The sequence below is a fragment of the Rhizobacter sp. P2_D12 genome, from assembly GCF_056404395.1.
The window spans coordinates 1-45,315 of the sequence record NZ_JBFUEB010000048.1; the positions used below are offsets into that span (position 1 = coordinate 1).

Sequence of the window (45,315 nt, forward strand, 5' to 3'; positions counted from 1 at the left end):
GCGATGCGAAGATGACCACTGCGCTGCTGGACCGGCTCACGCATCATTGCCACATCCTGGAGACCGGCAACGACAGCTACCGCTTCAAGAACAGCTCCGCTCAACCCACACTGCCCAAGAAGGAGTCCAAAGCCAAGAAGTTATCCACAACGTGAGCCAGCTTGGCTCGAAAACGGGTGGGTCAACATTGGATGGAAAACCCGGGTCAGCTCTCCGTGGAACTCAACATCCATAGCCGACAGACTCTCCTCAAACCCCAGAGGGTCCCTTCATTTCCCTCGCGACTTTGTGAGGGCGAGCCAAGCCGGTGCGGCGCTCTGTTCAGACCTGCTCAGCTTCCCGTTGCCATATGTCGCGCCCTGACGCCTTCGCGACAGCGGGATTCACCGTGTTTACAAGCCGCCGGCCGGCTTCTAGCATCGTCTGAGTTCCAGCACCGTGTTCTGCATCGCAGAACTTCGTCTCGCCGCCCATGCAGCAAGCCCATTTTTCTCACTGGCCCTCGGGCTTGCCGCGCCACCTGACGCTGCCGCGGACGAACCTGTTCGACAACCTGGCGGTGTCGGCGCGCCGCTATCCGGACAAGCCGGCGCTGATCTTCTACGACACGCCGATGCGCTACGCCGAGCTGCTGGACGGTGCCGAGCGCATCGCCGGCTGGCTGCAACGCGCCGGCGTGCAGGCCGGCGATCGCGTGCTGCTGTACCTGCAGAACAGCCCGCAGTGGGTGATGGCCTTCTACGCCATCCTGCGTGCCAACGCGGTGGTGGTGCCGGTCAACCCGATGAACCGCAGCGAGGAACTGCGCCACTACGTGCACGACAGCGGCGCGAGCGTCGCCTTCGTGCCGCAGGACCTGCTGGCGCAGATGGAGCCGCTGCTGGGCGAGGAGGGCCTGCAGCAGCTGGTGGTCGTGACCTACGCCGATGCCTTGCGCGAGCCGACCGACCTGCCGGTGCCCGACTTCGTCGCCGCGGCGCCGGTCGCGGTCGACGGCCCCGGGTTGAACGCCTGGCGCGACGTGCTGGCGCAGGGCCTGCGCCCGGGCCCGTTGACGGCCGGCCCGGACGACCTGTGCGTGATGCCCTACACCTCGGGCACCACCGGCCGGCCCAAGGGCTGCATGCACACGCACCGCAGCGTGATGAGCACGCTGGTCGGCGGCGTGCAGTGGTTCGGCCGCACGCAGGATGCCGTCTACCTGTCGGTGCTGCCGTTCTTCCACGTCACCGGCATGGCCGGCAGCATGAACGGCCCGCTGTTCCTGGGCGCAACGATGGTGGTGCTGGCGCGCTGGGACCGCAATGCCGCGGTGCAATGCCTGCAGCGCCACCGCGTCACCGTGCTGCAGGCGATCTCGACCATGGTGGTCGACTTCCTGTCCAACCCGCGCCTGCCCGAGTACGACCTGTCCAGCCTGCAGGGCATCCGCGGCGGCGGCGCGGCGATGCCGGCGGCCGTGGCCGCGCGTTTGCGCGAGCTGACGGGGCTCGACTACGTCGAGGGCTACGGCATGTCCGAGACGATGGGGGCGACCCACATCAACCCGCCGCAGCGCCCGAAGCCGCAGTGCCTGGGCATCCCGGTGTTCGACGTCGATGCGCGGGTGATCGACCCGGCGACGCTGGCCGAGGTGCCGGCCGGCGAGATCGGCGAGGTCGTCGTCCACGGCCCGCAGGTGATGCGCGGCTACTGGAACGACGCGGCGGCCACGCGCGACGCCTTCATCGCGCTCGACGGCCGCAACTTCCTGCGCACCGGCGACCTGGCGCAGGTCGATGCCGACGGCTACTTCTTCATGGTCGACCGGCTCAAGCGCATGATCAACGCGTCGGGCTTCAAGGTCTGGCCGGCCGAGGTCGAGGCGCTGATGTACCGCCACCCGGCCATCCTCGAGGCCTGCGTGATCGCCGCGCGCGACGAGCGCCGCGGCGAGACGGTGAAGGCGCTGGTCGTGCTGCGCGCCGAGCACCGCGGGCAGGTCGCCGAGCAGGACATCGTCGCGTGGTCGCACGCGCACATGGCGGCCTACAAGAGCCCGCGCATCGTCGAGTTCGTCGCATCGCTGCCCAAGTCGGGCAGCGGCAAGGTGATGTGGCGCGAGCTGCAGGAACGCGAACTCGCCACCGGTTCTACGACAAGAGGAGACCCACCATGACCCAGATTCCTGTGCTGCGCCGCCGTTCGCTGCTGCTGGCCGCGGGCGGCGCGGCGCTGGCCGCCCCGCTGCGCGCGCTGCGGGCCGAGAGCTTCCCGGGCAAGCCCATCACGCTGATCGTGCCGTGGCCGGCCGGCGGCTCGACCGACCGGCACCTGCGCACGCTGTCCGACATCGCCGGCAAGATCCTCGGGCAGAACATCATCGTGCAGAACCAGCCCGGAGCCGGCGGCACGCTCGGGCCGGGCCTGATGGCCACGACGGCCAAGCCCGACGGCTACACGATCGCGCAGTACCCGATGGGCATGCTGCGCCTGCCGCACATGCAGAAAGTGCCGTGGCACCCGATCAACGACTTCACCTTCATCATGGGCGTGTCGGGCTACACCTTCGGCTTCACGGTGCGCGCGGATTCACCGTTCAAGACCTTCAACGACTACATCGAGGCGGCACGCAAGGAGCCCGGCAGGATCGACTACGGCTCCACCGGCATCGGCACCTCGCCGCACCTGCTGATGGAAGAGCTGGCCGACAACGCCAAGGTCACGCTGAACCACATCCCGTTCAAGGGCAATGCCGACCTGCAGCAGGCGCTGCTCGGTGGCCACGTGATGGCGCAGAGCGACGCGACCGGCTGGGACAAGTTCGTCGACAACGGGCAGATGCGGCTGCTGGTGACCTTCGGCGAGAAGCGCACGAAGCGCTGGCCGAACGTGCCGACCGCGAAGGACCTGGGCTATGGCGTGGTGTCGAGTTCGCCGTACGGGCTGGTCGGGCCGAAGGGGATGGACCCGGCGGTCGTCAAGACGCTGCACGATGCGTTCAGGAAGGCCATGGACGACCCGCGCCACGTCGAGCTGCTGGAGCAGCTGAACCAGGAGGCCTGGTACCGCAGCGGCGACGACTACGCGAAGTGGGCGCGCGAGACCTTCGTGAAGGACAAGGTCTTGATCGAGCGGCTCGGTCTCGCGGCCAAGGCTTGAGAATGGCGCTGGTAGCCCGGATGCCAATCCGGGGTCGTGCCTGCGCAAGAAAACCGACATGAGCCTCCTCGCCCTGCTGTCCCCGTTGCCGCCAGAGCCGTATGTGCAGGCCTTGCGCCGGGCCGACCCCGACCTGGCGCTGTGGACCACCGAGGCCGACGCGCCCGCGGACCGCGTCCAAGCCATCCTCGCCTGGCGCCTGCAGCCGGGCCAGGTCGCGCGCTATCCGAACCTGCGCATGGTGTGCAGCATCGGTGCCGGTGTCGACAAGCTGATGCCGCCCGATCTGCCGGCGTCGGTCGCGCTGACGCGTGTCGTCGATCCGGGCCAGGGGCGCGAGATCGCGCAGTACGTGCTGGCCTGCACGCTGGGCTTCACGCGCGACCTGGCGCGCTATGCGCAGCAACAGGCCGCCGCGCAATGGCTGCGGCATCCGGTGCGGCCGGCGTCGCAGTGCCGTGTCGGCGTGCTCGGGTTGGGCGCGGTGGGCCAGGCGGTGGCGCGCGCCTTCCTGCCGCTCGGGTATCCCGTGGCAGGCTGGAACCGCCGCGGCGAGCCGGTGCCCGGTGTCGAGGTGTTCGCGGGCGATGCCGGGCTCGCGGCCCTGCTCGCGCGCAGCGACGTGCTCGTCTGCACGCTGCCGCTGACACCGGCCACGCGCGGGCTGCTGGATCGCGGCACGCTGTCGCAACTGCCGCGCGGCGCCTTCGTCGTCAGCGTCGGGCGCGGCGAGCACGTGGTCGAGGCCGACCTGCGGGCGCTGCTCGACGAAGGCCACCTGGCCGGCGCCGCGCTCGACGTGTTCGAACGCGAACCGCCCGATGCGGCGAACTGGGTGTGGCGCCATCCGAAGGTGGTGGCCACGCCGCACATCGCGGCCCAGGCCTCGTTCGACACCGTGGCCGCGCAGTGCCTCGATGCGCTGCGCCGCGCGCGCGAAGGTCTGCCGCAGCCGAACGCGGTCGACCGCTCGGCCGGGTACTGAGAACCTCACATGGACGCCGACTTCGAAACCCTCTCCGCGTTGATCCGTTCACACGCCCGGGCACGCCCTGCGCAGCCGGCATTGCGGCAGGACGACCAGGTGCTGGGCTATGCCCGGCTCGACGCGCTGATGGACCGCATCGCCGCCGCGCTGCAGCGCGATGCGGTGCAGCCCGGCGAGGCGGTCGCCGTGTGCGCCGGAACCTCGCTGCGCTACGCCGCGGTGTTCCTCGGCGCCTTGCGCGCCGGCGTGGTCGTGGCCCCGCTCGCGCCGTCGTCGACCGCCGACAGCCTGAAGGCGATGATCGACGATGCGCAGCCCCGCGTGCTGTTCGTCGACGCGGCGACCGGCCCGCTGATCCTCCCGCCAGGCGGGGTGCCGCGCATCGCGCTGGACGACGACGCGGCATTCGAGGCCTGGCTGGCCGCCCCCGGCACCGTGCCGCGCGACACCGCCGTGCCGCCCGAGGCACCGTTCAACATCATCTATTCGTCCGGCACCACCGGCGTGCCCAAGGGCATCGTGCAGTCGCACGGCATGCGCTGGTCGCACGTGCAGCGCGGGCGGCAGTATGGCTACGGCGCCGACGGCGTCACGCTGCTGGCGACGCCGCTGTACTCGAACACCACGCTGGTGGTGTTCTTCCCGACGCTGGCCTACGGCGGCTGCGTCGTGCTGATGGGCAAGTTCGATGCAGGTCGCTACCTGGCGCTGGCCGAGCAGCACCGAGCGACGCACACGATGCTGGTGCCGGTGCAGTACCAGCGGCTGATGGCCTTGTCGCAGTTCGGGCAGTTCGACCTCTCGGCCTTCGTCAACAAGTTCTGCACCAGCGCGCCGTTCGGCGCCGCGCTGAAGGCCGACGTGCTGGCGCGCTGGCCGGGCGGGCTGGTCGAGTTCTACGGCATGACCGAGGGCGGGGGCACCTGCATCCTGGCGGCGCACGAGCACCCGGACAAGCTGCACACCGTCGGCCAGCCGGCCGAGGGGCACGACATCCGGTTGATCGACGACGAGGGACGCGAGCTGCCGCCGGGTTCGACCGGCGAGATCGTCGGCCGTTCGCCCGGCATGATGCTGGGCTACCACCGCCAGCCGCAGAAGACGCGCGAGGCCGAGTGGTTCGATGCGCAGGGGCTGCGCTTCATCCGCACCGGCGACGTCGGCCGCTTCGATGCCGACGGCTTCATGGTGCTGCTCGACCGCAAGAAAGACCTGGTGATCAGCGGCGGCTTCAACATCTACCCGAGCGACCTCGAGGCGGTGCTGCGCGAGCACCCGGCGGTGGCCGAGGCGGCGGTGGTGGGCGTGCCGTCGGTGGAGTGGGGCGAGACGCCGGTCGCCTTTGTCGTGCTGCGCGCGCCGGCCGAAGCCGAGGCGCTGAAGCAATGGATGAACGCGCGCGTCGGCAAGACGCAACGCCTGGCCGATGTGAAGCTGATCGACGAGCTGCCGCGCAGCGCGATCGGCAAGGTGCTCAAGCGCGAACTGCGCGAGCGTTACTTGGGTCGCTGACGTTTCCAGGAATACCGACATGACTGCATCCCGCCTCTGCATCGCTGCCTGCGCCGCGCTGGTCTCGATCTGCGCATCGGCCCAGGAGCGCGCCTGCCTGATGGAAGGCAGCTTCACCGTGGCCAACGAGACCACCGAGGTCAAGGACTGCCTGCAGAACAACGGCGTCGCGCCGCCGCAGTTCAAGGAGACCTGCGCCTCGCTGGCGCAGGCGACGACGGCCTTCGGCGGGCCGCCCGCGAAGATCACCTACATGAACGCCTGCCCGCCGCAACCGCAGGGCGTTTGCGACGGCTTCTTCAGCCAGCCGATGGCGAGCTACTACTACAAGCGCGATCCGAAGACGCTGGCGACGACGAAGAGCAGCTGCGTCGCGCAGGGTGGCAAGTGGCGCTGAATGCCAAACACAACGCGGCCGGAATTTCTTGCAGGCGTGTGAAGGGCGGGTTGGCCTCTCGGGTATCCGGGCGTTTCCGGGTGCAGCTTCGGGGTTTCTCCTAGCATGCGCCCCGCCGCGGGTGTACGTCGCGGCCCGGCAGCAGTCGAAGGCCGGTCCTTGCTGCAAGAAACCTAGGACACCCCCCATGAAGAAGATCATCCTCAGCGCCTTCATCGCGATGGCCGCCACCGCCGGCGCGCACGCCGAAGGCATCTACGTCGGCGTGGCCGCCGGCGGCACGAACATCGACGTCGATTGCCAAGGCGCTCCCAGCTGCGACAAGAGCGACACCGGCTTCAAGCTGTTCGGCGGCTACAAGCTGACCGAGAACGTGGCCGTCGAGGCGCACTACGCCGACTACGGCAAGGCCAAGCTCAGCGGCAACGGCGCATCCCTCGACCTGAAGCTGTCGGGCTTCGGCCTCGGCGTGGCGCTGCTGGGCGACTTCGCGACCGACTGGAACGGCGTGGTCCGCGCGGGCATCGCACGCAACAAGGCGAAGGCGGACGGCTCGGCGCCGGGCTTCTCGGCCTCCGACTCGCAGAGCAAGACCAAGGGCTACATCGGCGCCGGCATCGGCTACAAGCTGACCAAGGAAGTCTCGCTGACCGCTGCCATCGACTACACCGAAGGCGAACTCGAAGGCGAGAAGGCCAAGGCCACGCTGTACACGATCGGCGTCAACTACGCGTTCTGACGCGCACTGCTGAACCGATGGCCGGCCGCGCGACGCGGGCCGGCTATTTTTTTGCGCGCTGCGCTTCGCCCCACAGCCCCTGGCATTGCTGCGCCAGCGGGCCGGAGGCGGCCGAGGCCGGCGGCGCGGGCGTCTTCTTCAGGCGCTTCTGCTCGGCGGCGTAGGCGCTGCTCTTGCGCAGCGTGGCCAGCTTGCCGAGCATCTTCTCGTCTTCGGGCACGTGGTACAGCCGCAGGTAGGCCACGTCGCGCTGGCCCTTCATCTCGGGGTAGAGCGCCTCGCAGCGCTGGTAGCTGGCGTCGTAGCGGGCGAGCTTCTTCGCGTCGAGGGTCAGCGCGTGGGCGCTGGCCGTGAACAGCGAGAGGGTGGCGACGAGGGGCAGGAGGAGGCGCATGGGGCTACGGCGGCTGCGGAGGGGTGCGCAAGCATAGCGTGGCCGACACAAGACCTGTATCGCCGAGCAGGCGCCGGTATCCATCGTGGAACGACTGGTGCTTTGGGGGCACTCAGTCCGCTGTTTCAATTTGAAGAAGTAGGTTCCATGCAGCATTTCAACAAAAAGGTTCACAGAGAAGTCAGCAAGGTACCGCTCATCGTCGCGTACGCCCTGACCCAGGGGGCATTTCCAGTCGATCGCTTGCGCGAGTCCAGCAAGAAATATTTGCGCGAGATCGGTGTGACAAGCACTGAGTCGACAGAAGTGACGGGCCAGAGCAGTCTCGACGTCGAGCGCCTGTATGTGGAAATCGACGCTTTCGAACGGAGCTATCAATGCGTCAGCCACCTGCGCGATAAGCGGCGGGCGCAGTGGGCTGTTTTCGAAGACAGGGTGCAACAGTGCGGGTGGGGGGAAAACATCGACGCCATCCTCAAGTACGTCAATGCCGGCATGGACGTGAAGGAGCCGCTGAACGCGCTTTGCAACCGCATCTCCGAAGTAACAGGCCAGAGTCGACCGCAGGCGGGTCAGGTGTTGGTTTGACCCGTTGATGCCGTCCACCGCGGCGACGCGGAACAGCATGCAGGTGTAACCCAATCGCGGCGCAGCCCCTACGCGCCGAGATCGTCCCTGGATGCAAACCCGACATCCCCCAGAGGTCTGGCGCCGCCGTGCGTCCAGCTTGCCTTCCCTGGCGTAACGCAAGGCAGCCGGCACACCACCGGCGTCCTTGCAACACACACCAGGAGATGCCATGACCCCCCATCGTTTCCGCGCCAGCCCGCTGGCGCTGGCCGCCTTGCTGGCCGTCTGCGCGACGGCCCAGGCCTCGAGCCACCGCGAGGCGCCGTTCATCGCGACGCAGCCCAAGGTCGACGCGACCGACTTCTACATGTTCCGCAGCTACGAGGCAGGCCGCAGCGACTACGTGACGCTGATCGCCAACTACCTGCCGCTGCAGGATGCCTACGGCGGCCCGAATTACTTCTCGATGGACCCGAACGCGCTGTACGAGATCCACGTCGACAACAACGGCGACGCGAAGGAAGACCTGACGTTCCAGTTCCGCTTCAAGAACACGCTGAACAACGTCAAGCTGCCGATCGGCGACAAGAACGTTGCGATCCCGCTGATCCAGGCCGGGCAGGTCACCGACGTGCGTTCGGCCTCGCTGAACCTGACCGAGACCTACACCGTCGACGTCGTGCGCGGCGACCGCCGCAGCGGCCAGCGCAGCAGCATCACCAACGCCGCGGGCGGCAGCGCCACCTTCGACAAGCCGGTCGACAACATCGGCGTCAAGACGCTGCCCGACTATGCCGGCTATGCGGCCAAGCACATCTACAACGTCAGCATCCCCGGTTGCGCGATGCCGGGCAAGGTGTTCGCCGGCCAGCGCAAGGACCCGTTCGCGGTCAACCTGGGCACCATCTTCGACCTGGTCAACGCGCCGGTCGACGTGATCACCGATCCGACCAAGATCAATGCGGCACCCAACACCATCGACGACAAGAACGTCACCACGCTCGCGCTCGAGGTGCACAAGAGCTGCCTGACCGCCGGCACCGACCCGGTGATCGGCGGCTGGACCAGCGCCAGCCTGCGCCAGGTGCGCCTGCTCGACCCGACGCCGAAGGCCGGCCACCAGACCACCGAGAAGGCCGGCGGCGCGTGGACCCAGGTGTCGCGCCTGGGCATGCCGCTGGTCAACGAGGTGGTGATCGGCCTGCCCGACAAAGACCGCTTCAACGGCTCGAAGCCGAAGGACGACGGGCAGTTCGCGACCTACGTGACGAACCCCTCGCTGCCGGCCTTGCTGGAGATCGCGCTGAAGCTGCCGGGCACCGCGCCGAAGAACCTGCCGCGCACCGACCTGGTGACGGCCTTCCTGACCGGCATCAAGGGCGTCAACCAGCCGGCCAGCGTGACGCCGTCGGAGATGCTGCGGCTGAACACCTCGATCGCACCGGTGGCCTTTGCGGACCAGAACCGGCTCGGCATCGTCGGCAACATCCTGGCCGGCGGCACCGACAACGCCGGCTTCCCGAACGGCCGCCGGCCGAAGGACGACGTGGTCGACGTCTCGCTGATCGCGGTGATGGGCGGGCTGTGCATGGCCAACGGCGACACCAATGCGCTCGGCTTCGGGGTCGACTGCAAGCCGGCCAACGTGCCGCTGGGCGCCACCTCGCTGAAGCTGCACGACGCCGTCGACCAGGCGGTGGTGCCGCTGCTGCCGGGTTTCCCGTACCTGTACACGCCCATCGGCGGTACGCATTGAGGAGCACGGCATGAACAAGCTTCTTCAAGCGATGGTGACGTCCGTGGTCGGTGCGGGGCTGATGGCGGGGTGCGGCGGTGGTGGTGGGTCAGGCGACCCGGCGCCGGATCCGGTGGAGACCGCGGTGCCCGTCAGTGCCGCGGCCACGCCTGCTGCTTACACCGAGTACGCCGCGGCACGCGTGAGCGTGGCGTCCGACAGCGGCGAGCCGCTAGGCCTGGACGCCATCACGAACGTGCCGACCAGCGAGACCGACGAACCGGTCGCGCTGTAGTGAGCCCGTAGCCCGGATGCCAATCCGGGTTGCATGGCCATGCCCCATCCCGGATTGGCATCCGGGCCACGAGGTGATGATGATTCGCTCGATCTTCCGGTGGTGGCCGGTCGCGCTGCTGCATGCCGCGCTGTGCCACGCCGCCCCCTTCATTCCGGCCGGCGACGACACCATCGTCGAACGCCTGCCGGCCCGCATCGGCAGCAGCGCCGACCGTCAGCAGCAGCGCGTGCTGCGCGAGCAACTGCGCCAGCACCCGGCCGAGCTGCAGCTCGCGACCCGGCTGGCCCGCGACGCCATTGCACGCGCCCGCCGCGACGGCGACCCGCGCGAACTCGGCCAGGCGCAGGCCGCCCTTGCGCCTTGGTGGAACCAGCCCCACCCGCCGGCACCCGTGCGCCTGCTGCGCGCCATCGTCCGGCAAAGCCAGCACGATTTCGGCCCGGCGCTGCAGGATCTCGAGGCGCTGTTGCAACCCGGGCCACAGCCCGTCGCGCTGGCCCTGCAGGCGCAGGCCGAGCTGACGCGTGCCTCGGTGCTGCAGGTGCAAGGCCGCTGGCGCGAGGCCGACGCCGGCTGCGAGCGGCTGCTGGGTGCGCATTACGCGAGCCTCGGTGCTGCGGTGCAGCGGCCGGCGCAGGTCTGCCGTGCGGAACTGATGAGCCTGCAAGGCCAGGCTGCGCAAGCAGCGACAGCCTTGGCTGCGTTGGCAAGGCAACCGGACGTGGACGCCGGCTGGCTGGCCCTCGTGCAGGCCGAACTGGCCGAGCGCCGCGGCGACGCGGCTGCCGGCGCGCTGTACCAGCAGGCGATCGCGGCCTCGGCCACGCCCGACGTCTACACGCTGGCTGCGTACGCCGACTGGCTGCTCGCGCAGCACCGCGAGCGCGAGGTCGCATCGTTGCTGGCCGGTCGCGAGGATGCCGACGCCCTGTTGTTGCGGCTGGCGATCGCCTGGAAGCGCAGTGCCGACCCGCGCGCGCCGCAAGCCATCGCCACGCTGGCGGCGCGTTTCGACGCGGCCCGCCTGCGCGGCGACCGCAGCCATGGTCGCGAGCAATCGCGCCACGAGCTCGAACTGGCTGGCGATGCGCAGGCCGCACTGGCCACGGCGCAGTCCAACTGGGCAGTCCAGAAGGAACCCGCAGACGCGCTGGTGCTGGTGCGCGCCGCGCTGGCGGCGAAGCAACCGCAGGCGGCGCAACCGGTGTGGCAGCTGGCGCGCGACACGGGCTGGCAGGATGTGCGCTTGCAGGCGCTGGCCGGGAGCGGCTCATGAACGCACGCCACCTGCTGATCGCCTGCCTGGGCCTGTTGCCCTTCATTGCACAGGCCCACAAGCCGAGCGACGCCTACCTGCAGCTGAAGGTCGAGGGGGCTGTCGTCGAGCAGCGCTTCGACATCGCGCTGCGTGACCTGGAGCGTGAACTCGCGCTCGACGCCAACGACGACGGGCAGCTGGCATGGGGTGAGGTGCGGACCCGCTGGGCCGACATCGACCGGCTGTCGCTGCAAGGACTGTCCGTGCAAGCCGACGGCGCACCCTGCGCGCCGGGTGCTGCCGGCCCGCAGCAGCTCGACGAGCACAGCGATGGCCGCTATGCGGTGCTGACGCGCCGCTGGACCTGCCCCGCACCGGTGCAGGCCTTGACGCCCGTCTACCAGCTGTTCGCGCAGAGCGACCCGACGCACCGCGGCATCGTCCGCGTGCAACACGACGGGCGTGACGAGACGGCGGTGCTGGTGCCTGGTGCGACACCGCGCAGCTTCGGCGTGGCAGTCACCGCCCCGTCCGCCTTCCTCGGCTTCATCACCGAAGGCGTGCACCACATCCTGATCGGCAGTGACCACATCCTGTTCCTGCTCGCGCTGCTGCTGCCGGCGGTGCTGGCGTCGCCGCGCCTGAAGCCGGTGCTGGCCGAGGTGCTGCGCGTCGTCACGGCCTTCACCGTGGCGCACTCGATCACGCTGGCGCTCGCGGCCTTCGACGTCGTGAACCCGCCGTCGCGCTGGGTCGAATCCATCATCGCGGCGAGCGTGGTGTTCGCGGCGCTGAACAACCTGGTGCCGATGGTGCGCGAGGGCCGGTGGAAGCTGACCTTCGCGTTCGGGCTGGTGCATGGCTTCGGCTTCGCCGGCGCGTTGAAGGACGCCGGGCTCGCGCAAGGCGCGCTCGCGCTGCCGCTGTTCGGCTTCAACCTGGGCGTGGAAGCCGGGCAGCTCGCCATCGTCGCGGTCTTCGTGACGACCGTGTGGGCGCTGCGGACGACGCGCTTCTACCAACAGGTGCTGCTGCGCGGCGGCTCGGCCCTGATTGTGCTGATCGCGATGCTGTGGCTGACCGAGCGGGCCTTCGACATCAAGCTGGGTTCCGCGAGCGCGCAGGCGGCGAGCGACGCGGCGCTGGCCCCGGTGGAGGTCATCGGCCACTACCTGAACGGTGTCGGCACCTCGAGCGCCGCCAGCGAAGGCAGCGTCACCGCCAAGTTGATCGCCAACCGCCCCGCGCTGCGGCCGGCCGAGGTGCTGGAGTTCGTGCCCGGGTTGATCGTCACGCAGCACAGCGGCGACGGCAAGGCCAACCAGTATTTCCTGCGCGGCTTCAACCTCGACCACGGCACCGACTTCGCGACTTACGTCGACGGCATGCCGGTCAACATGGTGAGCCATGCGCACGGGCAGGGCTACAGCGACCTGAACTTCCTGATCCCGGAGCTGGTGCAGCGCATCGACTACCGCAAGGGGCCGTACTTCGCGGCCGATGGCGACTTCGCATCGGCCGGCACGGCGCGCATCGCGCTCATCGACGAGATGCCGCGCGGCGTCGCGAAGCTGACGCTGGGCGAGCACGGCTACCGGCGCGCCTTGCTGGCCGACAGCACCGCCTTCGGCGAGGGGCATCTGCTGGGCGCGCTGGAACTGCACGGCAACGACGGCCCGTGGGATCAGCTGGAGAACCTGCACAAGGTCAATGGCTGGCTGCGCTATGGCGAGCAAACCGCGGCCGGCTCGCGCAGCCTGAGCTTCATGGCCTACAACTCGCGCTGGTCGGCGACCGACCAGATCCCGCAACGGGCGGTGGATGACGGGTCGGTGGGGCGCTTCGGCACGCTGGACCCGAGCGACGGCGGCAGCACGCAGCGCATCAGCCTGTCGGCACAGCAGACGCGCTTGCTCGATGACGGCGACTGGCGCGTCAGCGCGTACGCGATCCGCTCGCGCTTGAATCTGTTCTCCGATTTCGCCTACGTGCTGGACGATCCGGTCAACGGTGACCAGTTCGAGCAGGCCGAGCGGCGCCAGGTGCTGGGCGGCGAGGCGAGCCGGCGCTGGAACGTGAAGCTGGGCGGGCGCGAGCAGCAGTTCAGCCTCGGCCTGCAGCTGCGGCATGACCGGTTGAGCCCGGTGGGGCTGTACTCGGCGGCGCAGGGGCAGCGGCTGGCGGTGAAGCAGGAGAGCCAGGTGCGGCAGGCGTCGGCCGGCATCTACGGCGAATGGGCGACGAGTTGGACGGCGTGGTTGAAGAGCGTGGCCGGCCTGCGCGCCGACCGTGCGCATTTCTCGGTCGGCAGTTCGGTGGCGGGCAACAGTGGGCGCGTGAGCGACAGCATCGCGTCGCCGAAGCTGTCCTTGATCTTCGGGCCATGGGCGAAGACCGAGTTCTTCGCGAACTACGGCAACGGCTTCCACAGCAACGATGCGCGCGGCACGACGGCGGCGGTCGACCCGGTGCCGGGCCTGGTGCGCAGCCGCGGTGGCGAGCTGGGGCTGCGCAGCGAGATCGTGCCGGGCCTGCAGAGCTCGCTCGCGCTGTGGCGGCTGGACCTGGATTCGGAGCTGGTCTTCGTCGGCGATGCGGGCACCACCGAGCCCAACCGTGCGAGCCGGCGCAGCGGCATCGAGTGGAACAACCACTGGCAGCTGGAGGCGCTGGGTGGGCGGGCATGGCGGGGCTGGTTGCTGGACGTGGACCTGGCGGCGTCGCGGGCACGCTTCACCCACAGTGCGCCGGAGGGCGATCACGTGCCCGGGGCCGTCAACCACGTGGTGTCCGCAGGCATCACCTGGGCCGATGCGGACTCGCCGTGGTTCGGGCAGTTCCAGCTGCGCCACTTCGGGCCGCGCGACCTGATCGAGGATGGCTCGCAGCGGTCGAGCGCGACAACGTTGGCCTACCTGCGCGGCGGCTGGCGTGCGACGCGCAGCCTGACTTTCAGCGTCGACGTGTTCAACCTGTTCAACCGCGAGGCGAGCGACATCGACTACTACTACGAGTCGCAGCGGCCGGGCGAGGCGGGGCCGGTGGCGGATCGGCATTTCCATCCGGTGGAGCCGCGGAGTGTGCGGCTGACGATGGCTTGGCAGTTTCCTTGACGACGTGCTTGGGACAGGCGTCCCCGCGATGTGCCAGAACGAAGGTGTGTTGGCACGGGTCGGGGCGAACGGTTACCAAGACAGCTTCGGCGACAGCGCTCCAGCGAGCGATCTCGAGCCGACCACCACTCCTGGCAACCACCCCGCCGGAGTTCCTCATCAGCAGTCGGAGCAGTAGCAGTGATTTCAGCAGATATGAGAATGGGCCAAGGGCGTCCGGCAGGTGTTGCCGGGCAACAGGTCGGCGAAGCATGGTGCGGCAAGTACTCGAACGGGAAGATGAAGCGCCCCCCTGGAACTGCAGCCGGAACTGCAGTTGCAGTCTGTCAGGTAAGACTGCAGGCGAGCATGGCATGCGAGGAAGTGCATCCATTGCGAGGCCAACCCAAGTCGATCTTGCGCCAGTCACCAGCCCCACATCCTTCCTTCAGCCCCGAAATCGAAGCTTTGGGTGCTGCTGAAAGGACGATTCAAGCTGCGCGTCTGACAGTTTCCTCTGGTAACTTGGGGGAGCATCTTGTTCAACTGACGCGGGCACTGAGCCATGACGTTTTGCAAGCAGAAGAGAGTGGCGTCGGCTCGGCGGCAGGGCTTGAACGCGCCTGCGACGAGCTGTGTCTCCGTCTCGCGGAGTTGGTGGCGGGCAACGACGTTGACGGCTACGTCGATGCGTTGACCTTGGCCTCCGCTTCCATCAATGCAGATATCAATCAGTTCGCCACGTCAGAGCACGACATCCAGTGGACGGATGTTGACCAGCTACGCAGCGCCGCAGCGCCGACGGGTGGGGCCACCGCCAAGTCAGTTCGATGGCCTGACAAGCAACCCCACGACATCACAGTAGAAGGCGAGACGCTGAAGAGTGACCAGTTCGACGAGTGCCGCGGATTCGATGCCCTGTTCGATACCTTGCTGACCGAGATCGATGAACTGTCGAGCAGCTTTCGCAAGTTCGGTCCTGGGGCGGTCGGCTCCACGTTGGGCCGCCGGCTCAAGGTTCTTGCTGCCAAGCTTGAAGGCATGGAGTGTCGCTACAACGACACCCTTCCCGGATGGAAATCCGCGCTCGGCGCCTGCAGCAAGATGTATCGCAAAAAGCTGGAAGAGGCAGCGCTGCAGGAAGACGCCACCAGTTTCCAGTTCTTCCTTGGTGAGATGGCCCAGGAGGTTCAGCGACGAAAGTTGGCAGGCAATGAAGGGCCTGCTGGAAGAGGTCCAGGTGCCAAAGACTTCGGTTTTGCGCAGCTGTACGGCCTGGGCGCGCGTGTGGTCGCTGTTGCAACCGATGAGGACGCGCGTCAGGGAGGGCGAGCCGAAGGCGTGCTGACCTTGTCCTGTGTCAGCCTCAGCCAGCTGTACAACGAGTTCCTGGAGAACCTGCGGGTTGGGCTGGGCGGCGAGAACGCCGGAGACAAACTCTACGAGCTGAAGAGGAATCGCAAGGGTCACTTCCGTGCCCTGTTCCAGGCAGCAAAGAAAGGAAACGTGGAACGCTTCGTGGCGTCACTGAACCTGTTCTTCGAGGATGTAGCGAAAATACTGAACGGACCGGGTCGACACGACGATGAGATCGAGCGTTCGTTCGCCGTGGATGGGCAGATATCGAGCGCGACGACGACCGCGAAGCCTGCTGCTTCCAGCTCTCCCAAGGCTCCCAAGGAGCAAGCCATCGAAGCAGTTGGATCCATCTTTCTGCGAGGGCTGGACCTTGCGAGTGCAAATCAGGAGACACTCGCCAGCATTCATGCGCAACTGGAGAGCGACATCTCGGAAATCGATGCGAAGTGCGGATCTGCCTATTCGGGTGAGCTCAATGCGCTGAGAGATCGGTTGATCGAGGCGATCCAGGTGCCGAGTGGGTTTGGCTACGCGATGGTGCTGGACGAATTCCTGACTTCGATCAACGCGAGCTGAGTCAAAGCGGGCCTTTTGTCACAGGCAATTCGACCGGCTCTTCTGTGTTCAGACCGAGCGCTTGAGTCTGGCGATCCTCGCACCGATACCCACGGTGCGAGGTCGCCTCGCCGAGGAGATCCGATTGAAGATCCGCTTCCGTCCAACGGCCACGAGCATCGCCGCGGCTGCCGCATGGATCGGCGCCCTGCCGGCATGCGCAGCCGACACCATCACCCCCGACCGCCCCGACTTCGTCGAATCCAGCGACGTCGTCGGCCGTGGTCGCGTGCAGATCGAGACCGGCTTCATCAGCGAGCGCAATGACGCCGACGGCCTGAAGACCCGGACCCGCAGTACGCCGACGCTGCTGCGCCTGGGCTTCAGCGACGACATCGAGTTCCGCGTCGAGACCGACGGCTTCCTGCGCACCCGCGTGCAGGACACCGCTACCGGCGTCACGCAGACCGAGCGTGGCTTCGCCGACACCGCGCTGGGTTTCAAATGGCGCATGCAGGAAGGCGACGAAACCAAGGGCCAGGCCGGCATGGCCTGGCTCGTCCACGTCGACATCGATTCCGGCTCCGCCGCCTTCCGCGGCCAGGGCCTGCGCCCGTCGCTGCGCTTCGTCGCCGAATGGGACCTGCCGCAGGACTTCTCCATCGGCGTGATGCCCGGCATCGTGGCCGACAAGAACGACGAAGGCCACCGCTTCGCATCCGGCATGTTCGCCGTGACCGTCGGCAAGGCCTTGTCGCCGGCCTGGCACGGCTTCGTCGAGATCGCCGGCCAGCAACTGGCCAGCCGGCGCAACGGCGGCAACGTCGTCAGCTTCGACTTCGGCGCCAGCTACCTCGTCAATGACTCGCTGCAACTGGACATCGCCGCCTCGCGCGGCCTGACCCGCGACACGCCCGATTTCCAGTGGGGCGCCGGCCTGTCCTTCCGCTTCTGAACGCGTCGCGTGGAATAGACCCACCCGCTGGCCCGTACACCCGCTTGCAGGCAGGGGCATGCAACGCCACGCATCCACTGCGCACTGCGAGGCGTAGAACCTGGAACACCGCCCCCGGTCTTCGGTCAGGAGCTGTCCATGCCTGTCGACGATTCCGCCCGATCTGCCCTGGTCCACCGGCCGCGCAGCCGCGTGCTGCTGGTCGAGGACGACATGACCAACGTGCTGGTCGCCACCGGCGCCCTGGAGCTGTACGGCTGCCAGGTCGTCACCGTCTCCAACGGCGAGCAGGCGCTGGACGCGGTGCAGGCGATGGCTGCCTTGCAGGATGGGGGCCACCACGCTGCCTTCGACCTGGTGCTGATGGATTTCCACATGCCGGTGATGAACGGCCTGCAGGCCACGCGGGCCATCCGCGCCTGGGAGGCCCGCACCAGCCGCGCGCCGCTGCCGATCGTCGCGATCACCGCGAGTGCGATGCCGGAAGAGCGCGAGGCCTGCATGGCGGCTGGCATGGACGACGTGCTGCTCAAGCCGTTCCGGTTCGTGGAGGTGTCGAACATCCTGCAGCGGTGGGTGGGGCGGGCTGGGTGAGTGGTCGTCCCCGGGTACAGAAGACAGCGTGAGCGGATCGTTGCATCTTTCGCGTTACCTACGCGTGCCATCACGACGGAACAACTTTCCCCATGTCTCGTACTTCAGACAAGATCGCCCGCCACGGCAATCACCCATTCTTGAGGTCGAGCGCAGCTGACAGTCCGCCTGTTTCGAAAAGAGCCTCTCTCTCCATGCAGCGCCAAAGCGCCGAAGACTTGCTGCTCGATTTCCGGATCCGGCAGGCGTCCAAAGCAGCTGCACTCAATCGCATTCAGCATACAGACCGGGAACTCGTTTCCGATGCATTGGAGATCCTGCGCGCTCATTCTTCCTTGACGGAGGAGTGCCGAGCGGAGGTCGCAGCATCTCTTCAGCGCACATTTCAGACCGTCTCAAGCGGCATCAACGACGCATTGGGCGACTACCTTGACCAGACGGACGCTGACGTTCAACAGGCTGTGCTGCTGCTGCTGGTTCATCGAGGTGAGATGCTCAAGGCGAACATCGATGAAGATCCCCGCAAGTTTCGAGAGGCCGCTTCAACCCTGATGGCTCAGATGGATCTCGCGCGGATCATGTGGATGGGAGAGGCGCATTTGGCAATCGCATGCTGGGGGCTTGACGACATCGTCAATGTCCTGAGATCGGCGACTGGTACCGCCGCAAGGCTTCACGACTTGTGCGGGTCTATCCTGAAGAACCATCTCGCCAGGGTCGACAGTGATTTGGGCGATCTGCTGAGCAGGCCCGCCGCACGCTGGACGAATGAGCGCATTCGTGCTTTGGTACCAGCCTATGGTAGACGGATGAGCGATGCCGCCGCGGTTGGGGACCTACAGGCCTATGCTTGTGTGTTCAGTGCCCTGATGGAAGCGCTCGCAGAGCTTCGTGCCACGCTGCGCGTCAGCACTGAGCAGTCGATGCCGGCGAGATCGATGCGTCAAAAGACGTACAAGAACGTTGCATTTGCTGACATGGCGGAGATGCGAGCCGTGCGCATCCCGAATGCGGCGATGGCGTCGCGCGCGCGCTTCGAGAAGGCATGGCTCTGCGCCGCACGCGCCCAGGAGGCCGCCCGGCAAGGCAATTCCGAAGATGTCTTCGGGAACTTGCGCGGGTCATTCAACGCGACGAAGCGCGCATATCACCGCATGATGGATGCGATGCCGATGAACCTGCGAAGGGAGCAGGGGGGAATCCGCACGCAGTGGCGGGCGAGCTGCGCGGCCATGCTCGGTGCGATAGCTGCCGGTGATGCAGCGGCTTATGTGGATGCGTTGGATGCGTTCCTGCGCGAAGCGGGCAGAAATCCTGAAGGCCAGGCCCGATTGATTGGCATCTCGTTCCAGGACCGCCTGGTCACCACCAAGGTCTCCGATCGTCATCATGTGCTTGCAGGCAGCAAGGCCTGACCTGCCAACGCAGCACCCCTTCGTTTGCCAAGTTTGCGGGCCGATGGCAGCATCTGCGGCCCACACCGCTGCGTGAACGGAGTCCAGGCATGACGTGCCGGTCCAGGTTGCTTGCCTTGCTATCCAGGTTTTCGATTTCGTTGCTGCTCGCGTCAGGCGCGATCGCGGTCCATGCCCAGGCGTCCGACGACCCCGACACCCTCCTCGAATCCGCCCGGCAGCGCGTCGATTCGATCGAGAAGCGCCTGCAATCCGACAGCCCCGACGCCGAGCTGGTCGCGATGCGCGACGCGCTGCTCGAGATCCAGCAGCGCGCCGAGCAGATCGCGCAGACCCAGGCGCCCGACCTGGCGCGCGCCCAGGCCCGGCTCAGCGAGCTGGGCGCCGCGCCCGACGGCAAGCACGAGGACGCCGACGTCGCCGAGCAGCGTGACGGCCTGCGCAAGACCACCGAGGCGCTGGACGCCCGCATCAAGCTCGCGCGGCTGCTGTCGGTCGAAAGCCTGCAGCTGGCCGACCAGGCCGCCAAGCAGCGGCGCTCGCGCTTCCAGGCACACCTGTTCGAGCGCACCGACGCCTTGCTCAGCGCCTCGTTCTGGCGCGAACTGGGCACGCTGTTCACGCACGACGACGGCCCGCCGGCCGCATGGCGCAGCCAGCTGGCCGCCGCGTTCGAACGCATGTCGGCGCCTGCCTGGCTGGCCTTCGCCGGCGTCGCGCTGATCGGCATCGCGCTGCGCATGGCGCTCAGCCGCGTGGTCGCGCGGCTCGTGGCCTCGCACAGCCCCGCGGCACGTGTGCGCCGCACGCTGCTCGCACTGGCACAGACGGCGCTGTGGATGATCGTCCCCGGCGCCGTCGCCTGCGGCCTGGCGCTCGGCCTCAACTGGCAGCGCCCGGTGCCCGAACCGCTGCACGCGCTGTTGGCCACCCTCGTCGGTGCGGTCGTGTTCTCGTCCTACCTCGCCGGCCTGGGCCGCGCGCTGCTGGCCGCCGATCGTCCCGCGTGGCGGCTGCTGCCGGTGCCCGACACGGTGGCCACCGGGTTGCGGCGCCAACCGGTGTTCATCGGCCTGTTCACGCTGGTCGGCTGGCTGATGCAGCGCCTGGCGGCGCTGGCCCAGGCCGATCTCGCGGCCGAGGTGGCAATCAACTGCCTCTATGCGCTCGTGCTGGCGGCGCTGGTCGCCCGCAGCCTGCGTCGTGGCGAGATGCTGCGTCGCCAGTCCGCCGCGTCGGCCGATCCGGTGCTGCCGCGCCCTCTGTGGGCCTCGCTGCTGTTCACCGCCGTCTGGCTCGCGCTGGTCGCCAGCGTGCTCAGCACGGTGCTCGGCTACGTCGCGCTCGGCGGCTTCGTCGCGCGCCAGGTGGTCTGGGCGTTCACCGTCGGGCTCACCGCCTACCTGCTCAACCTGCTGATCGCCGACGTCTTCAACACCTGGGTGCGCTCACCGGCCGTCACCGGCGTGGAGCCGGAAGAACCGGTGGAACCGCTGCCCGGCGTCGCGGTGTCGCCCTCGCACCTGCGCAACCAGGTGGCGGTGGTGGCCTCGGGCGGGTTGCAGCTGGCGATCCTGTTGGTCGCGCTGGTGCTGGTCCTCGCGCCCTTCGGCGAAGGGCCCGGCGACCTGTGGCAGCGACTCGGCCAGCTGGACGTCGGCGTCGCGGTCGGCGAGCTGCAGGTGCGGCCGGTGGCGGTGCTGCGCGCGCTGCTGGTGTTCGGCCTCAGCATGCTGGCGCTGCGCGCGCTCAAGCGCTGGCTGACGCAGAGCTTCCTGCCGACCACGCGGCTCGATGCCGGCATGCGCAGTTCGACGACCACGCTGTTCGGTTTCGTTGGCACGGTGATCGCGATCGCCTTCGGGCTGTCGGCGGTGGGCCTGGCGCTCGACAAGATCGCGTGGATCGCCAGTGCGCTGTCGGTGGGCATCGGCTTCGGCCTGCAGGCGGTGGTGTCGAACTTCGTCTCCGGCCTGATCCTGCTGGCCGAGCGCCCGGTGAAGGTGGGCGACTGGGTCACGCTCGGCGGCATCGAGGGCGACATCCGCCGCATCAACGTGCGTGCCACCGAGATCCAGATGGGCGACCGCTCGACGGTGATCGTGCCGAACTCCGAGTTCATCACCAAGATCGTCCGCAACGTCACGCACGACAGCCCGCTCGGCCTGGTGCAGATCAAGCTGCCGATGCCGCTGGACACCGACACCGGCCGCGTGCGCGACCTGCTGCTGCAGGCCTTCGAGCAGCACGACGAGGTGCTTGAGAACCCGCCGCCCAAGGTCTACCTGGACGGCTTCGACAGCGGCAACCTGGTGTTCAACGCGACCGGCTACGTGGTGTCGCCGCGCCAGGCCTATGCGGTGAAGAGCGCGCTGCTGTTCCGCGTGCTGGGCGACCTGCGCGAGGCGGGGCTTGCGATGTCGAAGCCGACGGCGCTGCTGTTGCGCGAAGCCTCTTCGCAAGTCACGTAGCCCGGATGCCAATCCGGGGATGGCGGTGCGGCGCTCAGCCGCCGAAGGATTGCTGCAGGTGCGCGATCAGCAGCTTCAACCGCGGTGGCTGGAAACCATGCGGGTGGTACAGCGCGTTCAGCGGCGCGGCTTCGGTGAAGTGATCGTCGAGCACGGTCACCAGGCGCTTGGCCTGCAGGTCGCCTTCCACGTCCAGCAGCGACTTGTACGCGAAGCCGCGGCCCTGGATCGCCCAGCGGCGGATCACGTCGCCGTCGTTGCTCTCGTGCGTGCGGGCCACCTTCACCGAGCGCGCGCTGTCGCCGCTGCGGTAGCGCCAGTCCTGCATCGGGCCGGCCTCGGTCACGAGCACCAGCGTCGGCAGCGTGGCCAGCGCGTCCGGTGTGTCCGGCGCGCCGAGCGCATCGACCAGCGCCGGTGCCGCGCAGACGACCCGCCGGCTCGGCGCCAGCAGCCGCGCCACCATGCGGCTGTCGCGCGGTAGGCCGTAGCGGATCGCGAGGTCGATGTCATCGGCCAGCAGGTCGGCCGGCGTGTCGCTGAGGCTCAGTGCGAGCTTCAATCGGGGGTGCTGGCGCTGGAAGCTGTCCAGGTGCGCGAGCAGCGCGTTGCGGCCCAGGTCCGACGGCGCGGACAGGCGCAGCGTGCCGCGCACCTCGGCCTGTCCGGCCGACAGCACCTGCTCGGCCTCGGTCAGCGCGTCCAGCGCCTGCTGGCCGTAGTGGCGGTAGGCCTCGCCTTCTTCGGTCAACCTCAGGCGCCGGGTCGTGCGCTCGAACAGCCTGACGCCGAGCGCAGCCTCCAGGCGCTGGATGGTCGCGCTCGACGCCGCCGCCGACAGCCCGTGCTTGCGCCCGGCGGCCGAGAAGCTGCCGAGTGCGCAGGCGTCGATGAAGAGGCGCAGGTCGTTCAGGCGGTCCATGCCGCGAGTGTCTCAGCCGCCGGTCACAGCAGCCCCCCGCCGTCGACGTCGATCACCGAGCCGGTCATGAAGCCGGTGGCCATCGCGAGCAGGTAGGCCTGGGCCAGCTCGTCGACGCGGCCGGCCCGGCCCACGGGCAGCGTGCCGCCGATGCGCGCGAGCGTGGCCGAGCGCGCCGCATCGTCGGCACCCCACAGCGGCGTGTCGATTGCCCCGGGGCTGACGACGTTGACGCGGCGCGGTGCCAGTTCCTTGGCCAGCTGCCTGCCGGCGGCCTCGACCGCGGCATTCAGGCTGCCTTTCAGCAGGCCGCCCGGGCTGGGCTTGCGCGCCAGCTGGCCGGAGGTCAGCGTGATCGAGGCCGTCGGCGCCAGCACTGGCAGGGCCGCGCGGATCGCGCGCAGGCTGCCGAACAGCTTTACCTCGAAGGCCAGCGCCAGCTCGGCGTCGGTGAGTTGCTCCAGCCGCGGCGAGCCGACGCGGGCGCCGGGGGTCAGCACCAGGTGATCGATCGGGCCGGTGCGCTGGAAGGCCTGCACGACGCTGGCGTCGTCGGACAGGTCGCACGGAATCCCGGTATGGCGGCCGAGCACGGTGACGCGGGCACCGGCGGCTTCTGCCGCTTGTGCGATACCGCGGCCGATGCCGGAGCTGCCGCCGACCACGGCCACGTGCTGGCCATCGAAGCGAAGAGAGGGGCTCATGGTTTCCTTCGAGGTTCATGCATGCGCTGCATTCTTGGCTGCGGCGTGCGGGCAAGGAATGGGGCGCCGCGTTGAAGCACTTGCTCGTGGCGCTTGAGAATCCGTAGCCCGGATGCCAATCCGGGGATCGTCGTTCACATCGGTCCAAACCCGGATTGGCATCCGGGCTACCAAGGCGTCGCGGCCTCCACATCCACCCCATACCGCGCCGCCGCCTGTGCCAGCACGCCGCGCTCCAGCTTGCCGTCGCGCACCAGCGCCTGCAGCGCCGCCAGCACCACCTGGTGCCGGTCGACCTCGAAGAAGCGCCGCAGCTGCTGGCGCGTGTCGCTGCGCCCGAAGCCGTCGGTGCCCAGCGTCAGGTAGCGCGCCGGCACGTACTCGGCGATCAGCTGCGGCCAGGCGCGCACGTAGTCGGTCGCGGCGATCACCGGGTCCTTCCCCGCCAGCAGCGTCGCCACGTGCGACACCGCCGCCTCGCCGCCCAGCCGCTCCGCGCGATCGGCCGCGCGCGCATCGCGCGCCAGCTCGCTGAAGCTGGTCACGCTGAACACCTCGCTGGCCACCTTCCAGTCGTCCGCCAGCAGCTGCGCCGCGGCCATCACCTCGCGCAGGATCGCGCCGCTGCCCAGCAGCCGCACGGCTCCCGCCTTCTTCTTCACCGCATGCGTGGCCAGCCGGTACATGCCGCGCACCACGTCGCCGTGCACCGCGTCGGGCAGTGACGGCTGCGCGTAGTTCTCGTTCATCAGCGTGACGTAGTGGAACTCGTCGCACTGCTGTTCCAGCATGCGGCGCGACGCATGGTCCATGATCACCGCCACCTCGCCGGCGAAGGCCGGGTCCCAGGCCCGGCAGTTCGGCACCATCGACGCCATCACCAGGCTGCTGCCGTCCTGGTGCTGCAGTCCCTCGCCGCCCAGCGTCGTGCGCCCGGCGGTCGCGCCGAACAGGAAGCCGCGCACGCGCTGGTCGGCGGCGGCCCAGATCAGGTCGCCAACGCGCTGGAAGCCGAACATCGAGTAGTAGATGTACATCGGCAGCATCGGCAAACCGTGCACGCTGTACGAGGTGCCGGCCGCGATCCACGAGGCCAGCGCGCCGGCCTCGGTGATGCCTTCTTCCAGCAGCTGCCCGTCGCGCGCTTCGCGGTACGACAGCATCGAGCCCGCATCCTCCGGTTCGTACAACTGCCCGAGCGGCGAGTAGATGCCGATCTGCCGGAACAGGCTCGCCATGCCGAAGGTGCGCGCCTCGTCGGCGACGATGGGCACGATGCGCGGCCCGAGCGCCTCGTCCTTCAGCAGCCCGGCGAACATGCGCACCGCCGCCATCGTGGTCGACATCTCCTTGCCGTCGGCCTGCAGCGCGAAGCCGCCCCAGCCGGCCAGCGGCGGCACCGGCAGCACCGGCGCCTGCGGCTTGCGCGCCGGCAGCGCGCCGCCCAGCGCGCTGCGGCGCTCGCGCAGGTAGGTCATCTCGGGGCTGTCGTCGGCCGGCTTGTAGAAGCGCAGCGCCGCCACGTCCTCGTCCGACAGCGGGATCGCGAAGCGGTCGCGGAAGGCCTTCAGCGCTCCCACGTCCAGCTTCTTCGCCTGGTGCGAGGTCATGCGCGATTCGCCGACGCCGCCCATGCCGAAGCCCTTCTTGGTCTTGGCGAGGATCACCGTCGGCCGGCCCTGGTGCGCGCGCGCCGCGGCAAAGGCCGCGTGCAGCTTGCGGAAGTCGTGCCCGCCGCGCTTGAGCGCATCGATCTCGTCGACGCTCATGTGCGCCACCAGCGCCTGCACCGCCGGGTCTTGCCGGAAGAAGTGCTCCACGTTGTAGGCGCCGTCGTTCGCGCCCAGCGTCTGGTACTGCCCGTCCACCGTGGCGGCCAGGCGCTGCAGCAGCACGTGTTCGGTGTCGCGCGCGAAGAGGGCGTCCCAATCGGAACCCCACAGCACCTTGATGACGTTCCAGCCGGCACCGGTGAACAGCGACTCCAGCTCCTGGATGATCTGGCCGTTGCCGCGCACCGGTCCGTCCAGCCGCTGCAGGTTGCAGTTGACGACGAAGGTCAGGTTGTCCAGCTGCTCGCGCGCGGCCAGCGTCAGGCCGGCGATCGATTCGGGCTCGTCCATCTCGCCGTCGCCGAACACGCCCCACACGTGGCGCTGCGCGGTATCGGCCAGCCCGCGGTGCGCCAGGTAGCGCATGAAGCGCGCCTGGTACACCGCGCTCAGCGGCCCCAGGCCCATCGAGCCGGTCGGGAACTGCCAGAAATCGGGCATCAACCACGGGTGCGGGTACGAGCACAGCCCGTTGCCGCCGACCTCCTGGCGGTAGTTGGCGAGCTGCTCCTCGCTGAGCCGCCCCTCCAGGAAGGCGCGCGAATAGACGCCCGGTGCCGAATGCGGCTGGAAATAGACCAGGTCGGCATCGCGCCCGCCCGGCGTGCGGCTGCCGTCGCCGCGGAAGAAGTGGTTGAAGCCCAGCTCGAAGATCTCGGCCGCCGACGCATAGCTCGCGATGTGGCCGCCCAGCTCGCCATAGGCCTGGTTGGCGCGCACCACCATCGCCAGCGCGTTCCAGCGGGTGATCGCGGTCAGCCGCTCCTCGATCGCCAGGTCGCCCGGGTAGTGGCCCTGGCGCTCCAGCGGGATGGTGTTGCGGTAGGCCGAATACGGCAGCACGTGCGGCACGATGCCCAGCTGCTGGGCCTGCTCTTCCAGCTGCTCGATCAGGTAGAGGCCGCGCTCGCTGCCGCTTTCGCTGACCGTCGCGCGCAGCGCGTCCAGCCATTCCCGGGTCTCCAGCGGGTCGGTGTCGCTCGCGGCCTGTGCGAGCAGATGGCGGGGGGTCTGGCCGTTCATGGGGCGTCCTGCAGCGGTGGGGTGCCGAGACTATAGACTCGGCACCCGGCCGTTGTTTTGAAGGACCTTGATGCCGCGTTACCGTCCCGGCGACCTGCCCACCGTGCCCGGCTTCGAGCCGGTGCCCGCCTGGCGCCAGCGCGTGCGCCGCATCGCGCTGTGGTCGGCGCTGGGCGCCGGCGTGCTCGCCGTCGCGCTGGCCGTCTACATCGCGGTGCTGCTGCGCATCACCCCCAGCGTGCAAGACCTGCGGCAGGTGCAGGCGCAGCAGCCCAGCCTGCTGATGTCGGCCGACGGCCAGCAGATCGCGAGCTTCCGCCGGGCGCAGCAGGAGCCACTGACGCTCGAGAAGATCTCCCCCCACGTCGTCAAGGCGCTGATCGCCACCGAAGACCGCCGTTTCTACGACCACAAGGGCATCGATTTCGTGCGCTCGGCGGGCGCGGTGCTGCACTCGGCCACCGGCGACAGGCAGGGCGGCTCCACCATCACGCAGCAGCTGGCGCGCAACCTGTTCCCGGACGAAGTCGGCCGTGCGCGCAACCTGCACCGCAAGGGCAAGGAGTGGGTGACGGCGATGCGCATCGAGCGCGTCTACGACAAGAAGCAGATCCTCGAGGCCTACCTGAACACCGCGCCCTTCCTGTACAACGCGGTCGGCATCGAGATGGCGGCGCGCACCTACTTCGACACCTCGGCGGCCGAGCTCGACGTGCTGCAGAGCGCGACGCTGGTCGGCATGCTCAAGGGCACGCAGTACTACAACCCGGTGCAGCACCCCGAGCGCGCGCTGGCACGGCGCAACGTGGTGCTGTCGCAGATGGCCAAGGCACAGGCCATCACCGACGTGCAGCTGCGCGAGCTGAGCGCGCAGCCGCTGCAGCTGCACTGGAGCCGCCAGCCCGATTTCCCGGCCACCGCGCCGCACTTCGCCGCCTATGCCCGCAAGTGGCTGCTCGACTGGGCCGACGAGCACGACCGCGACCTGTACGCCGACGGCCTGGTGATCGAGACCACGCTCGACAGCCGGCTGCAGGACGAGGCGGTGCGCGCGGTGCAGGCCGAGGGCGAGGCGCTGCAGCAGGTCGCCAACGTCGAATGGAGCCGCCCGGCGCTGCCGGCGCTGTCGGGCTCGCCCGAGGCCTACGAGAAGCTCGCCGCCAAGGCCGATCCGTTCGGCTTCCTGTGGACGGCGCGGCGCGACCTCGTCACCGCCTTCGTGCGCGACACGCCCGAGTTCAAGAAGGCGGTCGAGGGCGGCGCGAGCCCCGCCGACGCGCTGGAGCGGCTGCGCGCCGACGGCGCCTTCATGGCGAAGCTGAAGGCGCAGAAGACGCGGCTGGAGGCCGGCTTCGTCGCGATGGACCCGCGCAACGGCGAGATCAAGGCCTGGGTCGGCAGCCGCGACTTCGCGCAGGAACAGTACGACCACGTCGCGCAGGCCGMGCGCCAGCCSGGCTCCACCTTCAAGCCCTTCGTCTACGGCGCCGCGCTGGAAGCCGGGCTGACGCCCGAGCGCACCTTCGTCGACGGGCCGGTCGAGGTCAACATGGGCGGCACGGTCTGGCGCCCGACCGACATGTCGGGCTCGAGCGGGCAGCCGATGACGATCCGCGACGGCCTGGCGCTGTCGAAGAACACCATCACCGCGCAGGTGATGCAGGAGGTCGGCATCCCGCGCGTGGTGGCGCTCGCCAAGGCCTTGGGCGTCGACCAGAGCACGCTGGAGCCGGTGCCGTCGCTCGCGCTCGGCACCAGCCCGGTCACGCTGCTGGAGATGGTCAACGCCTATGCGTCGATCGCGCAGGTCGGCAGCGTGCACAAGCCGCTGTTCGTCAAGCGCATCAAGGACCGCACCGGGCGCGTGATCGCCGAGTTCGGCGACTCGCCCCGGCGCGGCATGTCGCCCGAGGCCGCCACCGACCTGCTGGACATGATGCGCGGCGTGATCTCGCGCGGCACCGGCACGCAGATCCGCAGCCGCTACGGCATCAACGGCGACGTCGCCGGCAAGACCGGCACCACGCAGAAGAACACCGACGGCTGGTTCATCCTGATGCACCCGCAGCTGGTGGCCGGCGCCTGGGTCGGCTTCAACGATGCTCGCGTCACGCTGCGCAGCAGCTGGTGGGGGCAGGGCGGGCACAACGCGGTGCGGCTGGTCGGCGACTTCTTCCGCGATGCGCAGAAGAAGGGCCTGGTCGATCCGAAGGCGAGCTTCCCGCCGCCGCGCGTGCCGGTGCCGGCGGTCGACCCGGCGGCGTCGGCGCCCGAGGGCCTGGTCGACAGCGAGGGCGGCAGCCTCGACCCGGCCTCGGGGGAGGCCGCGGGCGTGCCGGCCGGTGCGGCCTCGGGCGTCGAGCGCCCGCCCCAGAGTTTCGGCGACCGGGCCGGCATGCGCTCGATGAAGGGCGACGACCGGCCGCCGAAGACCGCCGAGGAACTCGGCCAGGCGCTCAGCGGCATGGGCCTGGACCCGAAGACCGGCGTGCCGCGCACGGCGGGCGACAAGCCGCCGCCGCGGCCGCAACCCATCGAAGAGACGGCGCCACCACCCGCGGCGCCGGCGGCTTCCGACAGCAGCCCATGAGGCTTTCACCACCGACCCGACCCGGGAGAAGACGACGATGACCGTGATGACCCCCTGGCTGCGCGCTGCGCGGCCTGCCGTGCTTTCGCTGCTGTTGTCTGCCGCCGCCCTGGCTGGCGCGCAGCAGGCCGGCCTGCCCGACGTTGCGGCGTCGGCCGCCCGGCCGCCGAGCGCCGAGGCCGTTGCGCTGCGCGGCCTGCTCGACACCGACCTGGCCGAGAACTTCCGCCGCGAGCCGCTGTATGCGACGGTGCTGGGCATTCCCGGCTACAACGCGCTGCTGCCCGACCTGTCCGAGGCCGAAGAGCAGCGCACGCAGGCGTACGACCGCGACATGCTGGCGCGCGTGAAGGCGATCGCCCCGGCCGGGCTGCAGGGCCAGGACCTGGTGTCGCGCCAGCTGCTGCTGGACAAGATGGAGACGGCCGTCGCGTCGCAGCAGTTCCGGCAGGCCGAAGCGCTGGTGCTGCGCACCGGCTGGGGCGTGCAGTCGATGATGCCGGTGGCGGCGCAGATGACGCCGTTCCGCAGCGCCGACGACTACCGCGACTTCACGGCGCGCGTGAAAGGTGTGCCGCGCCTGGTCGAGCAGCTACAGCGGCGGCTGGAGCAGGGGCTGAAGTCGGGCTGGCTGCAGCCGCAGGGCGTGGTCGACCGCACCATCGCCGGCATCGATGCACACCTGGTGGCCGATGCCGATGCGAGCGTGGTGCTGAAGCCGTTCAAGGCCTTCGTGCCGGCCGTGCCCGAAGCGCAGCGCGACGAGCTGCTGCAGGCGGCGCGCGCCGCGGTGCGCGACGACTACCAGCCGGCCTTGCGGCGCTTCCGTGGCTTCCTCGCGAGCACCTACCGGCCGAAGGCGCCGGTGGAGGTCGGCCTCGCGGCGCTGCCCGGCGGTGCGGCGTACTACGATTTCCTGATCCGCACCGGCATCGTGCAGGGCACCGACGCGGGCAAGATCCACGCGCTCGGGCTGCGCGAGGTGGCCCGGCTGCGGCGCGAGATCGCGCAGGTGGCGCGGCAGACCGGCTTCAAGGGCAATGCGCAGGCCTTCATGCACTACGTGAGCCATGACAAGCGCTTCTTCTTCCGCTCGGAGGACGAGGTGCTGGCGGCGTACCGCGCGATGCCGGCACGGCTGGATCCGCAGCTGCCGACGCTGTTCCATGCGATCCCGCGCATGCCCTACCAGGTGCGCGGCATGTCGGCGGCGGAGTCGGCCGGCAGCAGCGCGGCCAACTACACGCCGGGTTCGCTGGAGCTGGGCACGCCGGGCTACTTCACGATCAACGCGCGCGGCTATGCCACCGAGTCGACTTGGCGCGTCGAGACCTTGTTCATGCACGAGGCGGTGCCGGGCCACCACCTGCAGAGCGCGCGCGCGGCCGAGATCGAAGGCCTGCACGACTGGCGCCGCCGCGGCGGCTGGAACGTCGCCTATGGCGAAGGCTGGGGGTTGTATGCCGAGACGCTGGGCTTCCAGCTCGGCATGTACAAGGACCCGTACCAGCACTACGGCCACCTGCAGGCCCAGCTGTTCCGCGCCGCGCGCCTGGTGGTCGACACCGGCATCCACGCCTACCGCTGGCCGCGCGCGAAGGCGGTGGCCTACATGACGCACCAGGCCGGCCTGGAGCCGGCCAACGCGGCCAGCGAGGTCGACCGGTATTTCGCCGACCCCAGCCAGGCCCTGGGCTACATGCTGGGGCAGCGCAAGCTGCTCGAACTGCGCGAGCGCGCCGAGAAGGCGCTGGGCACGCGCTTCGACCTGCGCGACTTCCATGCGGTGGTGCTCGACAGCGGCGTGATGCCGCTGGCGGTGCTGGAGCAGCGGGTGGACGCGTGGATCGCGCGCGGCGGTGGCCGCCCCGACGCAGCGGGCTGACGCAATGACGACCCCTCGCCCGGCCCGCGCGTCCAACAAGGCCGTAGCCCGGATGCCAATCCGGGGTTGGTCTGACACTTCCCGGATTGGCATCCGGGCTACAACGCTGCCGGTAGACTCGCTCACGCCATGCCCACTGCCCAAGACTCCCTTCTCCAGATCGCCCAGCGCTACGCCAGGATCGGCATGCAGGTCTCCAAGGCCTACCACCAGAAGCAGGCCGAGCTGGCGCTGGACAAGGTGCTGATGCAGGACCGGCTGTCCACGCCCGACGGCACCCGGGAATCGCTGGCGGTGCTGGAAGCCCTGCGCGAACTCACCGTCACGCACCAGCAGGCCTACCAGAAGATCATGGTGGCCTTCGCCGGCGAGATGGCGAGGGCGCTGGAAGACCTGCCCGAGACGATCCGCGATGCCGAGCGCGACCGCATCGTGCCGATGCTCGAATGGCAGTTCACCGCGCAGCGCGAGTTCTACGAGAACCGCGCGCGCTGGATCGCCGCCGCCGAGGCGGTGTGCCGGCTGGTCGAGCAGCGCCGTGCGACGCTCACCTTCACCGACGACGGCGTGCTGTTCCAGGACGACGACGACCTCGACCGCTTCCAGGCGCTGATGACCTCGCTGGACGAGATGCACCAGCACGAGGTCGAGCAGCTCGCGCAGCGCCTGGAGCGCATGAAGCGCTCGGCCGCGGCGCTCGGCATGCAGTTCAGCGAATAGCCCCGCGAGATGCGCCGCATCCTGGTCGTCGATGACAACCCCGCCGTCGGCCAGGCGCTGTCGCTGCTGCTGTCGCTGCACGACATCCACGCCGAGGTCGCGCTGACGCCGGCCGACGGGCTGGCGCGGCTGGAGCGCGAGCCGTTCGACGTCGTGATCCAGGACATGAACTTCAGCGCCGACACCACCTCGGGCGCCGAGGGCGCGGCGCTGTTCCGCGCGATCCGCCAGCGCCAGCCCGACCTGCCGGTGATCCTGCTGACCGCGTGGACGCGCCTCGAGGCGGCGGTCGAACTCGTCAAGGCCGGTGCTGCCGACTACCTCGCCAAGCCCTGGGACGACGCCAAGCTGCTGGCCACGGTGGAGAACCTGCTGGAGCTGTCGGAGTCGACGCGCGAAGTGGCCCGCGTGCGCGACGAACGCCGCGCGCGGCGCGAGGCCCTGGCACGCCGGCACGACCTGGGCGGCATCGTCTACGCCTCCGACGCGATGGAGCGCACGCTCGAGCTGGCCTGCCAGGTGGCGCGCTCCGAGCTGCCGGTGCTGATCACCGGCCCCAACGGCAGCGGCAAGGAACGCATCGCCGCCACCGTGCACGCCAACTCGGCGCTGCGCGACGGGCCGTTCGTCGCGGTCAACTGCGGCGCGCTGCCCGGCGAGCTGATCGAGGCCGAGCTGTTCGGCGCCGAGAGCGGCGCCTACACCGGCGCCACGCGGGCGCGCGACGGCCGCTTCGACGCGGCCGACGGCGGCACGCTGTTCCTCGACGAGATCGGCAACCTGCCGCTGCCGGGCCAGGTGAAGCTGCTGCGCGTGCTGGAGACCGGCCGCTTCGAACGCGTCGGCTCCAACCGCACGCGCCAGGTGCGGGTGCGCGTGATCAGCGCGACCAATGCCGACCTGAAGGCGATGGTGCGCGCCGGCACCTTCCGCGAAGACCTGTACTACCGGCTCAACGTGGTCGAGGTCGCGCTGCCGCCGCTCGCGCAACGGCGCGACGACGTGCTGCCGCTGGCCGAGCACTTCCTGGCCGGCCGCGCGCCGCTCGGCGACGCCGCCCGCGCGCAGCTGCTCGCGCATGCCTGGCCGGGCAACGTGCGCGAACTGAAGAACGTGATCGAGCGCGCCGCGCTGCTGGCCGGCGGCGGGCCGATCGCGCCCGACCTGCTGGGCTTGCCGCCCGCCGAGCCGGTGGCGGCGCGCAACCTCGACGAACCGAGCCGCGATGCGGTGGTCGCGGCACTGGCGCGGGCCGACGGCGTCGTCAGCCGCGCCGCGGCGGCGCTCGGCCTGTCGCGCCAGGCGCTGTACCGGCGCATGGAGCGCTACGGCCTTGCCGCCTGAGCATGCTTCGCCCGAGCCTGCGCCTTCGTTTCGTGCTGGCCCTGCTGGCGGCGCTGGCGACAGGTGCCTTGCTGCAGGCCGCGGCCGAGGCGGCGACGGTCCGCTGGGGCGCGAGCGCTGCGCTGTCGTGGGGCCTGGCTGTGCTGCTGGCCGTCGGCATCGCCGGCTGGGCTGCGACGCGCCTGCTGGCGCCGCTGAAGCACCTGCTGCGCTCGCTGGAAAGCGCGGTGCTGAGCTACCGCGACGGCGACTTCAGCGTCTCGATCGCCGATGCCCACGGCGGCGAACTGGGCGCGCTGGTGCGCCAGCACAACGCGCTCGGCGAGGCGCTGCGCGACCAGCGCCAGCACCTGGCGCAGCGCGAGCTGCTGCTCGACACCGTCGTGCAGAACACGCCGGTCGCGCTGGTTCTGACCGACCTGCGCCAGCGCGTGGCCTACGCCAACATCGCGGCGCGGCAGCTGCTGGGCGGGGGCCGCAGCCTCGAGGGCAGCGACTTCGGCGAACTGCTGCAGGCCTTGCCGGCGGCGCTGGTGCGCGCGGTCGAGGAGGGCACCGACGCGCTGTTCAGCGTCACGCTGGACGGCAGCGACGAGACTTTCCACCTGTCGCAGCGCGAGTTCCGGCTGCAGGGGCGACCGCACCGGCTGCTGCTGTTCCGCCGCATGACGCGCGAGCTGTCGCGCCAGGAGGTGGCGACCTGGAAGCGCGTGATCCGGGTCATCAGCCACGAGCTGAACAACTCGCTGGCGCCGATCTCGTCGCTGGCGCACAGCGGGGCCGAGCTGGCGCGGCGCGGCGAGGCGGCGCGGCTGCAGGAGGTGTTCGCGACCATCGGCGAGCGCGCGCGGCACCTGCATGGCTTCCTCGACGGCTATGCGCGCTTCGCGAAGCTGCCGGCGCCGCGGCTCGAGCCGGTGGCGTGGGCGCCGTTCCTCGCGACGCTGTCGGCGCAGTACCCGTTCACGCACGTCGGCGAGCTGCCGGTGCAGCCGGGGGTGTTCGACGCGGCGCAGGTGGAGCAGGCGCTGATCAACCTGCTGAAGAACGCGCACGAGGCCGGCGGCGCACCGCAGGGCGTGACGCTGTCGATCGGCGCGGCGCGGCAGGAGTTGCGCTTCGAGGTGGCCGACCGCGGGCCCGGCATGAGCGACACGGTGCTGGCGCAGGCGCTGCTGCCGTTCTACTCGACCAAGCGCGCCGGGACCGGGCTCGGGCTGGCGTTGGCGCGCGAGATCGCCGAGGCGCATGGCGGGCGCATCACGCTGCAGAACCGGCCGGAGGGCGGGTTGCGGGTGGCGTTGACGCTTCCTGGGTGACATCCCGGATTGGCATCCGGGCTACCCAGTGTTCGTAGCCCGGATGCCAATCCGGGGGTATTACTTGGTGCCGAACAACCGGTCGCCGGCATCGCCGAGCCCCGGCACGATGTAGCCGTGCTCGTTCAGCTGCCGGTCGATCGCCGCGGTGTACACCGGCACGTCCGGATGCGACGCCTGGAAGTTCTTCAGCCCCTCGGGCGCGGCCAGCAGGCACACGAAGCGGATCGACTTCGGCCGCGTCTCCTTCAACCGGTCGACCGCCGCCACCGCCGAGTTGCCGGTGGCCAGCATCGGGTCCAGCACGATCGCATCGCGCTCGTGCATGTCGGCCGGCATCTTGAAGTAGTACTCCACCGCCACCAGCGTCTTCGGGTCGCGGTACAGGCCGACGTGGCCGATGCGCGCGCCCGGCACCACGTTGAGCATGCCGTCCAGGAAGCCGGCACCGGCCCGCATGATGCTGACGAACACCGTCTTCTTGCCGTCGATCACCGGCGCCTGCATGGTCTCGAGCGGCGTCTCGATCTCGATCATCTGCGTCGGCATGTCGCGCGTGACCTCGTAGGCCATCAGCATGCTGATCTCGTTGAGCAGGCGGCGGAAGCTGTTGGTGCTGCGGTCCTTCTGGCGCATCAGCGTCAGCTTGTGCTGGATCAGCGGATGCGTGATGTGGTGCACGGGTGCGGTCATGGGCTCTCCTCGGGGGTGTGTCAGTTATATCGGCTCCGGCCGGATGGAACCAGCATTTCGTCACGTTCACCCCGGCCGCGCGCTCAAGTCCGCCAGGACGGGGGCGAAAAACAGACGTCCCCTCGTCCCGCCGAGCCCTGCATGCCCTTCGCCCCGTCGTTCCGCTGTCTCGCCCTCGCGCTGTCCCTGCTGCCGTTCGCAGCCGCGGCGCAGGAGCTGCGCATCGTCACCGAGGAGCTGCCGCCGTACAACATGACGCACAACGGCCAGGTCACCGGCCTGGGCACCGAGGTCGTGCAGGCGGTGCTGAAGGAGACCGGGATGGGCGGCGTGCCGATCCAGGTGATGCCCTGGGCGCGTGCCTACGACATCGCGCTGAACGGCGAGAACGTGCTGATCTACTCGATCACGCGCACGCCGCAGCGCGAGAAGCTCTTCAAGTGGGTCGGCGTGATCGCGCCGACGCACTGGTACCTGTTCTCGCTGAACGAACGCAAGCTGCCGGTGAAGACGCTGGAGGACGCCCGCAGGTACCAGGTCGCCACCGTCAACGAGGACGCCGGCGAGCAGTACCTGGTCGCCAAGGGGTTCCAGATCGGCCGCAACCTGCAGTCGAGCAACCGCTACGAGCTGAACTACGAGAAGCTCAAGGGCGGCCGCGTCGACCTGTGGATCGCCAACGAACTGAACGCGATGTACCTGGTGCGCCAGGCCGGCGACGACCCGGCCCGCACCGTGCTGCGCAGTGTCGCGCTGACCGACCTGGGCAGCGAAGGCGGGCTGGACATGGCCTTCAGCCTGAAGACCCCCGACGCCGTGGTCGAACGTTTCCGCAAGGGCTTGGAGACGATCAAGAAGAACGGCACCTATGAGAGCCTCCAGAAGAAGTGGCTCTGAGCCGGCGCCGGGCGGCCCGCCCGGGTCGCTGGGCCGGCAGCTGGTGCTGGCCACGCTGGCCTTCGGCATCGTCTTCACGCTGGCGGCCGTCGCGGTGCGCACCTGGTCGGCCTGGCAATCCAACCTGGCGGCGATGACGGCCGAGCTGACGCTGATCGACCAGGTGTTCCAGCGCACGCTGTCGAAGGCGATCTGGGAAATGGACCGCGACGCGTTGCAGACCCACGTGGCCGGCGTCGCGCAGGTCAACCCGGTCGGCCGCATCGAGCTGCGGCTGCAGCAGAACGGCCGCACCACCGAGGTGATGGCGCAGAAGCGCGAGGGCGCGCAAGCGTCGGCGCGTGCGCCGGTGCTGCAGCGCAAGCTGGTCTACGAGCCCTACCCGGGCGCCTCGGAGGTGGTCGGCGAACTGACGCTCGAAGGCGACGAGCGCGTGCTGTGGGAGCGGCTGCGCGGCGAGCTGGCCGGCATCGTCGTCACGCAGGTGATCCAGTCGCTGCTGCTGGCGGGGCTGGTCATGTGGATGTTCCACCGCACGGTCACGGTGCACGTGCGGCAGGTGGCGCGCCACCTCGACGAGCTCACGCCCGAGACGCTGGACCACGCGCTGCGCCTGCAGCGCAAGCCGGGCCGGCGCGACGAGCTGAGCCTGCTGGAGGCCGGCGTCAACCAGTTGCAAGGCAACCTGTCGGACTACCTGGCGCGGCAACGCCAGGACGAGCGCGACCTGGCCGCGCACCGCGACCGGCTGGCCGAGCTGGTCGACGAGCAGACCGCCGAACTGCGCGCCGCCAACGTGCAGCTGGAAGAGCTGTCGCGCAGCGACCCGCTGACCGGCCTGGCCAACCGCCGCCACTTCGACGAGATCAAGGACGTCGAATTCCGCCGCGCGCAGCGCCTGGCGCAGCCGCTGTCGGTGCTGCTGTGCGACGTCGACTTCTTCAAGCGCTACAACGACACCTACGGCCACGCGGTCGGCGACGAATGCCTGCGCATCGTCGCGCAGACGCTGCGCCAGACCTTCGCGCGCGCCGGCGAGCTGGCGGCACGCATCGGCGGCGAGGAGTTCGCGGTGCTGTTGCCGGCGGTCGATGCGGAGCAGGCACACGAGGCCGCCGAGCGGCTGTGCCGTGCGCTGGCCGAGCGCGAGATCCCGCACGCCGCCTCGCAGGTGGCGCCGCACGTGACGCTGAGCATCGGCGTCGCGCAGTTCGATCCCGACACGATGGACCGTTTCGACGCGCTGCTGCACCGCGCCGACCAGGCACTGTACCGCGCCAAGCGCCAGGGGCGCAACCGTGTGGCCGCCTGACCGCATCTTGACGACTGGAGGATGCCGATGAACCTCGTTCACACCGTCCTGGCTGCCGCGCTGTCATGCGCCGCCGCGCTGGCCTCGGCCCAGGCCATCAAGGGCGTGACCGAGGATTCGTCGTACACCTACCTGAGCGGCGGCAGGGTGGCCGGGCCGGCCAGCGAGGTGGTCGCGGCGACGATGCAGCGCGCCGGCTTCAGCGACTACCGCGCCGCCATCTACCCCTGGGCGCGCGCCTACGACATGGCGCTGCAGGAGCCGAACGTGCTGATCTTCATGATCGCGCGCACGCCGCTGCGCGAGGCGCAGTTCAAGTGGGCCGGCGAGTTCATGCGCATCGAGTACCACCTGTACAAGCTGCGCACCGACACCGAGGTCGTCGTGCACACGCTGCAGGACGCCAAGGCCTACAGCGTCGGCGTGATGCGCGACGACGTGCGCCACCAGTTCCTGCAGGCGCAGGGCTTCAAGCGGCTGGTGGTGTCGGCGCAGAACGGCGACAACTTCCGCAAGCTGGTGAACCGCCAGGTGCAGCTGCTGCCGATGCCCGAGCGCGACGCGATCGCGCTGTGCGAAGAGGCACACATCGACTACGCGATGCTGGAGAAGGTCTACACGCTGGATGCGCTGTCGACCGGGCTGTTCATGGCCTACAGCAAGGCGACGCCGGACGAGGTGGTGGCGCGCACGCGCGTGGCGTTCGACAAGCTGAAGGCCGACGGCACGGTGGCGCGCCTGATGGCGGCCAAGCGCTGAACCGGGCCGGCTCAGTGGGGCGCGGCGAGCAGCTCGCCGACGGCGCCCAGGACGCGCGGGTTCCACACCATGCCGATGTGGCTGCTGTCGACCTCGACGTCGCGCACCAGGGCCGACGCGCGTTCGCTCTCGCCATGGGTGCAGGTCTGCCACGCGACGATGCCGTCGTTGCGGCTGTAGATCGAGACGGTGGGTACAGGCGGCGGGGTGCGCAGGCGCAGGCTCATCTCGGGGTCGAGCCGGGCCGGCGCGCCGTTGAGCAGCCGGTACAGCCAGCCGACGTGGCTGTGGTCGGCCTCGGCGTTGAAGGGCGTGCCGATGGTGATGACGCGGCGCACCCTGGGCGCCATCAGCTTGCCCAGTTCGCGGGCGTACAGGCCACCGAGGCTCCAGCCGATCAGCGTCGCGCGGCCCTCGTGCGGCGCCAGCAGGTCTTCCACGTGGGCGGCGAGCTTGGCGATCCAGTCGTCGACATCGCCGCGCGGGCCGATGTTCAGGCCGCGGCCCCAGTCGAAGGCGGTGTAGCCCAGCGCTTCGCAATGGGCGCGCAGCGGTTCGACCGCCGAGCCGTCGGCCGCCAGGCCCGGGAAGATCACCACCGGGTGGCCGTCGCCGCGGGGTGTCTTCGCGTTCGCGCTGCGGCCGATCTTGTGGGTCAGCAGTTCGAGGGCGGCGCGCCAGGGTTCGCTGAGCAGCAGGCTGACCGCGGGCCGGCCCACCGGCGGCATCGGCGCCAGGCCGAGCGCGGCGGCCGGTGAACAGGTGTCGGTGCTGGGGGGCATCGGGGCGCTCCTCGAAGACGATGGGGCCAGACTACGGCGCTGCCCGCGCCCTGGCTATCGGTCAAAAGAGGAACGTGCTGTAGGACGCGCGCCGACACGGCCTCAGCCCAAGCCGTAGGCTGACCACCAGCCGTACTGCTGGCTCAGCCCCGGCGGCAGCGTGATGCGCAGCTGGTCACGCCGGCTGTTGTCGCGCACGTAGGCGACGACGTCGTCTGCCAGGTCCCGGGGCAGCTGGCGCACCGCCGTGTGCTCGCAGTGCGACAGGTCGAGGTGGCCGTGCAGGTCGTCGAGCCAGCGGCGCAGCGTGCGCACCACGTGCTGCGAGCCGGCGACACGGTGGCCGTACTCCTCGTCCAGCCGTTGCAGCAGCAGTTCCTTGCGGGTGCGCGGCACGGCCGGTGCCTTCTTCCGGCGCTGCGGCGCAGCGTCGTCCCACAGCGCGCGCCACCACGACAACCACCCATACCCTCGCCATCCGTCCATCGCCCGGCCTCCAGCTGCACGAGCCGGTGGGTGACGGCCGGCGCGCCGCGGTTCCGTCAGGCGCTGGTCCGGCTTGCGGCGGATGTCACGCGTTTGCGCAACCAGGCGTCGATGCAGCGCTGCAAGGCGGCCGGGTCGGCCGGTTTCACGAAGTGGTGGTCGAAGCCGGCCGCCTCGGCGCGGTTGCGGTCGTCCTGCTGGCCGTAGCCGGTCAGCGCCAGCAGCAGCGCGCCGCGCGTCGACGCCATCGAGCGCAGCCGCGCCGCGACCTCGTAGCCGTCGAGCACCGGCAGGCCGATGTCCAGCACCACCACCTCGGGCTCGAAGCTGGCCGCCAGTTCCAGCGCCTCGCCGCCGTCGCCGGCGGTGCGCACCTCGTGCCCGCTCAGCGACAGCAGGTGCGCGACGCTGTGCGCCGCATCGTGGTTGTCGTCGACCACCAGCACGCGGGCGTGGCCGGCGCTGCCGTCCTCCTGCGGCGTCCCCGCCGCGTCGCCGTTGCGCACCAGCGCGATGCCCGGCAGGCGCAGCGTGAACTCGGCCCCATGGCCCACGCCGTTGCTGGCCGCTTCCAGGCTGCCGCCATGCATCTGCGCCAGCCGCTGGGCCAGCGTCAGGCCGACGCCGAGGCCGCCCTGCGCGCGGTCGAGCGTGCGCGAGCCCTGCGTGAACAGGTCGAAGATGCGCGGCAGCAGCTGGGCGTCGATGCCGATGCCCTGGTCCTTGACGCGGATCACCGCGCCCTGCGCCGACGCGCTCGCCACCAGCTCGATGCGCGTGCCCTTCTCGCTGTACTTCGACGCGTTGTTCAGCAGGTTGGAGACGATCTGCGCGAGCCGCGCGAAATCGCCGTGCAGCCACATCGGCTCGGCCAGCGGCGCCACGTGCAGGCTCTGCTCGCGCGCATCGATCAGCGGCTGCGCGGTCTCGACGCTCTGGTGGATCACCGCGTTCAGGTCGACCTTCTCGCGGCTCAGCACGATCTTGCCCTGGCTGATGCGGGCGACGTCGAGCAGTTCCTCGATCAGCCGCGTCATCTGCTTCAGCTGCCGCACCATGATGTCGGCGGCCCAGGTGAACTTCGGGTCCGGCGGTGCGATGCGGCGGATCACCTCGAGTGCGGTGCGGATCGGCGCCAGCGGGTTGCGCAGCTCGTGCGACAGCATCGCGAGGAACTCGTCCTTGCGGCGGCCCGCCTCCTGCAGCTGCATCTCGGCGGCGCGGCGCTCGACGATCTCGGTCTGCAGGCTGCCGTACAGGATCGCGTTCTCCAGCGCCGCGGCGGCGCGCGCCGCCAGGTCGTCGAGCACGCGCCAGTCGGGCGTGTGCGCCGCGTCGTCGGTGGCCACCAGCAGCGCGCCCAGCAGCCGGTCGCCGTTGATCAGCGGCACGGCGCTCGCGGCGTGCCAGGGACGCTGCACGCCGCGTTCGTCGCCGAAGGCGCTGTCGTCCAGCGCCGCCAGCGCCGCGCCGTCCAGCGCCACCGCGCGGCGCTGCACCAGCGCCGACGCGAGCGCGGCCGACAGCGGCGGGGCCAGCGAACCCAGCACGCGGCTGTGCAGCCCGCGCGCGTCCGCCAACACCAGCTTCTGGCGCGGGCCGGCCTCGTCGCCCGGCAGCACCACCGCGGCACTGGCCATCGCCGGCACCAGCAGCTGGGCCAGCGCATGCACGCATACCTCGGCCTGCAGCGAGCCGCTCAGCACCCGGCTCGCGTCGGCCAGGAAGGCCGAGCGCCGGTCGTTGTCCTCGGCGGCGCGCCGCGCGGCCTCGGCCGCCACCATCGCCGCGTGCGCATCGGCCTGGCGGCGGATCTGCCGCTGCATCGCGAACAGCCGCACGAACACCCGCACCTTGCTGCGCAGGATGTGCGGCACCACAGGCGACTGGATGTAGTCGACCGCGCCCAGCGCATAGCCGCGCTCGGTCTGCATCTCGTCGGCGTACGAGGTGATGAAGATGATCGGCGTGTCGACCGAGCGCTTGTACTGGCGGATCAGCGACGCGGTCTCGAAGCCGTCGATGTCGGGCATGTTGACGTCGAGCAGGATCACCGCGAACTCGCGCTGCAGCACCTCGCGCAGCGCCTCGCGGCCCGAGCGCACGAAGACGAGGTTCTGCCCCAGCTCCTCCAGCACGGTGCTGAAGACCAGCAGCTTCTCCGGCAGGTCGTCGACGACCAGGATGTTGACCCTGGTGTCGAAGTCGTCGGGCGTGCTCACTGGCTCAGCCAGCCGCGCAGCACGACCAGCAGGTAGGCCGTGTCGACCGGCTTGGACAGGTAGTCCCAGGCCCCGGCGTCGATGCATTTCTCGCGGTCTCCCTTCATCGCCTTGGCCGTCACCGCGATCAGCGGCAGCTCCTTGCCGCGCGGCAGCCGGCGCATCTGGCGCATCGTCTCCATGCCGTCCATCTCCGGCATCATGATGTCCATCAGCACGATGTCGATGCTCGGGTCGGTCTCGACCAGCCGGATCGCGTCGCGCCCGTTCTCGGCCGAGACGATCACCATGCCGTGGCTGTCCAGCACCGTCGCGAGCGCGAAGATGTTGCGCATGTCGTCGTCGACGATCAGCACCTTGCGGCCTTCGAGCCGCCGGTCGGCGTCGTGCAGCTCGTGCGCCGAGCGGCGCTCCTCCTCCGACATCGTGGCCTCGCCGCGGTGCAGGAAGAAGGCCGACGCATCCAGCATGCGTTCCAGCGTGTCGGCGCGGCGCAGCGCGAAGGCGCTGTGGCCGCGCTCCCAGCTGCTGCACACGCCCGGGTCGGCGCTGGCCAGCACGATCGGCATCTGGCGCGCGAGCGGCCGCGACTCGAGCGACTCGATCACGTCCTCGGGCCCGAACTCGGCCACGCTGCCGTCGGTGATCAGGCAGTCGATGCTGCCGTGGGCGATGCGCTCGCGCGCCTCGTCCGGCTGCGCGGCCAGCACGATGTCGGTCTCGGTGTCGAGCGCGGCCAGGAACTCGGCGCGCACCGGCGTGTCGGCCATCATCACCAGCAGCCGCTTCTTGCGCCGGTCGGCGAACTCGTGCAGGTGGCCGAGCGCCTCCTCGACCTCGTCCACCGACTGCAGCGGCTTGGTCAGGAAGCCGACCGCGCCCGAGCGCAGCGCGCGCTCGCGCGAGTCGTCGGTCGACACCACGCACACCGGGATGTGGCGTGTCGCCAGGTCGGACTTCAGCCGCTCGAGGATGCGCCAGCCTTCCATGTCGGGCAGGAAGATGTCGAGCGTGATGACCGCCGGCTGGAAGTCGCGCGTCATCGCCAGCGCCGCGGCACCGCTCGCGCTCACCAGCCCCTTGAAGCCGACGCGCCGCGCCGCCTGCAGCAGCACGTCGGCGAAGGCCAGGTCGTTCTCGACGATCAGCAGCACCTTGTCGCCGAGCAGGATGTCGGCGCGGTCGTCGTTGGCCGGGTTGTTGGCGGCCGCGCCCTCGTCGGCGGCCTCCACCGGTTCGCTGCGCGGCAGCGGCTCGGGCACGTGGCGCGGCCGCTCCAGCGCCGGCAGCGCCTCGCCGATCACGCTCGGCGGCGCGCTGCGGCCGTGGCGCGGGCTGCGCGTCGGGCTGTAGCTCTGCGGCAGGTACAGCGTGAAGGTGCTGCCCTGGGCCGGTGCGCTCACGAGGCGGATCTCGCCGCCCAGCAGCCGGGCCAGCTCGCGGCTGATCGCCAGGCCCAGGCCCGTGCCGCCGTACTTGCGCGACGTGGAGCCGTCGGCCTGCTGGAAGGCCTCGAAGATGATCTGCTGCTTGTCCGGCGAGATGCCGATGCCGGTGTCGGTGACCGAGAAGGCCAGCACCTGCGCGGCGCGGTTCAGGTCTTCGTTGTCGCGCGACCAGCCGCCGTCGACGATCTCCATCGTCAGCCGCACCGAGCCCTGGTGCGTGAACTTGAAGGCGTTCGACAGCAGGTTCTTGATGATCTGCTGCAGCCGCTTGACGTCGGTGACGATGGTCTTGGGCAGCGGTGTCGCCGCGCCGATCTCGAAGCCGACGTGGCGCGATTCGGCGACGTGGCGGAAGCTGCGGTCCACCGAGCGCTGCAGGTCTTCGAGCCGCAGCTCGGAGACGTCGACCGCCACCGTGCCCGATTCGATCTTCGACAGGTCGAGGATGTCGTTGATCAGCATCAGCAGGTCGTTGCCGGACAGGTGGATGGTCTTGGCGAACTCCACCTGGCGCGGCGTCAGGTTGCCGTCGCCGTTCTTGCACAGCTGGTCGGACAGGATCAGCAGGCTGTTCAGCGGCGTGCGCAGCTCGTGCGACATGTTGGCCAGGAACTCCGACTTGTACTTCGAGGTCAGCGCCAGCTGCTCGGCCTTTTCTTCCAGCGCCTGGCGGGCCTGCTCGACCTCCTGGTTCTTGCGCTCGACCTCCTGGTTCTGGTGCACCAGCAGCCGCGCCTTCTCCTGCAGCTCCTCGTTGGTCTGCTGCAGTTCCTGCTGGCGGCTCTGCAGCTCCTCGGCCAGCGACTGCGACTGCGTCAGCAGGTCTTCGGTGCGCATGTTGGCGCTGATCGTGTTGATCACGATGCCGATCGATTCGGTCAGCTGGTCGAGGAAGGCCTGGTGCGCCGGGTTGAAGCGCTCCAGCGAGGCCAGCTCCAGCACGCCGCGCACCTCGCCCTCGAACACGATGGGCAGCACCAGGATGTCCAGCGCCGCGCCTTCGCTGAGGCCGGTGGCGATGCGGAAGGCGGTGCCCGGCACGTTGGTCAGCAGGATCTTGGTCTTCTCGACCGCGCACTGGCCGACCAGGCCCTGGCCCAGGTCGACCTCCTTGCCGTGCGAGGCCTGGCCACCCGACGCGTAGCTGCCGAACAGCTTCAGGCGCGGGCCGAGGCCGGTGCTGGTCAGCACGTAGAACTCGGCCTGCTGCGCGCCGACCACCGGCGCCAGCTCGGACAGGATCAGCTGGCCCACCGTCAGCAGGTCCTTCTGGCCCTGCAGCATGCGGCTGAACTTCGCGAGGTTGGTCTTCAGCCAGTCCTGCTCGGTGTTCTTCTGCGTGGTGTCCTTCAGGTTGCGGATCATCTCGTTGATGGTGTCCTTCAGCGCGGCCACCTCGCCTTGCGCCTCCACCGTGATCGAGCGCGTCAGGTCGCCCTGCGTCACCGCGGTCGCCACCTCGGCGATCGCGCGCACCTGGGTGGTCAGGTTGGCCGCCAGCTGGTTGACGTTCTCGGTCAGGCCCTTCCAGGTGCCGGCCGCGCCCGGCACCTTGGCCTGGCCGCCCAGCTTGCCTTCGACGCCCACCTCGCGCGCCACCGTCGTCACCTGGTCGGCGAAGGTGGCCAGCGTGTCGGTCATGCTGTTGATGGTCTCGGCCAGCGCGGCGATCTCGCCCTTGGCCTCCACCGTCAGCTTCTGCTGCAGGTCGCCGTTGGCCACGGCCGTCACCACCTTGGCGATGCCGCGCACCTGGCCGGTCAGGTTGCCGGCCATGAAGTTCACGTTGTCGGTCAGGTCCTTCCAGGTGCCGGACACGYCSYKCACCTSGGCCTGGCCRCCGAGCCGGCCTTCGGTGCCGACCTCGCGCGCGACGCGCGTCACCTCGGCGGCGAACGACGACAGCTGGTCGACCATCGTGTTGATGGTYGCCTTCAGCTCCAGGATCTCGCCCTTSACGTCGACGGTGATCTTCTTGGACAGGTCGCCGGCGGCCACCGCCTTGGTCACGTCGGCGATGTTGCGCACCTGGCTGGTCAGGTTGGACGCCATCAGGTTCACCGAGTCGGTCAGGTCCTTCCAGGTGCCGGCCACGCCCTGCACGTCGGCCTGGCCGCCCAGCTTGCCCTCGGTGCCCACCTCCAGCGCGACGCGCGTCACCTCGGCGGCGAAGGAGCGCAGCTGGTCGACCATCGTGTTGACGGTGTTCTTCAGCTCGGAGATCTCGCCCTTCACGTCGACGGTGATCTTCTTGGACAGGTCGCCGGCCGCCACCGCCTTGGTCACGTCGGCGATGTTGCGCACCTGCGAGGTCAGGTTGCCGGCCATGAAGTTGACCGATTCGGTCAGGTCCTTCCAGGTGCCGGCCACGCCCTGAACGTCGGCCTGGCCGCCCAGCTTGCCCTCGGTGCCGACCTCGCGCGCCACGCGCGTCACCTCGGCGGCGAAGGAGCGCAGCTGGTCGACCATCGTGTTGATGGTGTTCTTCAGCTCGGAGATCTCGCCCTTCACGTCGACGGTGATCTTCTTGGACAGGTCACCGGCGGCCACCGCCTTGGTCACGTCGGCGATGTTGCGCACCTGGCTGGTCAGGTTGGACGCCATCGAGTTGACCGACTCGGTCAGGTCTTTCCAGGTGCCGGCGACGCCTTGCACGTCGGCCTGGCCGCCCAGCTTGCCTTCGGTGCCCACCTCGCGCGCGACGCGCGTCACCTCGGCGGCGAACGACGACAGCTGGTCGACCATCGTGTTGATGGTGTTCTTCAGCTCGGAGATCTCGCCCTTCACGTCGACGGTGATCTTCTTGGACAGGTCGCCGGCCGCGACCGCGGTGGTCACCTCGGCGATGTTGCGCACCTGGCTGGTCAGGTTGCCGGCCATGAAGTTGACCGACTCGGTCAGGTC

34 protein-coding genes and 1 pseudogene are annotated in these 45,315 nt (G+C 69.5%); 25 read left to right on the forward strand and 10 right to left on the reverse strand.

Annotated elements, in window-relative coordinates:
- From AC1DYN_RS16950 to AC1DYN_RS16980, 7 genes are all read left to right on the forward strand, one after another.
- Nucleotides 1-155: ATP-binding protein (locus AC1DYN_RS16950; RefSeq protein ID WP_477961639.1), on the forward strand; the 155-nt coding region annotated here is incomplete at its 5' end.
- A 317-nt stretch (nt 156-472) separates the two neighbouring features.
- Entirely contained in the window at nt 473-2,158 is a 1,686-nt protein-coding gene (locus AC1DYN_RS16955; protein ID WP_477961578.1) for a long-chain fatty acid--CoA ligase, read from the forward strand.
- The gene (locus tag AC1DYN_RS16960; RefSeq protein WP_477961580.1) at nt 2,155-3,141 is read left to right on the forward strand and encodes a tripartite tricarboxylate transporter substrate binding protein; all 987 of its coding nucleotides are present in this window, start codon (nt 2,155-2,157) and stop codon (nt 3,139-3,141) included. The genes AC1DYN_RS16955 and AC1DYN_RS16960 overlap by 4 nt, the downstream gene beginning before the upstream one ends.
- A gap of 58 nt (nt 3,142-3,199) precedes the next feature.
- Nucleotides 3,200-4,126: a 2-hydroxyacid dehydrogenase gene (locus AC1DYN_RS16965; RefSeq protein WP_477961582.1), complete on the forward strand. Its 927-nt coding sequence runs from the start codon at nt 3,200-3,202 to the stop codon at nt 4,124-4,126.
- A 9-nt stretch (nt 4,127-4,135) separates the two neighbouring features.
- Complete coding sequence (locus tag AC1DYN_RS16970; protein ID WP_477961584.1) at nt 4,136-5,641, forward strand: class I adenylate-forming enzyme family protein; 1,506 nt, start codon at nt 4,136-4,138, stop codon at nt 5,639-5,641.
- Between the two features lie 19 nt (nt 5,642-5,660).
- Nucleotides 5,661-6,038 carry a hypothetical protein gene (locus AC1DYN_RS16975; RefSeq protein WP_477961586.1) on the forward strand — a complete coding sequence of 126 codons (378 nt, stop codon included), beginning with the start codon at nt 5,661-5,663 and terminating at the stop codon, nt 6,036-6,038.
- Between the two features lie 187 nt (nt 6,039-6,225).
- The gene (locus tag AC1DYN_RS16980; protein ID WP_477961588.1) at nt 6,226-6,777 is read left to right on the forward strand and encodes a porin family protein; all 552 of its coding nucleotides are present in this window, start codon (nt 6,226-6,228) and stop codon (nt 6,775-6,777) included.
- A gap of 43 nt (nt 6,778-6,820) precedes the next feature.
- Here the strand turns inward: AC1DYN_RS16980 and AC1DYN_RS16985 are convergent, their stop codons facing one another.
- Nucleotides 6,821-7,171, reverse strand: coding sequence for a hypothetical protein (locus AC1DYN_RS16985; protein WP_477961590.1), 351 nt, complete (start codon nt 7,169-7,171; stop codon nt 6,821-6,823).
- 147 nt (nt 7,172-7,318) lie between these two features.
- Here AC1DYN_RS16985 and AC1DYN_RS16990 point away from each other — a divergent pair, with 147 nt between their 5' ends.
- From AC1DYN_RS16990 to AC1DYN_RS17035, 10 genes are all read left to right on the forward strand, one after another.
- Nucleotides 7,319-7,759: a hypothetical protein gene (locus AC1DYN_RS16990; RefSeq protein ID WP_477961592.1), complete on the forward strand. Its 441-nt coding sequence runs from the start codon at nt 7,319-7,321 to the stop codon at nt 7,757-7,759.
- A gap of 211 nt (nt 7,760-7,970) precedes the next feature.
- The gene (locus AC1DYN_RS16995) at nt 7,971-9,497 is read left to right on the forward strand and encodes a DUF4331 domain-containing protein (protein ID WP_477961594.1); all 1,527 of its coding nucleotides are present in this window, start codon (nt 7,971-7,973) and stop codon (nt 9,495-9,497) included.
- Nucleotides 9,498-9,507: 10 nt separating this feature from the next.
- Nucleotides 9,508-9,771, forward strand: coding sequence for a hypothetical protein (locus AC1DYN_RS17000; RefSeq protein ID WP_477961596.1), 264 nt, complete (start codon nt 9,508-9,510; stop codon nt 9,769-9,771).
- A gap of 79 nt (nt 9,772-9,850) precedes the next feature.
- Nucleotides 9,851-11,050 carry a hypothetical protein gene (locus AC1DYN_RS17005; RefSeq protein WP_477961598.1) on the forward strand — a complete coding sequence of 400 codons (1,200 nt, stop codon included), beginning with the start codon at nt 9,851-9,853 and terminating at the stop codon, nt 11,048-11,050.
- Entirely contained in the window at nt 11,047-14,145 is a 3,099-nt protein-coding gene (locus AC1DYN_RS17010) for a TonB-dependent receptor domain-containing protein (RefSeq protein WP_477961600.1), read from the forward strand. Before AC1DYN_RS17005 ends, AC1DYN_RS17010 begins: the two co-directional genes overlap by 4 nt.
- A 201-nt stretch (nt 14,146-14,346) precedes the next feature.
- Complete coding sequence (locus tag AC1DYN_RS17015; RefSeq protein WP_477961602.1) at nt 14,347-16,059, forward strand: hypothetical protein; 1,713 nt, start codon at nt 14,347-14,349, stop codon at nt 16,057-16,059.
- 124 nt (nt 16,060-16,183) lie between these two features.
- Nucleotides 16,184-16,993 carry a transporter gene (locus tag AC1DYN_RS17020; RefSeq protein ID WP_477961604.1) on the forward strand — a complete coding sequence of 270 codons (810 nt, stop codon included), beginning with the start codon at nt 16,184-16,186 and terminating at the stop codon, nt 16,991-16,993.
- A 138-nt stretch (nt 16,994-17,131) separates the two neighbouring features.
- The gene (locus tag AC1DYN_RS17025; RefSeq protein WP_477961606.1) at nt 17,132-17,587 is read left to right on the forward strand and encodes a response regulator; all 456 of its coding nucleotides are present in this window, start codon (nt 17,132-17,134) and stop codon (nt 17,585-17,587) included.
- A 194-nt stretch (nt 17,588-17,781) separates the two neighbouring features.
- Entirely contained in the window at nt 17,782-19,002 is a 1,221-nt protein-coding gene (locus tag AC1DYN_RS17030; RefSeq protein WP_477961608.1) for a hypothetical protein, read from the forward strand.
- A 140-nt stretch (nt 19,003-19,142) separates the two neighbouring features.
- Entirely contained in the window at nt 19,143-21,473 is a 2,331-nt protein-coding gene (locus tag AC1DYN_RS17035) for a DUF3772 domain-containing protein (RefSeq protein WP_477961610.1), read from the forward strand.
- Between the two features lie 34 nt (nt 21,474-21,507).
- Here the strand turns inward: AC1DYN_RS17035 and AC1DYN_RS17040 are convergent, their stop codons facing one another.
- From AC1DYN_RS17040 to mdeB, 4 genes and pseudogenes are all read right to left on the reverse strand, one after another.
- Entirely contained in the window at nt 21,508-22,092 is a 585-nt protein-coding gene (locus AC1DYN_RS17040) for a substrate binding domain-containing protein (RefSeq protein ID WP_477961641.1), read from the reverse strand.
- Nucleotides 22,093-22,218: 126 nt separating this feature from the next.
- Nucleotides 22,219-22,395 (reverse strand): annotated as a pseudogene (locus AC1DYN_RS17045) (helix-turn-helix domain-containing protein); the annotation flags it as partial.
- A gap of 23 nt (nt 22,396-22,418) precedes the next feature.
- Nucleotides 22,419-23,099, reverse strand: coding sequence for an SDR family oxidoreductase (locus AC1DYN_RS17050; protein WP_477961612.1), 681 nt, complete (start codon nt 23,097-23,099; stop codon nt 22,419-22,421).
- A gap of 167 nt (nt 23,100-23,266) precedes the next feature.
- Nucleotides 23,267-25,954: an alpha-ketoglutarate dehydrogenase gene (gene mdeB, locus AC1DYN_RS17055; RefSeq protein ID WP_477961614.1), complete on the reverse strand. Its 2,688-nt coding sequence runs from the start codon at nt 25,952-25,954 to the stop codon at nt 23,267-23,269.
- A 70-nt stretch (nt 25,955-26,024) separates the two neighbouring features.
- On the opposite strand from mdeB, the gene AC1DYN_RS17060 reads away from it, so the two are divergent.
- From AC1DYN_RS17060 to AC1DYN_RS17080, 5 genes are all read left to right on the forward strand, one after another.
- Nucleotides 26,025-28,544 carry a penicillin-binding protein 1A gene (locus AC1DYN_RS17060; RefSeq protein WP_477961616.1) on the forward strand — a complete coding sequence of 840 codons (2,520 nt, stop codon included), beginning with the start codon at nt 26,025-26,027 and terminating at the stop codon, nt 28,542-28,544.
- Nucleotides 28,545-28,581: 37 nt separating this feature from the next.
- The gene (locus AC1DYN_RS17065; protein ID WP_477961618.1) at nt 28,582-30,429 is read left to right on the forward strand and encodes a DUF885 domain-containing protein; all 1,848 of its coding nucleotides are present in this window, start codon (nt 28,582-28,584) and stop codon (nt 30,427-30,429) included.
- Between the two features lie 129 nt (nt 30,430-30,558).
- Nucleotides 30,559-31,149, forward strand: coding sequence for a hypothetical protein (locus AC1DYN_RS17070; RefSeq protein WP_477961620.1), 591 nt, complete (start codon nt 30,559-30,561; stop codon nt 31,147-31,149).
- Nucleotides 31,150-31,158: 9 nt separating this feature from the next.
- The gene (locus tag AC1DYN_RS17075) at nt 31,159-32,493 is read left to right on the forward strand and encodes a sigma-54-dependent transcriptional regulator (RefSeq protein ID WP_477961622.1); all 1,335 of its coding nucleotides are present in this window, start codon (nt 31,159-31,161) and stop codon (nt 32,491-32,493) included.
- 2 nt (nt 32,494-32,495) lie between these two features.
- The gene (locus AC1DYN_RS17080; RefSeq protein ID WP_477961624.1) at nt 32,496-33,812 is read left to right on the forward strand and encodes a sensor histidine kinase; all 1,317 of its coding nucleotides are present in this window, start codon (nt 32,496-32,498) and stop codon (nt 33,810-33,812) included.
- A 60-nt stretch (nt 33,813-33,872) separates the two neighbouring features.
- Here AC1DYN_RS17080 and upp read toward each other — a convergent pair whose 3' ends face one another.
- A complete protein-coding gene (upp, locus tag AC1DYN_RS17085; RefSeq protein ID WP_477961626.1) occupies nt 33,873-34,505 on the reverse strand; it encodes a uracil phosphoribosyltransferase in 633 nt (210 codons plus the stop codon).
- 141 nt (nt 34,506-34,646) lie between these two features.
- Between upp and AC1DYN_RS17090 the strand changes: the two genes are divergently transcribed.
- From AC1DYN_RS17090 to AC1DYN_RS17100, 3 genes are read left to right on the forward strand one after another with little or no spacing between them, the layout of a single operon-like run.
- The gene (locus AC1DYN_RS17090; RefSeq protein ID WP_477961628.1) at nt 34,647-35,402 is read left to right on the forward strand and encodes a substrate-binding periplasmic protein; all 756 of its coding nucleotides are present in this window, start codon (nt 34,647-34,649) and stop codon (nt 35,400-35,402) included.
- The gene (locus AC1DYN_RS17095; protein ID WP_477961630.1) at nt 35,374-36,714 is read left to right on the forward strand and encodes a diguanylate cyclase domain-containing protein; all 1,341 of its coding nucleotides are present in this window, start codon (nt 35,374-35,376) and stop codon (nt 36,712-36,714) included. The genes AC1DYN_RS17090 and AC1DYN_RS17095 overlap by 29 nt, the downstream gene beginning before the upstream one ends.
- Before the next feature lie 27 nt (nt 36,715-36,741).
- Nucleotides 36,742-37,473 carry a substrate-binding periplasmic protein gene (locus AC1DYN_RS17100; RefSeq protein WP_477961631.1) on the forward strand — a complete coding sequence of 244 codons (732 nt, stop codon included), beginning with the start codon at nt 36,742-36,744 and terminating at the stop codon, nt 37,471-37,473.
- 11 nt (nt 37,474-37,484) lie between these two features.
- Here AC1DYN_RS17100 and AC1DYN_RS17105 read toward each other — a convergent pair whose 3' ends face one another.
- The 4 genes from AC1DYN_RS17105 to AC1DYN_RS17120 form a co-directional block, all read right to left on the reverse strand.
- Nucleotides 37,485-38,255 (reverse strand): alpha/beta fold hydrolase, encoded by a 771-nt coding sequence (locus tag AC1DYN_RS17105; RefSeq protein ID WP_477961632.1) that lies wholly within the window; start codon nt 38,253-38,255, stop codon nt 37,485-37,487.
- Nucleotides 38,256-38,357: 102 nt separating this feature from the next.
- Entirely contained in the window at nt 38,358-38,741 is a 384-nt protein-coding gene (locus tag AC1DYN_RS17110; protein WP_477961633.1) for a hypothetical protein, read from the reverse strand.
- 56 nt (nt 38,742-38,797) lie between these two features.
- Complete coding sequence (locus AC1DYN_RS17115) at nt 38,798-40,963, reverse strand: response regulator (protein WP_477961635.1); 2,166 nt, start codon at nt 40,961-40,963, stop codon at nt 38,798-38,800.
- Nucleotides 40,960-45,315 (reverse strand): HAMP domain-containing protein (locus AC1DYN_RS17120; RefSeq protein WP_477961637.1); only part of this gene is annotated, 4,356 nt, incomplete at its 5' end. The genes AC1DYN_RS17120 and AC1DYN_RS17115, both read right to left, overlap by 4 nt.

Excerpts from the sequence above, each read along its gene's own strand:
- AC1DYN_RS16955 (WP_477961578.1), top strand. The coding sequence starts at position 473 with ATGCAGCAAGCCCATTTTTCTCACTGGCCCTCGGGCTTGCCGCGCCAC.
- AC1DYN_RS16960 (WP_477961580.1), top strand. The coding sequence starts at position 2,155 with ATGACCCAGATTCCTGTGCTGCGCCGCCGTTCGCTGCTGCTGGCCGCG.
- AC1DYN_RS16965 (WP_477961582.1), top strand. The coding sequence starts at position 3,200 with ATGAGCCTCCTCGCCCTGCTGTCCCCGTTGCCGCCAGAGCCGTATGTG.
- AC1DYN_RS16970 (WP_477961584.1), top strand. The coding sequence starts at position 4,136 with ATGGACGCCGACTTCGAAACCCTCTCCGCGTTGATCCGTTCACACGCC.
- AC1DYN_RS16975 (WP_477961586.1), top strand. The coding sequence starts at position 5,661 with ATGACTGCATCCCGCCTCTGCATCGCTGCCTGCGCCGCGCTGGTCTCG.
- AC1DYN_RS16980 (WP_477961588.1), top strand. The coding sequence starts at position 6,226 with ATGAAGAAGATCATCCTCAGCGCCTTCATCGCGATGGCCGCCACCGCC.
- AC1DYN_RS16985 (WP_477961590.1), bottom strand. The coding sequence starts at position 7,171 with ATGCGCCTCCTCCTGCCCCTCGTCGCCACCCTCTCGCTGTTCACGGCC.
- AC1DYN_RS16990 (WP_477961592.1), top strand. The coding sequence starts at position 7,319 with ATGCAGCATTTCAACAAAAAGGTTCACAGAGAAGTCAGCAAGGTACCG.
- AC1DYN_RS16995 (WP_477961594.1), top strand. The coding sequence starts at position 7,971 with ATGACCCCCCATCGTTTCCGCGCCAGCCCGCTGGCGCTGGCCGCCTTG.
- AC1DYN_RS17000 (WP_477961596.1), top strand. The coding sequence starts at position 9,508 with ATGAACAAGCTTCTTCAAGCGATGGTGACGTCCGTGGTCGGTGCGGGG.
- AC1DYN_RS17005 (WP_477961598.1), top strand. The coding sequence starts at position 9,851 with ATGATTCGCTCGATCTTCCGGTGGTGGCCGGTCGCGCTGCTGCATGCC.
- AC1DYN_RS17010 (WP_477961600.1), top strand. The coding sequence starts at position 11,047 with ATGAACGCACGCCACCTGCTGATCGCCTGCCTGGGCCTGTTGCCCTTC.
- AC1DYN_RS17015 (WP_477961602.1), top strand. The coding sequence starts at position 14,347 with ATGGGCCAAGGGCGTCCGGCAGGTGTTGCCGGGCAACAGGTCGGCGAA.
- AC1DYN_RS17025 (WP_477961606.1), top strand. The coding sequence starts at position 17,132 with ATGCCTGTCGACGATTCCGCCCGATCTGCCCTGGTCCACCGGCCGCGC.
- AC1DYN_RS17030 (WP_477961608.1), top strand. The coding sequence starts at position 17,782 with ATGCAGCGCCAAAGCGCCGAAGACTTGCTGCTCGATTTCCGGATCCGG.
- AC1DYN_RS17050 (WP_477961612.1), bottom strand. The coding sequence starts at position 23,099 with ATGAGCCCCTCTCTTCGCTTCGATGGCCAGCACGTGGCCGTGGTCGGC.
- mdeB (WP_477961614.1), bottom strand. The coding sequence starts at position 25,954 with ATGAACGGCCAGACCCCCCGCCATCTGCTCGCACAGGCCGCGAGCGAC.
- AC1DYN_RS17065 (WP_477961618.1), top strand. The coding sequence starts at position 28,582 with ATGACCGTGATGACCCCCTGGCTGCGCGCTGCGCGGCCTGCCGTGCTT.
- AC1DYN_RS17070 (WP_477961620.1), top strand. The coding sequence starts at position 30,559 with ATGCCCACTGCCCAAGACTCCCTTCTCCAGATCGCCCAGCGCTACGCC.
- AC1DYN_RS17075 (WP_477961622.1), top strand. The coding sequence starts at position 31,159 with ATGCGCCGCATCCTGGTCGTCGATGACAACCCCGCCGTCGGCCAGGCG.
- AC1DYN_RS17080 (WP_477961624.1), top strand. The coding sequence starts at position 32,496 with ATGCTTCGCCCGAGCCTGCGCCTTCGTTTCGTGCTGGCCCTGCTGGCG.
- upp (WP_477961626.1), bottom strand. The coding sequence starts at position 34,505 with ATGACCGCACCCGTGCACCACATCACGCATCCGCTGATCCAGCACAAG.
- AC1DYN_RS17090 (WP_477961628.1), top strand. The coding sequence starts at position 34,647 with ATGCCCTTCGCCCCGTCGTTCCGCTGTCTCGCCCTCGCGCTGTCCCTG.
- AC1DYN_RS17095 (WP_477961630.1), top strand. The coding sequence starts at position 35,374 with ATGAGAGCCTCCAGAAGAAGTGGCTCTGAGCCGGCGCCGGGCGGCCCG.
- AC1DYN_RS17100 (WP_477961631.1), top strand. The coding sequence starts at position 36,742 with ATGAACCTCGTTCACACCGTCCTGGCTGCCGCGCTGTCATGCGCCGCC.
- AC1DYN_RS17105 (WP_477961632.1), bottom strand. The coding sequence starts at position 38,255 with ATGCCCCCCAGCACCGACACCTGTTCACCGGCCGCCGCGCTCGGCCTG.
- AC1DYN_RS17110 (WP_477961633.1), bottom strand. The coding sequence starts at position 38,741 with ATGGACGGATGGCGAGGGTATGGGTGGTTGTCGTGGTGGCGCGCGCTG.